Origin of the sequence: Hydrococcus rivularis NIES-593 (assembly GCF_001904635.1) — a bacterium.
GTDB lineage: Bacteria > Cyanobacteriota > Cyanobacteriia > Cyanobacteriales > Microcystaceae > Hydrococcus > Hydrococcus rivularis.
In genome coordinates, this window is the sequence record NZ_MRCB01000009.1 from 1 (window position 1) to 57,671 (window position 57,671).

The window sequence follows — 57,671 nt, forward strand, 5'->3', positions numbered from 1 at the left end:
GTTTCATATTCTTATATTAAGATAGAAGATTATGTCTGACTATATATGACTATACTTTAATAGTTTGGATTATATACTATTTTTTACTTACAGCGGTTTTCACCAAGTGGAAGTATGCACAATTCTTTAATAATAGGGCTTTTTACCCATCACCCAACGCAGTCGCCGCGACCAAAGCGCAGCGGCTGCGTCGGCTTTGCCTTGTTATGGAGCGAGGTTTCCCACCAATGTAGCTAGAACATTAAAGTGTGAGGGATTGAGGATTGCCTTCAATTAACTTCGCCAAGTCTTGCATGAAAGCGGCTGCTTGTGCGCCGTAGATAACGCGATGATCGCAGGTGATATTGAGGCTCATCTGATTTTTAACGCCAAACATGCCATCCGAGGTTGCGACAACCTGGGGACGAGAAGCTCCAATTGCCAGAATTGCCCCTTGTCCGGGAGGAAGAATCGCATCAAAGCGATCGACTCCAAACATCCCTAAATTAGAAATAGTGATAGTACCGCTATTGTACTCTTCTGGCTGGAGTTGTTTGGCTCTGGCTCGGTCTACCAAATCTTTCCAGGTTCGAGAGAGGGTGTAAATATCCAGTTGGTCGGCGTTTTGCAAGACGGGGGTAATGAGTCCGCCATCGGGCATTGCCACTGCTACGGCAATATTAATGGCTGCGTGATACTGAATTCCCTGTTCGGTATAGCTAGCGTTGACAATGGGATGTTTCTGCAAAGTAATGGCAACCGCTTTTGCTAACAATGCCGTCATCGTCACGCCTTTAGATTTTATCTGTTGATACAGTTTATCCAACCCTTCGGTCGTAACGGTGTAGCCTACGTGGAACGTAGGAGCCTGCAAGCTGGCAACCATATTTTGTGCCACTGCCTTTTGTAGGGTTGTCAATGGTACGGTTTCGCCAACGGGAGCGGCTACTTGAGGCTGGGGTGTAACGGAGGGGGTTGTCGGTTGAACGGCTGGCGTTGGTGCAATTGTCGGAGATGGCATCTTTCCAGCGGCTCTTTCCACATCTTCAGCGACGATTCTGCCATGGGGACCGCTACCCTGTAGGGTTTTTAGGTCAACTCCCAATTCTTTTGCCAGCTTTTTCGCTCTAGGAGAAACAACGGTGCGTCCATTGCTGCGGTTAGTGGGGACGGCAGCGACGGGCATCTCACTTTCTACAAAAGCTGGTTCGGGTGTTGTTGGTGCGGCAGCGGGTGTGGGGGCTGGAGTACCTAAGCGAGAAGCTGCTTGCTGCTTGGCTTGCTCGATTTCTGCTTCGGTTTCTGCAATTAGAGCAATAGGTTCGCCGACAGCAGCTTCTTGTCCGGCTTCGACTAGGATAGCAGCTAAATAGCCTTCATTGAACGATTCAACGTCCATGTCAGCTTTGTCCGACTCGACCACTAATACCGTTTCGCCTTTTTCAATTTTATCGCCTGGAGATTTGAGCCAAGAGACGATCTTTCCTTCGGTCATGGTGGAACTGAGGGCAGGCATGAAAATATCGTGAATCATGGAGCGGTTTTCCCAATTAACGAGTAACGGACGACAAATACTAATGCCAGATAGCATTCTATCAAAATTTCTTTCCTAGCATTCGATCGCTTCCAAAAACTCATTTAAAATCTATAAAGTGGGCAATACTTGCTGAAATCTCTTCAAATAAAAAGATTTCTATAGTAAGGCGATTCCAGATTGATTTTTACTGCCTTTATTGGGTGATGAAGATAACTCGCAAAAAATTTCGCGATCGCTGGGAAGATTTCTAAACGCGAGCAATTATAGGGTTAACAATCAGCTTTTGTTTGGGAATATGACGCATTTTCATTATGATGGGCGATCGGACGCGCCATCAACCCTAGAAGAAGAACTGAAGGAAGAAGATTATTTTGACTACCACTACGACGAACCGGGTAGCGAACCGGGAACTCTAAGTATAGAGCCAGATGCCAACCCATCGAGAATAATTTTAATTGACTACGATGCCAAACACGCGATTCGCAGAGTCGATCTAATGCCCAAGGCTCTAATCCCTTATTTGGGAACGAATACGGTTTCCTGGATGGACGTTCAAGGGTTGGGCAGCGAACGGGTACTCAAGCAAGTTGGCGAGATTCTGAAATTACATCCCCTACTGCTTGAAGATGTGGTAAACGTTCCGCAACGCCCAAAAGTAGAAGATTACAACCAACAGTTGCTGATTATCGCTCATATGGTGCGCCCTAGACCCGATGAAGATGGCTTCGAGGCGGAACAAGTGAGCTTTGTCTTGGGCAAAAATTACTTACTCACCATTCAGGAAGAAGAATTAGAAGATTGCTTCGATCCGGTACGCGACCGCATTCGCACCCATCAGGGAAGAGTCAGAGAATCTGGTGCGGATTATTTGACTTATCTGCTGTTGGACGTGCTAATCGATGGCTATTTTCCCGTTTTAGAAGATTACGGCGAGCGCATTGAGGAATTAGAAGATAAAATTTTGCGATCGCCTACTCAAAACACCCTAGAGGAAATCTATTCGGTACGGCGAGAATTACTCGCACTGCGCCGACTGATTTGGCCGTTAAGGGATGTGATGAATATTTTAATTCGCTCTAGCAATAAGCTCGTTAGCGCAGACGTACAAATCTATCTGCGCGACTGTTACGACCACGTTATTCAACTTCTAGATATTACTGAAACCTATCGAGAGCTTGCCTCAAGCTTAATGGAAATTTATCTGTCTTCTATGAGCAATAAAATGAACGAAGTGATGAAGTTCTTGACGGTAATTTCGACAATTTTTATTCCCTTAACTTTTATTGCTGGCGTTTATGGGATGAATTTTAAATATATGCCAGAACTCGAATGGAGGTGGGGCTATTGGCTATGTTTGTTTTTGATGGTTGCGATCGCATGCGGTTTAATTTATTTCTTCTGGCGACGAGGTTGGTTTAGAAATTTTTATTCTACTAAGAACTAATTCGTGCAAACTAAAGCGATCGCTCTAGCTATAAAGCTTTTTAAATAACTAATTTATATCATTTTTGGCTGAGGAATTGATGGAATTTTTCATGATGGCGATCGCGAAGCGAAACATGACTAAGTGCATTCTCTACTTTTGGGACAACCTGTTAACACTTTTGGGATAGACCTAGCAGTATTAGAAAAACCTGAGAAGCAATGCAGTCTATTAGTCCAGTCGGCTAATACCAATTTTCAGGTTTTCGCGATCGACATCTTTTTCCCCTCTCCCAGTTTGGGAGAGGGGTAGGGGGTGAGGGCGATCGACTATCTCTGTCATTAATGAATGAAAAATGGTATAAGCTTTGTTCAAAACGCTCTGCAAATGCACAAAAAAGCTATTTTGAGAAGATAAACGCTAAAATTTAAGTGTATCTACGCAAAGAGCAATTCTTCAACAAATAAAACCTATCAGAATTCCGTACTTCTCCCTTGGATTCTTAAGAGATTTTGATGGTTTGATAGAGTCATCAACAGATAAATTAGGCAATAACTAAACCAATATGAAGCTTTACATGGCTGGTGCTTTTTTAGTATTTGTAATTTTACTACATGCTTTTATCAAAGACAATACTACTCCAAAAACCCACATTGGCTCTTGGATAACGATCGTAGTCGCTACGGCTATTTGGCCCATCGTTCTTCCCTCAATCGTTCGCAAGAAACTTTCTCAAGTGTTTTTGAAAACAGATTCTTTGACGGAAAAAGAGTTGCAGTTGGAGCGAGAGATAAATTAGGCATAGCACTTACCTAGTTCATCGCTGCGTTTTGCTTGAATTTAGCTAAGCAGAGCTGTTTTCCGCTGGCGAGGAATGTTTCAAATTCAGATGCTTTTAAGGGATGACTGTATAAATAACCTTGAATTTCCTCGCAACCATGTTGGTATAAGAAAGTTAATTCTGCCTCGTTTTCTACTCCCTCGGCAACGACTTTGAGATTGAGAGAGCGAGCCATTTGCACGATCGCTTTGACAATTGCGGCGTTAGTCGCATCTTCGGTCAAATTGTGAATAAAGGAGCGATCGATTTTTAAAGTATCGAAGGGGAATTGTCGCAGATAACTCAGAGAAGAATAGCCCGTCCCAAAATCGTCAATAGCTATTTTTACCCCCAGCATCTCGATCGCGTGTAAATTCTGGCTGGCTTCTGGGAGATTGTGGACTAGAATGCTTTCGGTTAGCTCCAATTCTAGGTATTTCCCATCTAGTCCGGTTTCCCACAAAATCTGCTCGATGTTTTCAGAAAAATACGATGACGAATCTGTTGTAGCTTAAATAGGCAATTTTGTCTCGTTCGCCAATACAGCATCTTAAGCGATCGGCAGTAGTTTTTAACAGTAAATTGCCAACGCGATATCCTAGAGTTGCCTTGATTTTCGTGAGTCGATCCAAGCACAGACAAAGGATGGGGAGCGATCGTTCGTTCTCGGTTTCGATAGAGTTGAAGCTTTTGGCGCACCACCCAGAATCAATGTTTTGACTGAGGATACATTGAGATACCAGACATCGCGATCGCGATACAACGTTTTCAAAATGCCTGCTACCAATCCCTTGGAGAGGGGAAAACGAGAGTGTGGGAAGATTGGTTCCTACTCTTCCCTCTCTCTTCATCTGTAGTATAAGAGTTAACTATAGTCACTTTTTAGAAGTTTTGAGAGAACTTAAGATCGAGAATATACAACCTAGAAAAATAATACTTTTAAGCTGTTTTAATATCGCTTACGATCGAGTTATTCCTCTATCTTTGGTAATAAACTCAGCTGCTAAAAAGAATGAAGTCTCGAGTTAATTTATCTTGTTTTGCTAATAAAATACAATGGTTAATTATGTCTATGGTAAGATTCGATAGATGAGAGAAATAGATTATTTTTTAGATAGCTCAAATAAAGTTAGCTGTGCTTAGAAAACTGCTAGGTAATTTTGTCTAAGTCGATTAAATTGAATTTTTTCAACCTTCAATCGAAACTCTGACTCCTAGTAATAAAAGTCGGGTGCAACATTTAAACCAAACCTTAAGACGCAGTTTGGCAAGAGCATCAATAGAAAGGAAAACATTATGATTCAACGTGGTTCTAGAGTACGAATTCTTCGGGAAGAATCCTATTGGTTCAGAGATGAAGGAGTAGTTGTTTCCATCGATAAAAGTGGAATTCTGTATCCAGTTATCGTGCGTTTTGATAAAGTTAGCTACTCAGGCATTAACACCAATAACTTCGCGATGAACGAGCTAGAAGAAGTTTCTGATGGGAAAGAAGGCAACAGAGCAACTTACGCTGCTTCTGGCGGCAAGCAAACGCCAGTCACGCCGATGGAACGTAAGACCGGACAGGGCGATATCGCTGTAGGTGTCAGATCTGGTGCAGAACCGGAGTCAGCTGGTTCGGAAAATCCCAAAAAAGAAGGCGATCCCAATCAGGGAACAGAAGTTCGTTAGTATTAGTTAGCTTGGGAGCAGCAATTAAGTTTTATTCATTAGCTAACAGTTTCATTTCAAAAGATTGGTGCGGGAAATTTTAGCGAGTTATGTTTTCTCGATCGCTCGTCCGCGCCAAATCTAATTTTTATTTAACTAAACGAATAAACTTCTTCTTGCCAACTTGCAAAACCTTTCCGTTCAGTTGTTCGGGACTATCGAAAGTAAGATCGACATCGCTAACGCGATCGCCATCGAGTCTGACCGCACCTCCCTGAATTTGTTTTCTTCCTTCCGAACTGCTAGAACACAACCCGCTAGCACCGAGCAGATAAAATAATTTCGCAGGAAACTTAACCCCACTCAGAGAATATTCTGGTACGGATTGAGCTGATGCAGTGCTTTTCTTCATCACGATCTCTTCTGCGGTTTTTTGTGCCGCGATCGCAGCTTCTCGTCCGTGGAACTGAGATACAATCTCTAACGCCAATAATTTTTGGCGATCGCGCGGATTTTCTGGCAGTCTATCTAAAGGCAGATTAGTTAGCAGCTCAAAATAGTCTTTCACAAGATCGTCGGGTGTTTTTTCTAACTTCGAGTACATCGAGAGCGCATCTTCTCTCAGTCCCACATAATTATTGAGAGACTTGGACATTTTCTGCACGCCATCCGTCCCCAGCAAAATCGGCAATAGCATACCAAATTGGGGTTTTTTGCCAAAATGCCGCTGCAAGTCTCGCCCGACTGCAATATTAAACTTCTGATCGGTGCCTCCTAACTCAATATCTGCATCGACCATCACCGAATCGTATCCTTGCATTAAAGGATAGAGAAACTCGTGCAAGTAAATGGGATTTTCCTGCTCAAAACGTTCGGCAAATCCCTCCTTTGCCAACATTTGTCCGACTGTCATAGTAGCTAGCAATTCTTGAATTTGCTTAAGATCTAGCTTGCTCAACCACTCGGAGTTATAGTGAATTTCCAAACGCCCCGGCGTAGCAAAATCTAAAACGGGACGCAACTGATCTAAATAATCTTTGGCATTTTCCCTAACTTGCTCTAAAGTGAGCTGGCGGCGGACTTCTGATTTTCCGGTCGGATCGCCAATTTGAGCGGTAAAATCGCCGATGATGACGACAGCGGTATGCCCTGCATCCTGAAACGCTCGCAGCTTGCGAAAGGGAATGCTGTGCCCTAAATGAATCTCACTTCCAGTCGGATCGATTCCTAGTTTGACTCGTAAAGGACGATTGATTTTAGCTAATAAAAGCGCCAGATTTTCATTGGGATCGTCAGAATCCGAGCGATCGGGAAAAATTTCGCTTATTCCTCGATAAAGCCAATCAAGGTTTTGAGGTAGATTTGAAACAGCCATGGGGAATCGTTCGTCTAGAAATTTAAATTGGATGGGCTTGAAGGAGCTAGCTCGAATCCTTATCGTCAGACTATTATATGCGGTAGCCTTGCCGTCTTCGAGAGAGAATTGTCAACAGCAACCAAAAAATGAGGTAATAATATAAGAAATCATTTCGGATCGTAAGTCCTATAAAAATTTATGTAATTTACTATATCGATTTCTAACCAACCAATTTAAGGAGTGTTGTTTTTTTATCGTTAATACATTGATAACAGAATCAGTATTTTTTGGAGTTAGGAAGTACAAACACCGTGTCGTCTAGCACTATTGGGCAAAAAGAAAAACGGAAGCGATCGCTTCCTCTCAGTTTTCTCGTAAAATCAAACGTAGCACGGGCAGCAGGGGCAACCATTCTCGGCACCACCATGTTAGCAAGTGTCGTGGTGGCTGGGGCAATGGTCGGTCTGGCTATTAGTTTTCGCAACCTTCCAGATGTCAGGCTGCTGCGAACTTATGTGCCGACAGAGACATCATACATCTACGATGTAAAAGGAAAACTTTTGAGCAGTCTCCATGGAGAAGCCCACCGTCGCCTCGTCAGACTAAACCAGGTTTCTCCCGACCTCAAACGCGCCGTACTGGCGATAGAAGACAGCCACTTTTACCATCACTACGGCATTAACCCGACCAGCATCGGTCGCGCTTTATTAGTTAACTTTAAGAGCGGTGGCGTCGAAGAGGGAGCATCTACCCTCACCATGCAGTTGGTAAAAAATATTTTCCTCTCGCACGAACGAACCTATAGCCGCAAGCTAGCTGAAGCGGTTTTAGCCATTCGCGTCGAGCAAATTTTTAGCAAAGATCAAATCTTAGAGATGTACCTCAATAACATCTATTGGGGTCACAACAATTACGGCGCTCAAACGGCTGCTGAGAGCTATTTTAATAAACCAGCTTCTCAGTTGACGTTGGCAGAGTCGGCAATGATGGCAGGACTCATTCAAGCGCCGGAAGTCTATAGTCCTCTGAGAAACTACAAAGCGGCTAAAGAGCGCCAAGCGCTGGTGTTGGCTCGGATGCGAGATTTAGGCTGGATTACTGCCGAGCAAGAAAAAGCAGCACTCAACCAAAAGCTTGCGATTGGCAAGCAAACCGCATGGCAGGGAAGCAAACTTCCTTTTGTCACCGATGCCGTTATCCAAGAGTTAAATCGACGCTTTGGACCCGAAACCGTCCTTAAAGGCGGCATGCGCGTCCAGACAACGATTGACTACGATATGCAGAAAAAGGCAGAAGCAACCGTACAGCGAGCTTATCGAACTCTTCGAGGTCGTGGTCTAGCCGCTAAAAACTTGCAAATTGCTTTAGTTGCAGTCGATCCTCGAACTCATTTTGTTAAAGCCTTAGTAGGCGGCGTTGACTATAGCAAAAGTCAGTTAAATCGCGCTACCCAATCTCGCCGTCAGCCCGGATCCGCTTTCAAGCCATTCGTTTATTATACGGCTTTTGCTAGTGGCAGATATACCCCTGATTCCATAGTCAACGATGCTCCAATTAGTATCCGAGACGGTAGCATTTTCTACAGACCGAAAAACTATGGAGGAAAGTATTCCGGTTCGATGAGTCTTCGGACGGCATTGACTCAATCGACCAACATACCAGCCGTGATTCTCGGTCAAAGAGTAGGTGTAGATAAAGTGGTTGAAGTCTGCCGTCGCCTGGGATTCAAAAGCCCTCTACTAGCGGTTCCCTCCTTACCGTTGGGTTCGGTTGACGTAACGCCCCTAGAAATGGCAGGAGCTTATGCTACTTTTGCAAGTAACGGCTGGTATTCCGATCCGACGGTTATCGTTCGCGTGACGGACAGTCAAGGTAACGTCATGCTAGATAATACTCCTAAACCTAAGTTGGTTTTAGATCCTTGGGCAACTGCTTCCCTTACTTCTGTCTTGCAAGGGGTAATTGCTAGCGGTACGGCCAGATCTGCCGCTATCGGTCGTCCGGCGGCTGGGAAAACAGGAACGACTGACTCGGAGCGAAATGTTTGGTTTGTGGGTTATGTCCCTCAGTTGTCTACAGCCGTTTGGATTGGAGATGATACTAACCGCACTCTAGGTAAGGGAATTACCGGGGGTCATTATGCTGCTCCTATTTGGCGCGACTTTATGATTCAGGCGCTCAAAAACGAACCCGTTCTGTATTTTCCCTCTGCTGCTAAGTTTCCTCGCCCTTCAAGCAAGTAAAAGCGATCGCGCATTCGGATTTTATGGGAGTACTGCTAATCAACCTCAAGAAAAAACTCCGCGACTCTGCGTGAGATAGGAACCATATATTTTTAAATTCTATTGTGTTAGGTTTTATTAATTTAAACAAACCTGCCCGATTGACCTCACACGATTGCGTTGCTAAAATACGACGATTTTTAAAGCAAAAAAAAGTAGGACACGGAGGAACCCTCGATCCGGCTGCAACGGGAGTCTTGCCGATTGCCGTTGGAAAAGCCACTCGGCTATTGTCATTTTTACCGGAGAAGAAAGCTTATCAAGCCAGAATTCGGCTAGGAATGCGGACGAATACTGACGATTTAGAAGGGGAAGTCATTGAGACTCAACCGGCATCTTACATTACTTTAGACCAAATTCAACCGCTTTTGTCACAATTTATCGGCAAAATCGAGCAGATGCCTCCAGCCTTTAGCGCCATTCAACGCGAAGGAAAACGACTGTACGAATTAGCAAGAAAGGGAGAAAACGTGGAAGTTCCCGTGCGAACGGTTGAAGTAGATAAAATAGAGGTTTTGGGCTGGTATCCAGGAGTATTTCCCGAATTGGAAGTTGCGATCGCCTGTGGTGCGGGGACTTATATTCGCGCGATCGCTCGCGATTTGGGAACGGCTCTCAACGTCGGCGGCACTTTAGCCGCTTTAATTCGTACCGAAAGTTGCGGCATGAAACTGTCGGACAGTTTAACCTTAGAACAAATAGAAATGCAATTGCAAGAGGGAACTTTTTCGCTCATCCCACCCGCGATCGCGCTCCGACATCTTTCAGAAATTATCTTATCAACAAGCGACGCTCAGCGTTGGTGTCAGGGACAAAAGATTTCAATTGACAATTGGCAATTGGCAATTGGCAATTCAGTCCGAGTTAATGATGAAGGCGGACAATGTTTAGGGATTGGCGAGTTAATAATTATTGAGAGCGATCGCTTACTCATTCCTAAGATAGTTATAGGGAATTCAGAGAAAACGTAAAATCTAGCTGCGGTGGATTACGTTCGCGTCAACACAAATATGGTAGAGTCAGCATTCGGTCAGATTCGCGATCGAGTTGACAAAAGCCATGGATTATGGGTCGATTATTATTCGGGTACTGGAGCAAGTTTTGGACGAATTTTTTTTGGAGAGATGGAGAGTTAGACTTTGGGCGTAGAACTTCGCAGTTACGTTTATCTAGACAGTTTGCAACCTCAACACGCCGCCTACATCGGAACTGTAGCAGTAGGATTTTTGCCATTACCAGGAGATACTTCCCTATGGATTGAAGTGTCGCCAGGAATTGAAATCAATCGCATTACTGATATTGCTCTCAAATCGGCTGTCGTTCGTCCTGGAGTGTTGTTTGTAGAAAGACTTTACGGACTATTGGAAATTCATTCTAGCAGTCAAGGCGAAACGCGAGCCGCAGGAAAGGCAATTTTACAGGCATTAGGGGTTCGCCAGCAGGATTGCATGAAACCGCAGGTTGTCTCCAATCAAATCATTCGCAATATTGATGCCTATCAAGCACAACTCATTAACCGCAACCGACGCGGACAAATGCTTTTAGCAGGACAAACCTTATACGTGCTAGAAGTTCAACCCGCCGCTTACGCAGCGCTAGCAGCCAATCAAGCAGAAAAAGCCGCTTTAATTAACATCTTACAGGTTAGTGCTATTGGCAGTTTTGGACGGCTTTATTTAGGCGGAGAGGAAAGAGATATTCTTGCTGCTTCGAGAGCAGTTTTAGCAGCAATGGAAAACGTACCGGGTCGCGATCTTTCTACGTTTGGAAAACCAGAGTAAATCTAAAGGCAGGGGAGACAAGGGGAGATGAAAAAACAAAGAACAAAGGACTAATGACTAATGACCAATGACCAATGACAATCCTTGAGCTAAAACAAGTCAGTCTCGCTGCATCAATGGGTTCTCGCTACTTGTTGCAGGATATTTCTTTTACCGTATCAAAAGGCGATCGCATAGCCATCCTCGGCGCCTCCGGTGCGGGAAAAACCTCGCTTTTGCGCCTGCTCAATCGATTGCAAGAACCAACCCATGGTTCCATCTATTTAAACAATCGACCCATTAACCAAATTCCAGCGATACAACTTCGCCAGCAAGTCGTTCTCGTTCTCCAGGAATCAAAGTTACTGGGAATGAAAGTTTGGGAAGCTTTAGCTTATCCTTTAGTTTTACAGAAGTTACCCAAGTCGGAAATCCAACAACGGATCGAAACTTGGCGAACGAAATTGCACATTCGAGAAAATTGGTTAGAACGCAATGAACTGCAACTTTCGTTAGGACAGCGGCAATTGGTCGCTATTGCCCGTGCTTTAGTAATGCAGCCCAAAATCTTATTACTCGACGAACCGACTTCGGCTTTAGATGCGGGGAGTGCCAATAATCTGATCGAAGCATTAATTGAATTAGCCGATACCGCTCAAACCGCCATTGTAATGGTCAATCATCAACTAGAATTGGCTCAAAAGTTTGCTCGTCGGGTTTTGTACTTGCAACAGGGACAGTTGCTAGAAGATATAAAGAGCGATCGCGTAGATTGGACACAATTACGAGAAAATTTACTTCAATTAGAAGCGCAGAAAGCAAGCGACAAGGAATTTGAGCAATTTTAGCCACCTATTTGAGTTTTGACGCGCAAAAACCCCTGTGCTAACTTCCGAGTCCAAACCGATAAAGATAATCTTGACACTTAGAGCGATCGCGACTAGATCCTATAAAGGGAATATTCCACTTTTAGAGTGGGAAGAGGAGAAAACAGAGGAGAAAACTTGGAAACAAAGCCATTAGCGATTATTCATGGCGATTCCTTACCAGAAGGATTTAATAGCGCGATCGCCTTACCAGAGATTCTACAACGAGCCGCCAGAGAAACGACAGGAATCACTTATCTCCAATCCGACGAAACCGAAGTTTTTCAGTCCTACGCCGAGTTACTCGAACGCGCTACCTGCATTCTTAGTGGTTTGAGAGCGTTAGGGTTGAAGCCTAAAGACTTCGTAATCCTACAACTTTCTCGCCAGCAAGACTTTCTAGCAACTTTCTGGGGATGTCTGTTGGGCGGTTTTGTCCCCGTTCCGATTGCAGTTGCTCCTAGCTATACACCCGATAATAGCAAAGCCAATCTAGTCTACCAGGCTTGGCATTTGTGCGATTGCGCCCTTGTAGTCAGCCATCGACAATTAATCCCTGCCATTCGTTCTTTTTCTGAAAAGTTGCAGATCGTCGCCGTGGAAGAACTACAAAGCTACAAGCCAGATAATAATTGGCATACAGGCGATCCCGACGAGCTAGCCCTGCTGTTACTAACTTCTGGCAGTACGGGGACGCCCAAAGGAGTCATGCTCAGCGATCGCAATTTGCTGGCGAGTGCTTTTGGGATGGCAAAGGTCAATCGTCTTTCCCAAAAAGATATTACCTTGAATTGGATGCCTTTGGAACACGTGGCTAGCCTGGTCATGTTCCATATTACGGAAGTTTATTTAGGCTGCCAGCAAATCCACGTCCCGAACGAGTTAGTATTACAGAATCCCTTAAAATGGCTAGATTTTTGCGATCGCTATCGAGTGACGGCAACCTGGGCACCGAATTTTGCCTATGGTTTGGTCAACGAGCGAGTAGAAGCCATTAGCGAACCATGTTGGGATCTCTCTTGTCTGCGCTGGATAGGCAATGGGGCAGAAGCCGTCGTCGGCAAAACGACTCGACGTTTTCTGGAGTTGCTAGCGCCTTACGGGTTAGCCAGTACCGCCGTTAGTCCCGGCTATGGGATGTCGGAAACCTCCTCTGGAATCGTCCATTCCCATCGATTTTCCCTTGAGTCAACCACAGATGACGATCCGTTTGTAGAGGTGGGATCTCCCATTCCAGGCGTATCCCTGCGGATCGTCGATTCTGAAAATCGGGTCGTTGAAGAAGGTACGATAGGATTACTTCAGATCAAAGGACTGACGGTTACTTCAGGGTATTACAAAAGCCAGGAACGCGATCGCGAGATCTTTACAGAGGATGGCTGGTTTAATACAGGCGACCTCGGCTTTGTGCGAGAGGGACGCTTGACGATTACGGGTCGCCAGAAAGAAGTCATCATTATTAATGGGGTTAATTACTACAACCATGAAATCGAAGCCGTCGTCGAAGCAATCGACGGAGTGGAAGTCTCCTATACTGCTGCCTGTGCCGTTCGCAGGATTGGAGATACAACCGATAAAGTAGCCATTTTCTTCAATCCATCTAATTTTCTAGAAACGTCTCTACATTCCCTCATCAAAAAAATTCGCAAGACACTGGTAAGTAAGATTGGCGTATATCCAGATTACCTGATACCAGTAGAACGAGAGATGATTCCTAAAACTGCGATTGGAAAGATTCAACGAAAGCAGTTAAGTCAACGTTTTGAAGCTGGCGAATTCGACTCGATCCTTCAACAAATTAATGCTTTGCTGGAGAGTCGAGAAACAAGCGAACTACCGCGAAGCGACCTAGAACGTCAAATTGCCGAGATCTGGCAAAAAGTATTAGGGATTGAACGAGTCAGCCTGCACGATAATTTCTTTGAACTGGGTGGCAATTCCTTGCTGCTGATGCAAGTGTTGGCTAAATTGCAGGAACGCTTGGGACGACAACTATCAGCCGTAGAACTATTTCAATATCCGGCGATCGCAACTTTAGCCCAATATTTAAGTCAGGAAAAAACCGAAATCAACGCTGCCCAACAGGGACAGCAGAGGGCACAACATCGGCACAAATCTCAAAATACAGATATTGCCGTCATTGGGATGTCTTGTCGCTTCCCTGGAGCCAAAAATGTTGATGAATTCTGGCAAAATTTATGTGATGGAGTGGAGTCAATTTCCTTTTTTACCGATGAAGAAATTCTCGCCTCTGGAATTGACCCTCAACTTCTAAATAATCCTAATTACGTCAAAGCCAGTCCGATTCTGGAGGATATCGAACTATTTGATGCAGAATTTTTTGGCTACAGCCCCAAAGAAGCCGAACTAATAGATCCGCAACAGCGCCTTCTGCTCGAATGTGCTTGGGAAAGTTTGGAGAATGCGGGTTACAATCCTCTGACTTATCAAGGTTCGATCGCGCTTTATGCTGGTGCTTCTGCCAACACTTATTTACTCAATAACGTTTATCCAAACCGCCACCAAATTGATGAAAATGACAATCTACAAGTCGTCAATTTGGGTTCGATGGCTGGCTTTCAAATGACGGTAGCTAATGACAAAGATTATTTGACCACGCGGGTTTCTTACAAACTCAATCTTACCGGAGCCAGCGTCAACGTCCAAACCGCTTGTTCGACTTCTCTAGTGGCGATTCATATGGCGTGCCAAAGCTTACTCGCTGGCGAGTGCGATATGGCTTTAGCAGGCGGCGTTTCCGTTCACGTTCCCCAAAAGGTCGGCTATTTGTATCGGGATGGGACGATTCTTTCTCCAGACGGGCATTGTCGGGCGTTTGATGCTGACGCTCAAGGGACGCTTTTTGGTAGCGGTGCGGGAATCGTCGTTCTCAAACCTCTTGAAGATGCGATTCGCGATCGCGATCGCATTTATGCTGTCATTAAAGGGTCAGCTATTAACAACGATGGTGGCACGAAAGTAGGCTATCTCGCTCCCAATAGCGACGGACAGGCAAAAGCGATTGCTGAAGCGATCGCAATCTCTGGCATCGATGCAGAAACGATTAGCTACATAGAAGCTCATGGTACAGGAACAATTCTAGGCGATCCGATCGAAATTGCCGCATTAACCCAAGCATTTCGCACCAATACCCAGAAAAAAGGCTTCTGTGCCATCGGTTCGGTTAAAACCAATGTCGGGCATCTTAATATTGCCTCTGGCGTGACGGGTTTTATTAAAACCGTTTTGTCGCTTTATCATAAAAAACTGCCAGCTAGCCTGCATTTTGAGCAACCCAATCCGCAAATTGATTTCGTCAATAGTCCTTTTTACGTCAATACAACGCTAAAAGAATGGAAAACGGCAGGTTTTCCACGCCGCGCCGGGGTTAATTCATTGGGGATTGGTGGAACGAACGCTCATGTCATTTTAGAAGAATTTCGCGCAGAGACCATCCCCCCTGCCCCCCTTATTAAGGGGGGAGGACGCAGAGAAAAGAAGGTTGATCTTCCTAGTCATCTTCTTACGCTGTCTGCGAGAAGTGAGAAGGCGCTACAAGAGCTAGTAGAGCGTTATAAAGCTTTTTTAGAGTCGAATCCAGAAGTATACCTATCCGATCTTTGTTTTACTGCTAATACAGGGCGATCGCATTTTGAGCATCGTCTTTGCATAGTAACCGAATCTGTCGAGCAGTTGCGTCAACAACTACAGGCATATTTGATTGGAAAGGAAATTTCTGGACTGGTAAGCGGACAAGCATTAAGCAGTCAGCGTCCTAAGCTAGCATTTTTATTTACAGGTCAAGGTTCGCAATACGTCGGAATGGGACGAGAACTATATCAAACTCAACCTACCTTCCGCGCCGCCTTAGATAAATGCGCCGAAATTGTGCAACCTTATCTAGAAAAGCCACTACTTGAAGTTTTATACCCTAAAGAAGCAGGAGAAAATTTCTACCCCCCAACCCCCCAATCCCCCTTCTCAAGGCGAGGGAGGATTCTAAAATCCCCAATCGATGAAACAGCCTACACCCAACCCGCCCTATTTGCCATTGAATATGCCCTCTACCAACTCTGGCAGTCGTGGGGCATCTCTCCAACTGCCGTTATCGGTCATAGCGTCGGCGAATACGCCGCTGCTTGCGTGGCAGGAGTTTTTAGTCTAGAAGATGGACTCAAACTGATCGCCGCCAGAGGTCGCTTGATGCAGCAATTGCCACAAGATGGGGCAATGGTAGCCGTTTTTGCCAGCGAGGCAAGAGTTAGTGCTGCTATTGCCCCCTACCCAGAACAAATCGCCATAGCAGCCATTAACGGCATAGAAAACATCGTTATATCTGGCAAGCGTAAAGCGATAGAGACTGTCGTTGCTAGCTTGGAAAACGAGGGAATCCAGACGAAACCCCTCAACGTCTCCCATGCCTTCCATTCTCCTTTGATGGAGCCAATCCTAGCAGAATTTGAAACAGTCGCTCACCAGATTACTTATTCTCCTCCAAGGATAGAATTAATCTCCAACCTGACTGGAGAGGCTATCGGCGAAGAAATCGCCACGCCACAATATTGGTGCCGCCATATCCGGCAACCGGTTAGATTTGCTCAAAGTATAGAAACGCTGCATCGGCTAGGATATCAAACCTTTGTAGAAATTGGAGCTAACCCCACCCTTTTAGGCATGGCACGCACGGTTTTAGAAAATTCAAAATCCGCCGTTCTCCCGGAAGCGGTTCCGGGAACTTGCGGCGGCTTCGCCAAAATCCACAATCCAAAATCCTATCTGTGGCTGCCCAGCCTGCGTCCGGGAGATTCCAACTGGCAACAATTGCTTGAGAGTTTGGCTCAATTGTGTGTGCGGGGAGTAAGCGTCGATTGGTTTGGTTTCGAGCGCGATTATTCCCATTACCGCATAGCACTACCAACCTATCCCTTCCAACGAAAACGCTACTGGCTTGAAGCTAATCCAAAAATAATCCAAAATCCGATCCCTCCTACCTCCCTTTTTAAGGGGGAATCTAAAATCCAAAATCAGTATCATCCCCTGCTTGGGCGAAGATTGCGATCGCCGCTAAAAGAGATTATATTCGAGTCGCAGCTAGCGCCAGATAAGCCTGCCTTTCTTAAAGATCATCGCATTTTCCAACAGGTCATCTTGCCTGGGACTGCTTATTTAGAAATGGCATTGGCTGCTGGGATAGCAGGGTTGAAGTCTACCAAATTAGTGCTTGAGAATGTAACGATACAGCAAGCACTGATGCTGCCAGAGGAAGAATGCCAAACCGTTCAGTTAATTCTAAGTCAGGAAGACACAGGGACTTCCTTCGAGATCTATAGTTTAATATCTGAAGATGAGGAATCTTGGAAACTGCACTGTTCTGGAAGAATTGTTGTCAGAGAAGAAAATACGGAACCACAACAGATCGATTTAGCTCGATTGCGAGGTCAATTTGCTAGCGAACTCTCAGTAAATACTCACTATGACAGGTGTCGAGAGCTAGCGATCGATTATGGTGAAAGTTTCCAAGCGATCGCGCGATTATGGAAACAAGACGGAGAAGCATTAGGCTGGATTCGCATACCAGAAACATTAGCCTCAGAAGTTTCTATTTATCAGTTCCATCCAGTACTACTCGATGCCTGCTTCCAGGTTATCTTTGCCGCTCTCCCAGAAGCGCTAAAATCCGAAACCTATTTACCAGTAGGATTAGAACGTCTATCTCTCTATCGCCATCCCGGACAAACTCTGTGGAGTCACGTTTGCTTGCGTCCATTAAATAGCGCCAATCCAGAGACTATAATAGCTGACTTACGCTTGTTTGATGACATCGGAAATCTAGTGGCTCAAATCGATGGACTGTCCTCAAAACGAGCCAGCCGCGAAGCACTATTAGGTATTACAGAAAAGTCTTGGCACGATTGGTTATATCAAATAGAATGGCGTTCTCAGCAACGAGACAGGGAGATGGGAAGATGGGGAGACGAGGAGAGCAGAAGTTGGCTAATTTTTGCGGATAAAGGAGGATTAGCCAAGCAACTAGCCGAGCTTTTGGAAGCTAAACAACATGCATGTACTCTTGTTTTTCCAGGAGAAGAGTACAAACAACAGTCGTCAGAACAATTTCAAATCGACCCCAACAATCCAGACGAATTTCAGCGATTTTTGAACGCGATCGCACAAAATCAACCTTCTCTGTACGGCATAATTTATTTATGGAGTCTAGATGCACTAGACATTCAGTTTCTGACAAAATCTGGCTTAGAAATAGATGTAAGGCGAGGATGCGCTGGTGTCTTGCATTTAATCCAAGCCCTGGTCAAAAGAAGGGATAAGGGAACAACGAGACAAGAAGAACTCCCCCCATCTCCCTATCCCCCCGTCTCACCCTCCTCGACGAAGCCCAATAATGCTCCTCGCCTATGGTTGGTGACTAAAGGCGCTCAGCCAGTCAAAACCGACGGCGATCTATCTACATCTGGAATCGCTCAGTCTTGCCTGTGGGGTATGGGAAAAGTCATTGCCCTCGAACACCCAGAATTGAATTGCGTGCGAATCGATCTAGATCCGAAATCGACGGAAAATGAAATACAAACTTTGTTTGACGAAATTTGGTCGCCAGATGCAGAAGACCAAATCGCCTTTCGAGATGGAAACCGTTATGTAGCTAGGTTAGTTCGCAACCATCTTAACAAGCAGTCCGAAAACCAAGCGATCGCGCCTATTGAAAATTCAATCCCCGTTCGATTAGAAATAGAAAATCGAGGAGTACTGGATAATTTGCACTGGCAACCAACAACTCGTCGGCAACCTAGCGTCGGCGAGATTGAAATTCAAGTACGCGCTACGGGACTTAATTTTAGAGATGTGTTGAATGCTCTGAGATTGTATCCTGGAGATGCCGGACTTTTGGGACTCGAATGTGTTGGCGAGGTAGTGGCTATCGGGCAAGGCGTGCGAGATTTCCAGATAGGAGATGCAGTAGTCGCGATCGCGTCTGGTAGCTTTAGTCAGTACGTCACGGTTAACGCTGCTCTTGCGGTACATAAGCCAGAAAATCTCAGCTTCGAGGAAGCCGTAACGATTCCAGGTGCGTTTTCAACGGCTTACTACAGCTTACATCACCTCGCCAAAATTTCGGCAGGCGATCGCATTTTGATTCATGCGGCGGCGGGAGGAGTCGGTTTAGCCACCATCCAACTCGCCCAGCAAGCGGGTGCTGAGGTATTTGCAACTGCTTCTCCCAGCAAGTGGGACTTTCTCCAGTCTCTGGGAGTGAAACATATCATGAACTCTCGGACGCTAGATTTTGCCGAAAAAGTAATGTCTATTACTCAAGGCGAGGGAGTAGACATTGTTCTCAATTCTCTGGCAGGAGAATTTATTCCTAAAAGCCTATCGGTTTTAAGTGCCAGAGGTCGCTTTATAGAAATCGGCAAAAATGACGTATGGGATGCCAAGCAAGTCGCTCGATTAAAACCCGATATTTCTTATTTCCTTGTCGATCTAGTCCAGGTAACGCAACAACAACCAGACCTGATTCAATCGATACTGTGTCAATTGATGCAGCAATTTCAAGCAGGCAATCTCAAGCCTTTATTATATAAAGTATTTTCACGCGATCGCGTTGTCGATGCTTTCCGCTATATGCAGCAGGCAAAGCATATTGGGAAAATTGTCGTTTCTCAAAATTCAGAATTCAGAAATGATAGTGCCTATTTAATTACTGGCGGGTTGAGTGGAATAGGATTACAAGTTGCTCGCTGGATGGTCGATCGAGGCGCGAGAAACTTGGTTTTAGTGGGACGTAGCGGTGCTTCCCAAGCAGCACGAAAAACAATTAGCCAACTGGAGAAAGCAGGCGCTAGGGTTGATGTAGTGCAAGCAGACGTATCTAATACAGAAGATGTGGCTCGAATTTTCTCCTCTTCTCTTCCCTTACGAGGGATTATTCATGCGGCTGGAATTCTCGATGATGGCGTGTTGGTACAGCAAAGTTGGGAGCGTTTTCAACAGGTTATGGCACCCAAAGTACAAGGTGCTTGGAATCTGCATTTAGCAACTCAAAATTATCCGCTGGATTTCTTTGTTATGTTTTCTTCTGCTGCTTCTGTTGTTGGTTGTGCGGGGCAAGCCAACTATTGTGCCGCTAATGCATTTTTAGATGCCCTAGCCCATTATCGCCGATCGCTGGGGCTTCCTGGATTGAGTATTAACTGGGGAAGTTGGTCGAGTGTAGGAATGGCTGCCCGGTTAGCAGAGCGCGATCGCGATCGACTCGCACAACAAGGAATCACTGCAATTCAGCCAGAACAAGGCTTACAAATCCTAGAAGAATTACTCGCTTGCGATATTACTCAGATTAGCGTATTGCCGATAGATTGGTCGGCGTTTCTCAAACAACTTCCTAATGATGAGGCATTTTCATTTTTTAAAGAAGTTATGTCTGCCTCTGAGGAGAAAATACAGCAGCGATCCAAGTTTCTGCAACAATTAGAAGCAGCGACGACGAGCGATCGTAATGGTCTTTTAATCGATTGTATCCGCTCTCATATCGCAAGAATCCTTGGAATCGAGCCACCAGAGTCTATAGACATCGATCGAGGACTTACCGAATTGGGGATGGATTCCCTCTCATCTGTAGAACTCAGAAATAAACTGCAAACGAGTTTGCAATGTACTTTGCCTTCTACCTTAATTTTTGATTATCCAACCATAGCCGCGATCGCTGATTATTTAGACAAAACAATCCTTTCCCCAACCTCTAGTAAAGTAGAGAGAGAAACTAGAGGCGAAGATCGCAATTCAGCCATAGCAGAAATCCAACGGCTTTCTGAAGAAGAAGCTGAGGCAATGTTATTCGACGAGCTGAAAAATTTAACCGAGCAACAATGGCTTTGGAATCCCAGAGAATGAGTAATTTTCGGAACTTTTACTAAGTTGTGTCCAAAAATGTCATCGTCGCGATAACGAAGGCTCTCGGATCTTCGCTATCGCTCAGAATGACAGCTATTATCTTTGAGTGCAACTTGGTATTCTACCAATTTTCAGGTTTTCGCGATCGACATTCTTCTCTCCTCTCCCAAATTGGGAGAGGGATTGGGGGTGAGGGCAATCGACCATCTGTGTCATTAATGAATGAAAAATGGTATTATCTGGGGCGATCGCGCCGAGATGAGACGATAGACTTATAGATGGAATCAGGAAAAAGTCGTGGTAACTATTCACTGTAAAAATCGTGAATTTTCTGATATTAAAGCGATTTTGTTCGATAAAGATGGCACGCTAGAAGATTCGCAATCTTTCTTACGAGAGCTAGCATATAAGCGGGCACGCCTGATAGACGCTCAGATTCCGGGAATTAGCGATCCCTTACTGATGGCGTTTGGCATACAAAACAATACCCTCGATCCGACGGGATTAATGGCAGTAGGCAGTCGCCAAGAAAACGAAATTGCAGCGGCAGCATATATTGCAGAGACGGGGCGCAGTTGGTTTGAATCGCTAGCGATCGCGCGTAATGCTTTTACCGAAGCAGACAAGTATCTCCCAGACAGATCGCAGACTTCTCCTCTATTTGCTGGCAGCCTAGAAGTCTTAAAATTCCTCTCAGAAGCCGGGTTAAAGCTGGGTATCCTATCGGCTGACTCTATGGCAGGCATACAATCGTTTGTCACTCGCCATCACTTATCAAGCTATATCCAGCTGATGATGGGTGCCGATTGTGGACTGAGTAAGCCCGATCCGGCTTTGCTTATGAAAGCTTGTCATGCCTTGGGAGTCGAACCGAACGCAACCTTGATGGTGGGGGATTCTCAGGGAGATATCGAGATGGCAAAAGCAGCCGGGGCAGCAGGCGCGATCGGCATTTGCTGGGGAAACCCCGAAGCCGCTCATTTAGAAACGGCAGATGTAGCGATCGCGCGACTCGATGACATCACAATAATTCGTAATTCGTAATTATTTGGTCATTACATTAGTCATTGGGAATTAGTTAGTGGTTATACCAATTTTCAGGTTTTCGCGATCGACATTCTTCTCCCCTCTCCCAAATTGGGGGAGGGGTTGGGGGTGAGGGCGATCGACTATCTGTGTCATTAATGAATGAAAAATGATATTAGTAGTTAGTAGCTTCCCCTGCCTCCAGAAGCTTCCCCTGCTCCCAGTCTCAGAAGTCTCCCGCTGCTCTAATCTTTAGAAAGTCGCCCATTAGAGAGAGGCATGGCTCCGGAACCATCGTAGTTTGTTGCCTTTGCAGCGTCGAATAATTTAGCGAGCCATTTAGTTGCTGCTTTGGCAGGAACGGGCGGGGAAAACAAATATCCCTGAACGTATTCGCAACCGAGTTGGCGTAGTTGCATCAGTTGTTCTTTTGTTTCCACGCCTTCAGCGATCGCGGCTAGCTTGAGATTGTGTGCTAAAGCGACGATTGATTCGGTAATTTTCAGGCTCTCGGTATTGTCGCCAAGTCCTTTGACAAACGAGCGATCGATCTTGAGATAGTTAACTGGAAAGCGATGTAAATAACTTAAAGAGGAATAACCCGTCCCGAAATCGTCGATACTCAACTGAATGCCTCTCACTCTCAGCTGCGAAAGAATACCGATCAGGTTTTCAACATCATCCATGAGCATGCTTTCGGTTAACTCTAGCTGCAAATTTCCCCCTTCTAAACCCGTTTGCATGAGAATTTTGTCGATTTTTCGCAAGAAATCTGTATCTCTGAATTGCTTTGCCGAGAGATTGACGCTAACTTTCAGGGGAAATGTGAAGGAGAATTGCTCTTGCCAGCGCTTGATTTGCTGACATACCGAGCCAAGAATCCACTCGCCAATCGGTACGATCGCCCCGGTTTCTTCGGCTAAGGGAATAAATTCGGCTGGAGAGACAAAACCGCGCGTCGGATGCTGCCAGCGAATCAGGGCTTCAAAACCAGCAATCTTACCCATTTGGGTTGAGACGATCGGTTGATAATAGACTTGAAACTCATTTCGCTCTAAGGCTTGGCGCATATCGTTTTCGAGCTGGAGTTGGGCAAGTGCTTGAGCGTACATTTCCTTATCGAATACTTCATAGCACGACTTGCCTTTGGCTTTAGCTCGATACATGGCAATATCAGCATCTCGCAGCAGATCGGAAGCTTGATGGTAGTTGGACGAACTCAAGGCAATCCCGATGCTGGCACTGGTGAAAACTTCTCGCCCGTCGAGATTGAGAGGCTCTTTCAGCTTGGCGGAGATGCGTTCGGCAATGCGGATAGCATCGTTGATATCCTCAATCGCGTCGAGGAGAATGACAAACTCGTCGCCACCCAAGCGAGCGATCGTATCTGTAGTGCGTACTAGGGTTTCTAACCGCTGTGCCGTCGAGATAATCAGTTGGTCGCCTACTTGATGACCGAGACTGTCATTGATGATTTTGAAGCGATCGAGATCGATAAAGAGAACGGCAAAGAGATAACCTGAGTGTCGTTTAGCGCGTTGCAGCGCACTTTCGACTCGCTCCATAAACAAGGTACGATTGGATAACCCCGTGAGGGCATCGTGAAGCGCTTCGTAGAGTAACCGTTCCTGAGCGAGTTTTTCCTGGGTAATGTCGCGAATAATGCCGTCTGTACGGATGGGCAAGCCGTTAGCATCGTAAAGAACGCGGTGACGACTGCTGAGCCACCGCACTTCTCCATCCGGTCGCAGAATTCTATATTCGACGCTCATGTTGCCCAATTCCAGCAACATCTGGGGGATTTGTGCTATTCTTTCGCGATCGTCGGGATGCACGACCTTCAGCCAAAGATCGATATTCTCGAAGAACTCAGAAACCGAACGCCCATAAACCTTTTCGGCAGCCGGATTGAGATAAAGCAGCTTGGGAGGATTGGGTTCGACAGACCAAACAACTTCTTCAAGGGAGTTGAGGATACTTTCCAATCGTTCTTCGCTTTCTTGTAATAATTGCTGTGCCTGTTTGCGATCGGCAATTTCTCGTTGCAAGGCTTCATTGACTTTTCGCAAGGCTTCGTTTTGCTCGATCGCCTGCCGATCTTGAAAATAACTGCGGATGGCTTCCCTGACGGTTAAGCTGAGGTCGGTTTCGTCCCAAGGTTTGGAGATGTAGCGGTAGAGATCGGCATGGTTAACGGCATCGATGACTTCTTCAAAACTGGCTTGTCCGGTTAGGAGGATTTTTCGGGTTTTGGGATAGCGGGCGTGAATTTCGATCAGCAGTTTCTCCCCGCTCATCTGTGGCATGATCCGATCGCAGATAATCAGCGGGATAGGTATCTGTTCTTTTTCTAGTTCGGCAAAGATTTCTAGGGCTTCGCTGGCACTTTGAGCTAAAAGAATTTCATGTTCGTTGCCTAGGAAACTGGTAAGCTGATCGCGCAGAGCGATCAGCACGAATTTTTCATCATCAACGCAGACGATCGCCCCTTTACTCATTAAATTTCTCCAAGCCGGATTTAATGATATTAATCAGCGTTTCCTCGTCCCACGGTTTGGGAATGTAAGCATGCAGGTTGGCATGTACCTTAGCTCGTTCGATCGCGGCTTCGTCCGCCTGTCCGCTCAACAAAACCGTAACGATGTCGGGAAAGCGCTTGTGAACCTCGATTAAAAACTCATCGCCTCTAATTCCAGGCATGAGCCAATCGGAGACGATAATCAGAATTTTGATCCCCTCTCCAGATAATTCTTCAATAACTTCCCAAGCTTCCTCTACGCTCTCGGCAAACTCGTATCGATAGCGATCGCCAAAGTGCTTACTAATCTGATCTCGCAAGCTTAGCAAGATAATTCGTTCGTCATCGACACATAAAATTGCTAGGTTAGTCATCTGTCCCTTGTTATTGGTCGTTGGTGACTGGTAAGCGAGAAATTTACTGCGATCGCACAATAGGAAGCCACACGCTAAATTTAGTATTCCCAGGTTGGCTGGCAACTTTTATCGTTCCTTGATGTTTATCGATAATCTTACGAACGATATTTAATCCCAATCCGCTTCCTTCACCCATTGGTTTGGTGGTAAAGAACGGCTCAAAGATTTGGTCTTGAATTTCTGGGGGAATGCCGCAACCCGAATCGGTTATCTCGACAACGATTTGACCGGCTTGCTCGAAGACGGCAATCCCCAAATGACCTTGGTAGTTCATAGCTTGTAGCGCATTGCCGATTAAATTCGACCAAACTTGGGTCAATTCGTCGGGATAGCAAAGAATCGACGGAACCGAACCATACTCTTTAGTGAGTGCAACGCCTCGTTCGATCTGGTTTTGATAAATTGTCAGCACCGTCTCGATGCTATCGATGACTGAAGCCATGACCATTTCGCCCGTCGAGCTTTGACGAGCAAAATTTTTGAGGGCAAAAACAATTCTGGAAGCGCGATCGACTGCTAGTTTAATATTCCGGCTATTGTTTTGCACGATAGCGAAGTTATAGGCGGTTTCGACGATAGAAACCGGATCGGGCGCTTGTAGAAGCGGCATCATAAAGTCCAAATCGGAAGCGATACCCATTTGAGAGAGAAAAGCGGCTAGAGTCTCGGCATTGTCGATCTCCTTAGCAGCCAGATTTGCCACGATCGCTCGTTTGAGTTGTCGTTCTTCGCGAAAAGACAGCAAAGGTTTGGCGCTTTGGGCAAAGGCGACGAGAGAAAAAAAGGCGATCGCTTGTTCTGCGGTCAGTTTTGTCAGGAGTTTGGGAAGTTTTTGCATCAATCGCTCTAGGGCAGTGGAAATGTTGCCAATCGAGGCACCAATGGCTCCTAGCGGCGTATTGATTTCATGGGCAATCCCGGCGACTAAGTGACCCAAAGCCGCCATTTTTTCTTCCTGCGCGAGTTTGAGTTGGGTTTTGCGCAATTGGAGGTGAACGCGAATGCGGGCGAGGGCTTCTTCGTGGACGATGGGTTTGGTAATATAATCTACCCCACCAACTTCCAAACCCTTGACTTTATCTACCACATCTGATAAAGCCGACATGAAGATGACTGGAATATCCTGAGTTTTGGGATTGGCTTTCAGGCGACGGCAGATTTCCAACCCGTCAATTCCCGGCATCATCACGTCTAACAAAATCAAGTCGGGGGCAATTTCATCGATCTTTGCCAGCGCACTTTCTCCATTTTTGGCAACCGCCACTCTAAAGCCAGATTGACTCAATAGCTCGACCAACACTTTAATGTTGGTTGGGATATCGTCAACAATGAGAATAGAATCTTGCCGAACGGGTTTCATGGTTGTGTTGAAAGATAGGGTTGAATTAACTCGATAATGGCTTCCGTTTCATACTCGCCAGCTAGTTCGGCAACTTTTTCGGCAAAGGTGGCATATTGAGGAGCGAGTTGCTTGAGGCGATCGACTTCTGCCTGAATTTCGAGGACGTAACCTGCTTTGGCAGCTTGGTAGAGAGTTCCTAATTCTGGGGCAGGGGGAATCAGTATTTCGGAGACGGAGGAATCCCCTGCTTCGAAAATTCCATTCTCTTCGTAAAGCCAAACCAATCCCAAATAATCCCGCACTAAATCGAGCAACTCGTCGGTTTGCACGGGTTTGGGCAGAAAATCATCGCAGCCCGCTTCTCGACTCTGCTGGCGGTTGAAGTTAAAGACGCTGGCAGAAGACGCAATGATGGGAATTTTCTGCAAGCTCTCGGACTGACGCAGATGCTTTGTCATAGCAAAGCCATTCATAATTGGCATCACCAGATCTGTAATGATTAAATCAGGCTGAAATTGTTGGGCTTTCTCTAGTCCCTCTCGGCCGTTGCTTGCCTCAAGAACCTTAAAGCCGAGGGGTTCTAGCATGTTAGCTACGACAGAGCGGTTTTCCCAGCGATCGTCTACCACTAAAATTGTCTTGCGATCGCCCCGATACCCAATAACAGGGTGTTTAGATCGCGATGAAGTAGGTTCGATCCAGTCGCTGGTTTCGAGTAAGTCTAGGTCAAACCAGAACTTACTGCCAACGCCATAGATACTCTCTACCTCAATCTTGCCGCCCATCATCTCGACGATTTGACGGCTAATCGTCAGTCCCAAACCCGTTCCTTCTGCCTTGCGATCGCTCTCGCTCGCTTGTTCAAAAGGCAGAAAAATTTTCTCTAGCTGTTCTGGCTTCATACCGATACCACTGTCTTCGACTTGGAAGCGAACCCGATGAAGGGAGCGATCGCTGTTAATGGTTGGCGGTTGTTCCTCATCGCCGATAGGAGGAGATTCCCGATAAACGCCGACTTTTAAAGTTACCCTGCCGCGATCGGTGAATTTGATGGCGTTGCCGATAAGGTTAAGTAAGACTTGACGCAGGCGTTTTTCATCGGCATGGATCGCGATTGGTAAGCGATTGAGGGCTTGATATTCAAAGGCGATTTCTTTCTGTTCGGCACGAACGCGACAGATTTCTTGGATGTTTTGCAAAAAGCTCTCAAAATGGAAACTACTGGGGCAGAGTTCGAGCTTGCGAGCTTCGATTTTCGAGATATCCAAAATATCGTTAATCAAGGTCAGCAGGTGAGTACCGCATTGATAAATGACATTGAGTCCTATCTTCTGTTTGAAATCGAGATTTCTGTCCCGTTGTAGGATTTGCGCGTAGCCGAGAATTCCGTTGAGGGGAGTGCGCAGTTCGTGGCTCATGTTTGCCAAAAATTCGCTTTTTGCCTGGTTAGCAGAATCGGCGGCTTCTTTGGCTTCTTGTAATTGTGTCGTGCGTTCTGCTACCCGTTGCTCCAGTTCTTCGTTAGTTTTTTCCAGGGCAGTAAATGAAGCTCGCAGTTGCTCCGCCATTTTGTTAAAAGATTGCGCCAGCGTTTTCAGTTCCTTGACTTGTTTGACTTCAATGGTTTGTGCTAAATCACCAGACGCGATCGCGGCGCTAGCTTCACTGAGGCGCGAAATGGGTTGGGCTATCCAGCGTGCGGTATACATCCCGACGAGAGTCGCTACTGCCAAGGCTCCTATACACAACAAAATAGTGGTGCGAGTGTTGGCATCGATCTGAGCCATGAAGTCGCTTTCGGGAACGACGACTACGACTAACCAGTCCAATCCGTATTTATCCTGCCAAGGGGTGACTCGGACGAACTGGCGATCGCCATTTAGCTGAAAATTTAGTTCTTGATTTTCTCTAATCCGCCTAAAACTGCCATATTTTTGCTGTAAATACTTGGCTGTAGATTGGATCTGGGAATCGTTACTGTTTAAAGCGTTCAGCCGTTCTGCCTTATCCTCGATCAAAGTAAATGGTCGTTCGAGACTCGAACTGGCGATTAATAACCCATCGCGTTCGATGATAAAGATTTTTCCTGACGGGCTAATTTTTATGTCGCTTAAAAAATCACTGATTTGTGAAAGGATGAGATCGACACCAATGACACCCATCAGTTGCTTGGCGCGATTGTAAACTGGATAGCTTGAAGAAATCGACAAAATATCGGGTTGGTCGCTCCACTGATAAACTTGACTCCACACGGGTTTGCCCGCTTTCGCTGCATCTGCATACCAATCTTCTTCTTGGATAGGAAGTTGGTTGTCTACAATTGAAACCAACTCGCTTCTATATCCTTTCCCATCGGTCGCGTAAACGTATAGCTTGTTAAGATCTTGACTTAAAGTTTCATTGATGATCGGCAATCTATCGTCATCAGTGCGTTCGACACCAATAAATTCGCCTTTCTCATTAGCAAAGTTGATATAACCAACATCAAACACTCGCATCTGCCGCCAGAAGTAGTGTCCGATTTGTTTAAAATTTTGTAAATCGAGCAAGCCTAACTCGATCGCGTCTAAGTTGATTTGATTGATGTGTTGAGGGGTTGCCAGATAATTATTTAGATGTCGATCGACGCGATCGCTCGCCTGTTTCATTAATTGATTGGCGAGATCGGCGATCGCTTCTTGCCCATTTTTAAAGGAAAGATATCCTACCAGTCCTACCGTACCGACGAGTTGCAGCACGAAGGGAACAACTAGAATCGTTCGCAGTTTAATTCGACTAAATAGATTGGTCATCGGTCATTGGTGAGTGAGAAATTGCGCGATCGCTAATTGGCAACCGAATAGTAAGTTTAGTATTCCCAGGTTGGCTGAAAATTTCTATCTTTCCCCGATGTTTTTAAGGCTGCGAAAATGGAAAAGTCTCGTTTGAGGCAAGATAAAGAGTAGAGCGATCGCCAATCACCAAACGTCAACCTCACAATTGATGAACATCGCAGATTTACGCAAAGAATATCTCAGTCAAGGTCTCAGACGCAAAGATCTCAAACCTGACCCTTTCGAACAGTTTGAACTGTGGTTTCAACAGGCCTGTCAAGCCGAACTACTCGAACCCAACGCCATGATTTTGGCAACAGCTTCAGCAACTGCCGCACCCTCCATGCGGACAGTTCTCTTAAAATACTTCGATCGCGAGGGATTCGTCTTCTTCACCAATTACGAAAGCAAAAAAGCTCGCCAAATCCAAGAAAATCCTCAAGTTTCCCTTTTATTTCTCTGGCTTCCTTTAGAACGCCAGGTTCAAATTATCGGTACGGCTGTCAAAATCTCTACGGCTGAGACGCTAAAATATTTTGCTACCCGTCCCAGGGGCAATCAAATTGGCGCTTGGTGTTCTCAGCAAAGTAGCGTTATCTCCTCTCGCCAAATAATTGAAATGAAATTTGAAGAGTTCGCCCGCAAGTTTCAAAACCGCGAAATCCCGCTTCCTTCATTTTGGGGCGGTTACCGAGTTATCCCCCATGGTTTTGAATTTTGGCAAGGACGACCCAATCGACTGCACGACCGTTTCTTCTATTCTCGTCAAGAGGACGGGTCTTGGGAGATTCAACGATTATCTCCGTAAAAGAAAAATTTTGATGATTATTGAATTGAGGAGCGAACAAAGGACAAATGACCAATGACTAAAAAGAAAAAAGGGTTAACCGAAAATGGTCAACCCATAGGCTTGGGAACGCGCTTCAAATCTTTCTAGTTTTGCACGAGCAACTTGACGTTGGCGTTCTGTAGACCGCGCTGCTTGACCTCTGCTAGGGTCTTGTTCACAGCATATTTCTGATTGATGGAGTTGATGAGTTCGGTTTGATTGTGCTTCTTAGCAACACCCCAGAGGTCAGCAATCAAATCGAAGCTTCCATCGCTGTTGCGAGACCAGCCTAAATCATATTCGCCTTCGAGGGTGGCAACGATGTCGGCACGAACGCGCTGACCGTTGTATCCGCGAACGTCAGCATCAGTTTTAACGGAAATACCGAGATCGCGCAGAGAAGCCTTGAGGATTTCTGCATCGGTAATTTTAGTCCGTAGAGTGCTGAAATGAGACATAGTTAGATTTCCTCCAGTAGAAAAGAAGTCAACAACAACTTTAGGTTTTGTGGATGCCGCCTAACATTTGGGTATTAGTAGGTAGAGCGGCTTTTAAATTTGCCAGCACTTAGCTAGCCTTTCCTCCCGTTGGGAACAGGAGAAAGTCTGTTAGAACTCCAATCGCTGATATTCGGCGACGGAGGCTGAGGCAGGTCGTGCCCGCTGTCTCGCCCAATCTCTGAGAGCGGTGACCTGCTCGGTCATGGTCCGGGACAGAGGTAGGGTGGATTTAATCGCAGCAATAATATCTAGCTGCGTAAACTCCCGGTCTTGAGCGAAGGCTTCGTACATCGCAGCGATTAGTGCCTGCTCGATCTCTGCACCGGAAAAACCATCAGAAACTTTAGCCAGTTGTTCGAGGTCGAAGCGAGAAATATCCGAACGACGTTTATTCAGGTGAATCTTAAAGATAGCTTGACGCTCCTCTAGCGTAGGAAGGTCGACAAAGAAAATTTCATCGAAACGACCTTTGCGCAAAAATTCTCCCGGTAACCTTTCAACTCGGTTCGCTGTTGCCATAACGAAGACGGGAGAAGTTTTTTCTTGCATCCAGGTCAGGAAGGAGCCGAAGATACGACTAGAAGTTCCCCCATCGGAATCGGCAGAACCCGTACCGCCTGCGAAGGCTTTGTCCAATTCATCGATGAAGAGAATGACTGGGGAAATGGATTCGGCAGTTTTTAGTGCATTGCGGAGATTGGCTTCCGAACGTCCTACCATCGAGCCATCATAAACCCGACCCATATCTAAACGCAGTAGCGGCAAGCCCCACAAACGAGATGTTGTCTTGGCTATTAGCGATTTGCCGCAACCGGGAACCCCTAGAATTAGCATGCCTTTTGGTTGGGGCAATCCGTATTCTCTCGCTCGTTCTGTAAAGGCGTCGGAACGCTGTTTGAGCCACTTTTTCAGTTCTTCCAAGCCGCCTACTGCATCGATGGTTTCGTCTTCTTCGATGTATTCTAGAATTCCGTTGCGACGAATCTGTTGCTTTTTCTCAGAAAGAATGATGTCAACTTCTTCTTCCGTGAGGCGACTGGCTTTTACATAAGCTTTCCGATAAACTTTTTCGGCTTCATCTTTTGTTAAACCCAGAGCGGCTTTGAGAAGCTTTTCTCTAGCCTCTGTCGTGATGCGGCGATTTTTAGTTCGTTCGAGTTGTACGGACAGAACGCGATCGAGTTCGCTCAGGTCGGGTAGAGGATAGTCAACGACAACTGCATCCTTTTCTAGCTCGATGGGGATTTCTTGAATCGGCGACATAAGGATAATGATTTTTTCTGTCCCCTTAAAGCTTGCGATCGCATCTCTCAACCATCGATTGACGGCTGCCGAGGAAATAAAAGGATGCAAATCCTTGAAGATAAAAATACCGGGTTCTCTTTGGCGCACGACCCATTCAATTGCCGCTTCTGGGGAAACCGTGTTGTGCTGAGTGGTTTGTCGAGGCTGACCGTATTCGACGATTCCATGGGTCACTGTCCATACAAAGACTCGCCGATGCTGAGTTTTCGTCTGTGCAATTCTAGCGATCGCTTGCTCGGCTCGTTCCTCTTCTGACGTGACGAGGTAAATCAGAGGGTATTGAGCTTGTATTAGTATGTTTAGCTCTTCTTTCATATTATCGACCTAAGTTTAGGTAAGTTTTCTTAGACGGTTAAACCTCTATGCTTCCAGCCTCTCTAACCTTTCAGCAAGGAACTAATTCTTCTTCCCCTTCTGACTTAGCTTGAGCGCGGACTGTCTCTTTGACTTCTATTGGAAATTCATCTGAGATAACGCCCGGTTGGTGTTTGAGGGAAACTAATTCCCCATCCCGCATTACCACTGCTGCTTCGCATTCGGGACAAACGTGAACTTGGTATGTTTTCCCGTGTACGGATGATTCTATTTCTTCTATCTTCTCTGGATACTTTAAATAGAATGCTATCGCTTTTTCTACTATCGCAGACATAGATTCATCATCTATCGCTGCTCTAATCTTTAACTGGCGATGTACTCCTGCGGGAATATATAGTGTGACTTTTTGCTTGTCTTGCATATCACTCTAATAGGTTTTACCCGGGTATACCTTAGTACGTTAGCGATTTTATTTTTTACTGTCAAGCTGGTAAGCTGTTTTGATGGCAAACTTGTAATATTTCTTAACAATAAGGGAAATAAATCCTTATGTTAGTAAGTAAGCGAACAAATCCAGGTAAGATAGTCACAGAGCTATGTTGCTAAACGGGAAAACAAATCGTGCTAGTCTCACTCATTGCTGACTTCCGTATCATCTTCGAGCGAGATCCTGCTGCTCGTAACTGGTTGGAAGTGCTTTTTTGCTATCCGGGTCTACAAGCGCTGGTGTTTCATCGCGTCGCTCATTGGTTGCGCAATCTAGGCATTCCCTTCATTCCTCGCTTAATCTCTCACCTAGCCCGTTTCTTGACAGGAATTGAAATTCATCCGGGGGCGAAAATTGGTCGGGGAGTTTTTATCGATCATGGAATGGGAGTAGTGATCGGAGAAACGGCGATCGTGGGAGATTATGCCTTAATCTATCAAGGAGTCACCCTGGGCGGCACAGGAAAAGAAAGCGGCAAACGCCACCCCACGCTAGGAGAAAACGTGGTCGTTGGGGCTGGTGCAAAAGTTCTCGGCAATATTCAAATTGGCAACAACGTTCGCATCGGTGCGGGTTCGGTCGTGTTGCGGGATGTTCCCTCTGACTGCACGGTAGTTGGCGTTCCGGGTCGGATTATCTATCGTTCTGGGGTTCGCGTCGATCCGCTAGAGCATGGTAATCTTCCCGACTCAGAAGCAATTGTTATTCGCGCTCTCGTCGATCGCATTGAGGCATTAGAGCAACAAATTGAAGAGCTACAAAAGTCACACTCGAGAACGGAAGCTTCAGTAGAATCGGCATCTATACAATCTGCTCGTTCAGAAAATTCGCGTCCGGTCGGTCAGTGCTGTTCTTTAAATAAAAAGTCGATCGGAGAATTTTTGGATGGAACGGTAGAGTTCTGAAATTGCTCTATGGATTTAGCGATCGCGCTATCCAGATTTGAGAATCATCTAAGTCATATTGCCAGCGGTTTTGCGGTTCTCCTCGCAATTCGAGGTGTTCTACTCGTTCTGGAGCAAGCAGTAAAAGACAAAAGTTAGCCAGGGGTTCGTTAGGCAAAGGAGGTGGCAGCGAAAAAGCCGATGCCTTCTCTACTCTCTTTTGTCCGGGATCTGGCCAAGCGAATTGCGATCGCGCTCCGTCGGATAGCTGTTGCCAAACCAGTCGGCGAGCTTTTTGTAAGCTTTCGTCGGGATAATCTACCGTTATAACGGTTAGGTTACCTAGAAGGCGAAATTGTTCGCGAGTTTTTGTAAAATACCAACAAGCTTCTCCCCAAGGTCGCTCTTCGATCTGGGAAACTTTTTCGCTACGAGAGTCGGTTACAATTTGTAGCTGATTGCTTCCCTCCAGAAATCCCCGAAAGACAACAGTTCGGTTAGCTGGTCTTCCGTCTTTTCTAACGGTTGCTAATTGCAGGTAGCGCGAGTAAGGTTGAGAGCGGTTGAGATGTAAAGCGCGAGATAAGGGAGATCTCCAGGGAGCAAGTGACATGATTTGGTTATTAGTTTAGTAGATAGTAGGTCGTGTAACTACTAACTACTATCCACTAACTACTATCTGTTTTACGACGCTGCTTCAAACTCTTCTTTAGTAGCACCACAGACAGGACATACCCAGTCTTCCGGTAACTCTTCAAAAAGCGTTCCGGGTTCTATTCCATTATCGGGATCGCCGACCTCTGGATCGTATTCGTAACCGCAAACCGAACAAATATATTTTCTCATAATCGCTCTCCTTGCTTTACTAGGCTAAATCAATAGCGCCAGGTTTTTGCGATCCCGTAAATGATGCCCGTCAGGATCGAAAGCGCGAATAAAAACAAAATAATGCCGCCAGGAATAAACGTCAGAATCCCCAATCCCCTCATTAGGTAGACAACAAGGGTGACTAATAAAGAAATGGCAAATAGATAACCGAGCACCGAGGTATTAGAAGAGGTATTTTTACTTATTTACTAGGTTGTTTTTCAAGATCGCACTGCCAGGCAGAAAAAAGCTGGATCGAGACTTTAGCGATCGCCAACAGCGATTGTTTATATTCTCCCTTGCGAAGTCGATGAGAGCAAGAATTTTCTCTTTGTCGATCGTCGTTAGCACCTAGGTCGAAAAAATTAATTATTTTTCATAAAAATCCAAAAGCTCAGATCCAAAAGGGACTTGAGAAGTTTCCTTTCAGATGCGATCGATGATTTTAATTGACTCATACCATTTTTCATTCATTAATGACAGAGATGGTCGATTGCCCTCACCCCCAACTCCTCTCCCTATTTGGGAGAGGGGAGAAGAATGTCGATCGCGAAAACCTGAAAATTGGTATTAAATCTATCATCTTATCAAGCCAATTTCTCAATCGAAAATCGCCCTAAGCTTTTCTAATCGAGCTTCTAGCGTTTTAGTTACTGTTGTCAGATATTCGGTAACGAGCTTTTTTGTTTATTGTTTTTATTTATTTAAATAAAAAACATAAAATTTTATTTAAATAACCATAAAAGCTTATAAAACTATTTTATTGATTTAATATCCAAAATAATTTTATTTTCTTTTACATAATCTTTTTTAATTCTTAAATTATTGAGATATGCTCTTTTCTTTGTACGTAATTTGGTCAATAATGCGATCGACGACCTTAATAAAGAAAACTGCTAATGCCCACGGGCAAAGCAGCCATAAACAAACAAAATTTATTTGCTCGCATAGGAGAGGAAGAACCTTGACTTTAAAACTGGCAGTTTACGGAAAAGGCGGAATCGGCAAATCTACGACAAGCTGTAATATATCCGCTGCTCTCGCCAAGAGAGGCAAAAAAGTTCTCCAAATTGGTTGCGATCCCAAGCACGACAGCACTTTTACCCTGACTGGATTTTTAATTCCTACGATCATTGACACCCTGCAAGAAAAAGACTTCCACTATGAAGACATTTGGCCCGAAGATGTTATCTACGATGGATATGCAGGCGTTAAATGCGTAGAAGCAGGAGGTCCTCCGGCGGGTGCTGGTTGCGGCGGTTATGTCGTTGGCGAGACGGTGAAGCTACTTAAAGAATTAAATGCTTTTGACGAATTCGATGTCATTCTTTTTGACGTTCTCGGCGACGTAGTTTGCGGTGGTTTTGCTGCGCCACTGAATTATGCCGACTACTGCATCATCGTTACCGACAATGGTTTTGACGCACTCTTTGCTGCTAACCGCATCGCTGCGTCAGTACGCGAGAAAGCACGAACGCATCCACTCCGGTTAGCAGGTTTGATCGGCAACCGTACCTCCAAGCGCGACTTAATTGATAAGTACGTCTCTCACGTCCCGATGCCCGTCTTAGAAATTCTGCCATTAATTGAAGATATTCGCGTTTCCCGCGTTAAAGGTAAGACGCTGTTTGAAATGGCACAAAGCGATCCTTCTCTCAACTACGTCTGCGACTACTATCTCAACATTGCCGATCAGCTAATAGCAAAACCTGAAGGGGTAGTTCCTCAAGACGCACAAGATAGAGAGTTATTCTCCTTGCTGTCCGACTTTTACCTCAATCCTCAAAAACCGCAAGTAACTGCGGAAGAAGAATTAGATCTGATGATGGTTTAGTTATTTGTTAGTCGTTAGTGGTTCAGTCGCTCTCTAGCAACTAACTACTAACAAAAGTTTAAAGTTTATAAGTAAAGGAGACTATTAAATGACCGCTACACAAGAACCAACCGCACTGACGTTTGAATGTGAAACTGGGAATTATCATACTTTTTGTCCGATTAGCTGCGTCGCTTGGCTTTATCAGAAAATTGAAGACAGCTTCTTTTTGGTTATCGGAACTAAAACTTGCGGTTACTTCCTGCAAAATGCTATGGGAGTTATGATTTTCGCAGAACCGCGCTATGCGATGGCGGAGTTGGAAGAAGGAGATATTTCTGCACAGTTAAACGATTATGAAGAATTAAAGCGGTTGTGCTTGCAAATTAAACGCGATCGCAATCCCAGTGTTATCGTCTGGATCGGAACTTGTACCACTGAAATCATCAAGATGGACTTAGAAGGCTTAGCACCCAAGTTAGAAGCAGAAATTGGCATTCCTATCGTCACTGCGCGTGCTAACGGTTTAGACTATGCCTTCACCCAAGGAGAAGACACTGTTCTGGCGGCAATGGCACACAAGTGTCCCAACAAAGCACCAGAAGCTGAAAAAGAAGATCGCAATGCCATTCAAAAACTACTGAACTTTGGTCGCAAGAAAGAAGAAGTTCGTGCCGAAGAATCCGAATACGCCGACCATCCTCCACTCGTCCTGTTCGGTTCTTTGCCCGATCCCGTCGTTACCAACCTTACCCTAGAACTGAAGAAGCAAGGGATTAAAGTTTCTGGTTGGTTGCCCTCTAAGCGTTATACCGAGTTACCCGTCATTGAAGAAGGCTACTACGTTTGCGGCGTAAATCCTTTCCTTTCTCGTACTGCTACCACCCTCATGCGCCGTCGCAAGTGCAAATTAATTGGCGCACCTTTCCCAATTGGTCCCGATGGTACTCGCGCTTGGATTGAGAAAATTTGCTCTGTCTTCAACATCCAGCCCAAGGGTTTGGAAGAACGGGAGTCTCAAATTTGGGAAAGCTTGGAAGATTATATCAAACTGATTCGCGGGAAGTCTGTCTTTTTCATGGGAGACAACTTATTAGAAATCTCTTTGGCACGTTTCCTTATTCGCTGCGGTATGACTTGCCTGGAAATTGGCATTCCCTACATGGATAAGCGCTATCAAGCGGGCGAATTGGCGCTGCTAGAGAAGACTTGTAAAGAAATGGGCGTTTCTATGCCCAAGATTGTTGAGAAGCCCGATAATTACAATCAGATCCAGCGCATTCAAGAACTTAAGCCCGATCTCGTCATTACGGGTATGGCTCATGCTAACCCATTAGAAGCTCGCGGGATCGATACCAAGTGGTCGGTAGAATTTACCTTCGCTCAGATTCATGGCTTTACCAATGCCCGCGATATTTTAGAGTTGGCAACTCGCCCGCTACGTCGCAACAACAACCTCAAAGAATTAGGATGGGATAAGTTGGTCAAGGAAGAAGCTAAAGTTTAAGTGCAACGTTTAGAGCTTTTTCTCTCAATTTTGAGTAATGGGTAGGAGTTTTTTTCTTCTACTCTTTATCTTTTTTTTATTGGAGAATTTTTATCCTTAAAATATTCTTATCAATTTTATTTGTAAAGTTTATTTGCAATTTATAAAAAAATTGTTACAAAATAGAAAGTAAGGAGGCGAGGCAAATTTAAAGCGTCTCCAGTCCACACTAGAAAACCTCCTAGATTAACTATGGTTTACACTCCAGCTTTTTCGGCAAATCTTCCGCTCAACACCCAGTTTGTTGACGTTCCCTCCACGACTGCTGGGTACCAGCGTCTGGGAGTAGATGACAAGTTAGGTTTACTTTGGTTTGCTTACACCCAAATGGGTCGCTCCATTACGCCAGCGGCTCCCGGTGCTGCTCGCCTGCAATTTGCCGAAGGATTGCTCAATCAAATCAAGCAAATGTCCTATGACGAGCAATTGCAGGTAATGCGCGATCTGGTCAGAAAAGTCAGCACTCCGATTACCCGCTCCTACGGAGTTCTCAGCATCAATACCAAACTGGCTTTCTGGTATCAGTTAGCCGAATTAATGAAAGAAGGTGTTGTCGTTCCCGTCCCTGCTAACTATCAGATGAGTCGCGAGGCTAGCGAAGTCCTCGCCGCGATTGAGAGATTAGACTTCAGCCAACAGATTACGGTTCTGCGCAATGCTGTTGCTGATATGGGAGTCGATCCTCTGGCATAAGATATATCCCTTAAAAATGGATAAAGAGCAGGAATATTCCTGCTCTTATTGTTCAATAAAGGCTTGAGGAAATTTAATATGATATCTACTACTCAATTCAGCATCAAAGAAATTACTGAGCCAGTCATTGTAAGCTATTTTGAAACTTTAAATGCAGGCGACTTTGAAGCAACGGCAAGCCTGTTTGCTGCTGAGGGTGCTTTGTGTCCTCCTTTTGAATCCCCAATTGTCGGAAGAGAAGCGATCGCGAATTACCTAAAGACTGAAGCCCAAGGACTACAACTTTATCCCCTCGAAGGAATTGCTGAAGGATTAGAAGACGGCCTGACGGAATTTCAAATCCAAGGCAAAGTACAAACACCTTTATTCGGGGTCAACGTTGCCTGGCAATTCATCGTGAATGCTGCCAAAGAAATTCTCTCAGTCGAGGTAAAATTATTAGCCTCTCTCGAAGAGCTAGTCCAAATGCGTCGTTAAGCTGAAGTATAGGCAGGTTGCTCGAAAGCCAAGGCTAGACGCTTGCGCCCCAATTCAATATCTTTGGGAGAGGGCAACCAGTCTGGATGGCTGGTCATTAATAGACTTTCAATACTCTCTTTATCAAACAAGTGCCAAGTGAGGGAACCTGCTACTTCATCTTCAATGGCGTAGCAGTTGCTGCTGATACAGTGGAGAGTAAAACCACTGCCAGCAAGGCGATCGACGGTCATGGATTCCTGGGGTTGAAGCGAGCGGAATCGCGAGATAACTTCTCTCAATTCTTCAATCGATGACACAATTAGTCCTGGAATGCTAACTTGAAGCCGGCTGTCGCTATTGACAGAGATCCAGTAATGACGAGATGGATCGATACCTTCCAACCAGGAAAATTCATCATCTAAACGATAGCGGGGGGCGAGGATGAATTGCTGTGTCATGGTTTTAATGTAGGATGCGAGCTATATTGACTTTGCTTTCTAACATTTGTAATAGGAAGCCATAGGTAGTACAAGGCAATTTAATAAAAGTTAAAGTTATGGCGAGTATAAAGAAAATTTTGTACATACTTCTTTACAAATAGTCGGTTGTTCTGTTTTATTCGGGATAATAAGCTACCTCTAACGAGATAGAGAAAAACCAAAGATTTTGTTAAAATCGATCCGAAAAAGAAGCCTAGAGAGAAGAACCCGAGCCATGACCCAAACCCGCTCCCAAAAACCGATTGTTATTGCCCCGTCGATCCTATCGGCTGACTTCAGCCGCTTGGGAGAAGAAATAAAAGCTGTAGACGAAGCTGGCGCTGACTGGATTCACGTAGACGTAATGGACGGTCGCTTTGTTCCCAATATCACTATTGGTCCCCTGATTGTAGAAGCGATTCGTCCCTACACGAAAAAGCCGTTGGACGTTCATTTAATGATCGTGGAACCCGAAAAATATGTTGGCGATTTTGCCAAAGCTGGAGCGGACATTATTTCTGTTCATGCCGAACATAACGCTTCGCCTCACCTCCATCGCACGCTCAGCCAAATTCGGGAACTCGGCAAACAAGCTGGGGTAGTTCTCAATCCCTCTTCACCGCTGGAACTGATCGAGTACGTTCTGCATTTGTGCGATTTAGTTCTGATTATGAGCGTTAACCCAGGATTCGGCGGTCAAAGCTTCATTCCCGAAGTAGTGCCTAAGATCCAAAAGCTGCGTCAGATGTGCGACGAAAAAGGACTCGATCCCTGGATTGAGGTAGATGGCGGACTAAAACCTGCTAATACTTGGCAAGTTTTAGAAGCAGGAGCTAACGCGATCGTAGCAGGTTCTGCCGTGTTCAATGCACCCGACTATGCGGCAGCAATTGAAGGCATTCGCAACAGCAAGCGCCCTCAACCGGAATTAGCCAAAGTTTAAGCGATCGTCGCATATTACCGATACTTTAGAGATAGGGCGATCCAGATTTGGATCGCTTTTTTGTTTCTCATTTGAATTCAGACGAAATTTTTGATGGCGATTGCCCATGAACTTCATCAACAAAATTCTCAATAGCCGATTTTGGGCATTGGCAATTAAAGAAATCAATCAAATTCTGAGGGATAAATCTTTAATTTTCTTTTTATTATTTCCCCCGACAATTCAGTTATTAATTTATGGATTTGCCTTAAATCCAGACGTACAAAATCTCAAATTAGGAATTGTCGATTATGCTCGAACTAATGAGAGTCAGGAATTAGTTTTTGCCTTGACCGAAAAAACTGACAACATATTTATTGCCGATCGCTATTTCTTAAAAGAAGAAGAATTAAGCGAGCGAGTTAGAGAAGGAAAACTGACGGTAGGGGTGGTTATTCCACCAGATTTCCAGCGCAAAATCTCTCAAGATAGAACGGCAGAAATCCAAGTTTTTATCGATGGTGTAGATGCAAATACAGCCGGAATTGCTAGTGGTTATATCAATCAAATTATCGAACAATACAATCGAAATTTGGAAAGCGATCGCCTAGAACCTTTAGTCGATCTGCAAACCACTTTTCTCTACAATCCCGGACTGATTAGTAGCTGGTTTTTCGTACCGGGAATGATGGGCGTTATCTTTACTCTGATTAGTTCTCTGGTTTCTGCTGGAACAGTTGTCAGAGAAAAAGATAGCGGAACCTTAGAACAATTGCTGATGACTCCCGCCGAAGCTTGGGAAATTCTATTGGCTAAAATTGTGCCATTATTTGTCCTTCTTATGGGAGATGTTCTTTTAGCTGTAGTCGTAGGAAGCGTTGTTTTTAGAGTTCCATTTCAAGGAAATTTTCTACTGTTTTTAGTTTTATCGGGATTATATATTTTTGTGGGAATTGGAATTGGGATTATGCTGGCAACGATTTCTCGCACTCAGCAACAAGCATTTCTCATCTCATTTTTTATTAATTTACCTTTAATTCAACTGTCAGGTGCGATCGCTCCTGTTGAAAGTATGCCGACTATTTTTCAATATTTGTCTTTTGTTAACCCCCTACGGCATTACGTGGCAATCGTGCGTGGAATTCTGTTAAAAGGTATTGGTTTAGGGGCACTCTGGCAACACGCGATCGCGCTTTTATTTTTTGCTGTCATAATCTTATCAGTTAGTATCAGTCGCTTCCGCCGTCAATTAGTTTAAGTCCTTATCAGGAGTTTTTAATCTTTTTAAGAACTCGTCATAAAAACTTAAGAAAAATTAATAAATTGACACTTTTTTTTACTTAATCAAAATTAACTATATCTTTATAAGTAATTTGATATATTTCTGATATGATAAAAAGTTTTTTTAGACCGCCAATAACAGACAAAAATTATGAAAAAGTACCTTGCAGAGTTTCTAGGAACTTTCACTCTAGTTCTTTTTGGTTGTGGTGCAGCCGTTCTCGCTGGCGACCGGATAGGCAGTTTAGGAATTGCTCTAGCCTTCGGTTTTGCTTTTACTGCCATGGCATATGGCATTGGTCCCCTTTCTGGCTGTCATCTCAATCCGGCCGTTAGCCTGGGAATGTATACTGCTGGCAGAATGACGGGTAAAGATTTGGGCTCCTATATCATCGCTCAACTGTTAGGCGCGATCGCAGGCGCTGCCGTGTTATTGCTAATCGCGACCGGACACCTGGGAGGATACGATCTTGCAGCTAGAGGTCTCGGTCAGAATGGCTGGGGAGATAACTATGGAGGAGAATACAATATTGCAGCCGCGATCGTCTTTGAATTCATCGCCAGCCTGCTGTTTGTCATTGTCTTTTTAGGTGCCACCCAGGCAGGCGTTCCGACTGAATTGGCTGGAGTTGCGATCGGAATTGCCCTGACAGGATTTTATCTTGTTGGTCTGCCCTTGACGGGAGCTTCGCTCAATCCGGCACGGAGTCTGGGACCTGCTCTTTTTGCAGGAGGAAGAGCTATTTCTCAACTGTGGCTGTTCCTAGTCGTTCCCTCCATAGCAGGAATTGTTAGCGGCTGGCTGTACCGGAGTGGAATTTTAGCCAAAGAACACGTAAGACCCAGAGTGACCGAAGTACCGGAACAGCAACCTATGACGTAAGGCATAATTATTCAAATCTCTTAAGATCGCTTCAGAAAAACTATCCTCAGCGGAAGTTCTCTCGAAGCGATCTTTCTTTTAGTGGTTAGCCGTTAGTAGGGGCGAGTCGATCTAAAAACGCTAGAGGTTACCCATACCCAGTGGAAAACTGTCCCTACATTGGCCGCGCAGCGCTGACTTCTAGGGTTGCGGTTAGAGATTTGGCTGCCAACAACCCTTCAAACAGTTTCCGACCGTCTGTTGCGCCCAGAAGCGCATCTGAGGCTCTTTCTGGATGAGGCATCATTCCCAAAACATTGCCTTGTTCGTTGGTAATTCCGGCAATGTTATTCAAAGAACCATTGGGGTTGCCGATGTCATTAATTTCTCCTGTTGGCGTGCAATAACGAAACAGAACGCGATCGCTATCTTCTAAGGCTTTTAGCGTCTCTTCATCGGCGTAATAACGACCTTCGCCGTGGGCAATTGGCAAGGTAATGACTTGTTTGGCACAATAAGCTTGAGTCCAAGGAAAATTCGTATTTTCGACTCGGATGGGAACGCGATCGCAGATAAAATGTAAATCTCGATTGCGGATTAGTGCTCCAGGTAAAAGACCTACTTCTGTTAGGATCTGAAAGCCGTTACAAATTCCCAAAACAAATTTACCTGCCCTAGCGTGTTCGATAACGCTTTTGATGACGGGAGAAAAACGTGCGATCGCACCGCAACGTAAATAGTCGCCGTAGCTGAACCCTCCTGGCAGGACGACGACATCTAAGTCAGAAATATCGGTTTCTTGGTGCCAAACCATGCGAGTCGGTTGTGAGAGCAATCCTTCTGTCACCATTGCCACATCGCGATCGCAGTTTGACCCCGGAAAGACAACAATCCCAAATTTCATAATTTATTCTACTGATGCTGGACTAGAAATCGGCGTTAACTCGAAGCGATAATTTTCAATAACTGGATTGGCCAGGAAGCGATCGCAAATTAAATCCAACTGTTCTCGCGCCCGTTCTTCATTTTCTGCACTTAGTGTCAGTTCTATATACTTACCAATTCTGACTCCTCCTACCCCTTGATAGCCTAACTGCTTGAGTCCAGATTCTACTGCCGTCCCTGCCGGATCGAGAACCGAAGGGCGAAGGGTTACATAAATGCGAGATTGAAATGTTTGAGACATCTATTCTGGCGATCGCTCCCTTAGTTACCAGTTACCAGTTTATTCGATCTATACTGCTTTAATGGCGACACGATAAAAACAGATCTATTTCTAAAGACATTAAAATTAATAGCAAATTGCAAATCCTAGATTGGTAATGAAAGCCCAACGCACCCGCTCTCAAGAGAGAATTTTTCGCCTTCTAAAAACTTTAAATCGTGCTATTTCGGCGCAGGAACTTTATATAGAACTGCGCAACCGAGAGCAAAATATGGGATTAGCTACAGTCTATCGTTCTCTAGAAGCCTTAAAACTTCAGGGTACGGTTCAGGTGCGAACGCTGGCAACCGGAGAATCGCTCTATAGCTTGGCACAACAAGACCAACATCATCTAACTTGCGTCAATTGCGGGCGATCGATTCTTATTAGTGAATGTCCCGTCCACGATTTAGAAGAAAAACTAGAAAAATCTCATCAGTTTAAAATCTATTATCATACTCTCGAATTTTTTGGCTTGTGTCACCAATGTCAGCCAATTGCCAGCAGTTAGCTTGCTTAACAAATCTTTGTCTTTTATCTTTCGAGCTATCCTCCATCTTCCCTATCTCCCCTATAATCTCTAACTAACAAACTACTGAGGGAAAGCCAAGCGAATATGCGAATTTTATTTGTAGCTGCGGAAGCAGCCCCCATAGCCAAAGTGGGTGGAATGGGAGATGTGGTCGGTGCCCTACCCAAAGTCCTCAGAAAGCTAGGCTATGACGTGCGAATTTTTTTGCCCTATTATGGCTTTCTCGCCGATAAAATCGAGATCCCTAAAGAACCAATCTGGTGGGGATTTGCCATGTTTCAAGATTTTGCCGTCTATGAAACCACCCTACCCGATACCGACGTTCCCTTGTATTTATTCGGACATCCAGCGTTCGATCCTCGTCGTATCTATTCTGGAGAAGATGAATATTGGCGCTTCACGTTTTTCTCTAACGGTGCGGCAGAATTTGCCTGGAATTGTTGGAAACCGCAAGTCATTCACTGTCACGACTGGCACACGGGCATGATTCCGGTTTGGATGCATCAATCTCCCGATATCAGTACGGTTTTCACTATTCACAACCTCGCCTATCAGGGACCGTGGCGCGCTTTGTTGGAGCAAATTACTTGGTGTCCTTGGTATATGCAAGGCGATAACGTTATGGCAGCCGCTATTCAATACGCCAATCGCGTGACGACCGTTTCGCCTACCTATGCCCGTCAGATTCAAACGCCCAATTATGGGGAACAATTACACGGATTGCTATCATACATTAGCGGCAATCTAGTCGGAATCCTCAACGGCATCGATACCGAAAGTTACGATCCGGCAACGGATAAATACATTCATCAAACCTATACCGTCGATACTATCGAAAAGCGGCTAACTAATAAGATTGCCCTCCAAGAGGAAGTCGGACTTGAAGTGAACAAAAAAGCCTTTCTCATCGGCATGGTTACTCGCCTAGTGGAACAGAAAGGCATCGATCTAGTTCTGAATATTTTGGAGCGATTTATGGCGTATACGGACGCGCAAATCGTTATTCTAGGAACGGGCGATCGCTACTATGAATCCCAACTGTGGCAACTTGCCTCTCGCTTTCGAGGTCGCATGTCCGTGCAAATCCTCTATAACGATGTTCTAGCGCGGCGAATTTATAGCGGTGCCGATGTCTTTCTCATGCCATCCCGCTTCGAACCCTGCGGGATCGGTCAACTGTTAGCCCTGCGCTATGGCTGCGTCCCTATCGTCAGGCGCACCGGCGGCTTAGTCGATACCGTTTCTTTCTACGACCCCGAAAATGAGACGGGAACGGGCTATGCGTTCGATCGCTACGAACCGCTAGACCTTTTTACTTGTATGGTACGTGCCTGGGAAGGCTTCCGCTACAAGAAGGAGTGGAGGAAATTGCAACAACGAGGAATGCAGCAAGATTTTAGTTGGTATAGCTCGGCAGTAGAATACATCAAAGTTTACAAACAGATTACGGGACAACCGGGTGAGTTAAGCGAAGATGAAAAAGAAAAATTAGCGATGTTGACTAATTCAGATCGAGTTGCTAAATAAAAAAACAAAAGAATAGACTCTACCTATTCTCTTCCATTTATTTAAGAGCGCGCTGGGCGAGAGAGCGAACCTGAGCTTTTAAATCCTCGGTCGGAGCTACATTCTCGGCTTTCGCAAAAAGCGTTTTTGCCGTCGCTTCATCGCCTCGCTCGACGCGCAAAACAGCTTTTTTAATTAGCGCATCAAAATTATCGGCTTGTTGGGCGAGTACGCGATCGTAGACCGTTTCCTCCCGATTCTTGTCCCCTTTGGCTGCATAAATATCAGCCAGAATGAAGTGCAAATCGAAGCTCTTAGTCGGCTGCTCGACGATCTTCTCCAATACAGGAATTGCTTTGTCCAACTGCTTTTGCTGTATATAGAGGTCGGCTAGATTGGTTAGAGCCGCAAAATTCCTGGGGTCTTTCTCTAGAATGCGCTCGTACTGCTGAGTCAATTGTTGTTCTGGCGTTTGCGCCGGACCGAAGGCTCCATTGACGGCAAAGAACAAAGCAGCGCTGACTCCTAGCAATCCAAGACTCGACATCAACAGAAGCGGCACGAATTTGCGAGAACTCGCCACCGACGAGCGTTTGTTGGCAGGCATGCTTCGCTTCAAGCCACTCTCTAAGGGAATTTGTCCCTGAAACTGATGGGTTTTATTCAACTCCGAGAGCAGCCAGACGATGGGGGCGGATGCTCCCACGGCTTTTAATCTATACTGCCCTTGGTTGGAGACAATCGGGATTGCCGAATAAAACCTTTGATATTTCGCGTTAACGGCATCGAGGCGAGCAAGCAGCGGTTGCAAGTTAGCTTCGATTTGCAGTTGAGAGATTGGACCGGGTTCGAGCAAATCGCATTGGGTAAAAATCAGCGCAAAGGGATAGTCTAAGCCATGCTGGTTGACCAATGAGGCAATGGCAACTATCTGTTTGATTAGTTCCTCGATCGTCTCTAGATATCTTGGATTGTGAACCAGTGCCTTCCCATTAAAAAAGACACAGCAGCCATGAGAACTCAGAACCATTTTTTGAAAGTCGGGGTTCTGCAGGTTACAGGATTCGCCGGGAACGTCCCACCAGCGAAAATAGCAGCTCGTTTTTTCTTCCTGCCGCTGGCGATGTTTCAGAGCAAAGTTAAAATCCGTAATTTTCATCGTCGGTGGAGGATACTGACCCGTTCGCGCCACGTATTCCAGAATCCCTTCAATATTTTCTTTTCCCTGACTATCTCGACACTCCAGCCACCAGGATTGAGAACCTTCTTTCTGCCGATTAGCTAACAGCTCCGTATAGCTGCCAGCGAGAAAAACTGTTTTGCCTACGCCCCGATGACCGATGCTTAGGAGATTAAATACTGGTATGTCAGACTGAGATCGCCTACTCATTTTTATAATTATAGCTCGAATGGTAATAATCTAAATTGAGATTTCACCGTTGGTTTTATACCTAAGTAATACACGAATCTAACTTGAGATTCCGCAGTTAAATTTCTAAAGTAGATATCGTTATGCGCGTCGAGGATATATTGAAAAGGATGTGGTTTTGCCTGCTCTTGGCAAAACCGAGAGCATCTGTCCAAGTCCGGGATGAGTCGTGCGAGTTTAATCGTTGAAATGGTCGATAATGGCTTGAGCAAACTCAGAACATTTTAAGGGAGGGTCAACTGCCGGGATCATTAAGCGAGCTAGGTCGTAGGTAACTTGTCGATTGGCGATCGCTCCCCCAATACCTTTCTTAATCAAATCGGCAGCTTCCTGCCAGCCCATATACTCTAGCATCATCACGCCAGAAAGAATTAGCGACCCCGGATTAATTCTATCGAGTCCCGCATGTTTGGGTGCCGTTCCGTGGGTGGCTTCAAAAATCGCGCAATTATCTCCAATATTGGCTCCCGGTCCCATGCCTAAGCCGCCAACAATAGCTGCCGCCGCATCGGAGAGGTAATCTCCGTTTAAGTTCATGGTCGCGAGGATGGAATATTCGTCCGGTCGGGTTTGAATTTGTTGGAAAATGCTATCGGCAATGCGATCGTTGACCATAACCTTGTCTTTCCACTGGCGATTGCCGTGAGTGTCCCAAATAGAATCGAGGACGGTTTTAACTTCCTCGATTATTTCTGCTCGTTTTTCCGTGGTCATGGCATCAAATCCCGGATCGATCGCGCGCGCATTTTCTTCGATGGAGAGGTCGGGATTTTTCTCCTTATTGCTCAAAATCCACGATTCTCTCTCCGTCACGCAGACTTCTCTGAACTCGGTAGTTGCCAGTTCGTAACCCCAATCCCGAAAGGCTCCTTCGGTATATTTCATGATATTGCCCTTGTGTACCAGGGTTACCATCTGTTTGTGTTTGGGAAGCCGCAAAGCGTGTTCGATCGCGCGGCGCACCAAACGCTGAGAGCCGGTTTTACTGATGGGTTTGATGCCAATGCCCGAATCTAGGCGAATTCGCTTTTTGCCGTGTTCTGGAGTTGCAGGAATCAGTTCTGTATTGAGATAGTGAATGAGTTTATCAGCAATTTCACTTCCCTGTTGCCATTCAATTCCCAAATAAATATCCTCGGTATTTTCTCGATAAATAATGACATCCAGTTTTTCTGGATGTAAGTGAGGAGAAGGCGTTCCCGTGTAGTAGCGACAGGGACGGACGCAAGCATAAAGGTCGAAAATTTGCCGCAGAGCTACATTGAGAGAACGAACGCCCCCGCCAATGGGAGTCGTCAAGGGACCTTTAATGGCGATGCCGTATTCTCTGATGGCAGTAAGACTATCTTCCGGCAAATATTGATAAGTTCCGTATTTCTCGCAAGCTTCGTCGCCTACATAAATTTTGAACCAATTGATTTTGCGCTCGTCATCGTAAGCTGCTTTCACCGCTGCATCGATGACTTTCTGGGCAGCGGGCCAGATATCAACCCCAATTCCGTCGCCGCGAATGAAAGGAATGATGGGATCGTCGGGAACGATGGGTTTGCCGTCGACAAAGGTAATGCGAGAACCAGTCGTAGGAGGAGCAATCTTTTCGTACATAAGCTTAACATTTCAGATTTGGATACTCACCGATAACATAATTGTTTCCCCCGATCGCACAAAAAGCAGCGACTCGTTAGGCTTTTCTTAAGACTAAACCAGATTTCATGACATTGCGATCGACTAGAAGAAGTCTAATATTCTATAACAGATGGCAGGGGATTGGGAGAGCGGGAGAGAAAAAATGACTAACGACCAATCTAATGGCTGGTCACTGGTAACCGATCGCCGATCGGTGCTATTAGTATTAAAAGCACCAGTCAACAAGCGATCGTTTCATGAGCGACCAGCACAATTCCTCAGCTCAAGGTACCATCGACGATCTCGACCGATTAGCCAGCCAGCTTCAGTCAGAGTCAGAGAAAAACCAACTCCAAATCGTTTCCCAACTCATCAATGGGGGCGATCGCGGTTTAACAGTCTTGATGGAGTTTTTACAATCCCGTCAGTCCAATCCCCTCGATCTGGCTGTGGGTAAAGCTTATCAAATTCTTTATCGAATCGATACCCCAAAAACTCAGGAATTTTTACAAACCTATTTTCCTGAAGGGCTAGTTCCCCTAAAATCCGATCGCGACATCGATTATCGGCTGCTGCAACATTTACTCGCTCAGCAGGATTTTCAAGCCGCTGACAGCCTCACTCGACAAAAACTCTGCGAATTAGCAGGCGAAGCAGCCATCAAAAGAAAATGGCCCTACTTCACCGAAGTCGAACGATTTCCCGCGCCAGATTTATATACGCTCAATTCCCTGTGGTGGGTTTACTCGGAAGGAAAATTTGGTTTTTCGGTACAGCGTCGGATTTGGTTGTCTGTCGGTAAAGATTTCTCAAAACTATGGCCAAAAATCGGCTGGAAAAAAGGTAACAACTGGACTCAGTATCCCAACGAATTCATTTGGGATCTCAGCGCACCCCCAGGACACCTCCCCTTGCTAAATCAACTGCGCGGAGTACGAGTTACGGCATCGCTATTTTCTCATCCAGTTTGGTCGCAATGGAATCAGTAATCGATGACGGGGAAATCGGAGAGATATTGGCTTCTGTTTTCCAGTCCCTTCGGATTATTTTGGTTAAAGTTCTCTTATAAAAAAAGAGCTTTTGTGCGCCTAAAAAAATTTTTCAAAAATTTCGCCTCTGGATGTTCGTTATGAACTCGGTTAGGGAATTTTAGGAGTAGCAGAAAAGAAATGTCTTAGTTGTCTGAGTTCTTTCTGTCGGCGCGTACTTGTTGCCGATAGAAAGTCAATTGGCAACCGAGAATTTCCCATAAAAAAATTTCCAAAACCAAGCCGAGCGAGATTAATAAGAAATTAGTAAAGCAATGGCAAGCAGTAGATTCGGGGGCGCGAGTCAGCATGAAGAATTCAACCAATAGGCTCTTTTGTCGTTTAGATGGTCTGATCCCAGAAGTGCGCGAACAACAACGGGTTGCGACCTTGAAAAGCTTAGGCTTACTGGAAGCGGGCTCGGTTCCAGTTTTCGATGAAGCGATTCAAACCGCTGCTCGCTTTCTCGAAGTGCCGATTTGCGTTCTCAGCTTAATGGTAAGCGATCGCGTCTGGTTCAAGTCAGCCGTTGGCTTGTCGAGTCTCGGATTGATGAATGAGTTAGCATTCACCCGAAAGCTCCCGAAAGAGGAAGCTTTCTGCACTTATGTCGTCGATAGTCAGCAAAATTTGGTCGCCAACGATATTCTGAGCGAGCCAGTGCTTGCCAACAGCATTCTGGCGCAACATTATGGGATTCGAGCCTATTTGGGGACTCCCCTGATTACTGCGGAAGGACAATGTATTGGCGCGCTCGCCGTTATGGATTTAGTGCCGCGACAGTTCTCCCCCAGAGACATAGAATTTTTGGCACTGAGCGCTCGCTGGTGCTTGAGAGAATTTGAACGCGAGCATCTGCTTAAAAGACAGCCCTCTCAAGCTCAAGTTAAGCAATGGCTATCTCTGGAGCGACACTCAGAAGCCGAACGCTTGGAAGTGGCGAACGACTCGAAAAAAGAAACCGTTAATGCTGCTAGCATCCTCACATCTACCCATGCCATTAAACTCAAATTGCTCGGTCAACTCACCGAGGCACTCCGAACCCCGCTTACTTCTGTGATTGGGATGGCAAGCGTGTTAATTGACGAAGTTTTCGGGACTTTGACCAATAAGCAAAAAGAATACCTGCAAATCATCCACAATAGCGGGCAGCAGATCAACACGTTGGTCAATGAGATCCTCAAACTAGGAGTCGTCGAAGAGAACGCCGCGCAACTCAAGATAGCTCCCGTCAATGTAGAAATGCTTTGCCAGCAGGTCATCAATAGCTTAACCGAAGTCGCCAAACAAAAACGTCAAGAACTTCGCTTGTCGATCGAACCGGGAAGGCGTATTTGGTCTTTAGATAAAGATAAGGTTCAGCAAGCCCTCTACTTTCTGGTCGCTAGCATCATTGAATCTTCCGAAGCCGGAAGCGAAGTTCGGATTCACTTCTCTCGCAGAAGCGAAACTCTTAATATCGCGGTTTGGGTTTCTCATCCGTGGTTGGGCGATGGCTTACCGCAGGTAAAACTGCCCGCTTTACCCGGTGTTAATGGCGTTTCTGCGGCAGATGAAACTTTCTCGGCGATCGCACAGTCTTCTACGATTGACTGTCAACTGAGCGATCGCGTTTCAATCGCGCATCTGGAGGAATCCGCACTCAAGCAAGTCAAGGAAAGCGTACAAAATGGCGATAATAATAATCCCCAAAAATTCTTGGGATTGATTCTCGGTTGTCATCTAGCCGAAAGCCATGGGGGTAAAATCGCCATCCAAGGTTCCTCGGAATCGGGTTATCGCTATGTATTGATGTTGCCAAAAATCTCGGCACAGGAAAATGAGTTAGAAAATTCCTAGCTCTCTATGACTTGAAGTTAGCAAGATGATGTTAGTGTATGTTCAGTTGACGGTTATAGAAACGAACTGATACCTAACTCAATAGATGAATTCTGTTTGGCAACGACTGACACTTTCGGATTTACCCATATCCCAATGGAGAGTGGCAAGCTATTTCTATCGTCTGGTGGGTGCCCTGGGGCAATGGCGCGAGGGTAGCTGGCTGCTACAATGGGCAGATCCCCTCGGTGCCGTGTTAATCAGTCTCGTGTTAGTTTTGGCTCCTTTTGTTCCCAATCCTCTAATTGGGGTTCTGCTAGTTGCGGCTGGCGCATACTGGGTGCTGTTAACGCTCTCGGAAAATGGCAAACCAGGAATTACGCCAATTCATTTATTAGTGTTGCTGTATTGGGGAATTGCAGCAGTAGCGGTCGCTTTCTCTCCTGTCAAGGCTCAGGCTTTTTCGGGTTGGCTCAAGCTGACGCTATATTTGCTGATGTTTGCACTCTCAGCTAGAGTGTTGCGATCGCCGCGACTAACTTCTTGGATTACGACTATCTTTCTCCTCGTCGCCCTAGTCGTTAGTATCTATGGAGTTCGGCAGCAATTTTTTGGAGCAGAACAGTTGGCAACCTGGAACGATCCAACTTCTCCGTTTGCCGACGATCCGAGAGTTTATAGCTATCTGGGCAATCCTAACCTGCTCGCTAGCTATCTCCTACCCGCGATCGCTTTGAGCGCAGCAGCTATCTTTGCTTGGCAAGGATGGTTGCCAAAAGCCTTAGCTGCAACGATGTTTATTGTCAATTCTGCCTGTTTGTATTTCACTGACAGTCGCGGCGGCTGGATTGGCATGGTGTTTCTGATCGCGGCATTTTTGCTGCTGCTATACGTTTGGTTTAGAAGCCGCTTTTCTCCGTTCTGGCGAATATGGTTGCTGCCAATAGTGTTTGGCACTTTAGCGGCATTGCTGTTCGTAGCCTTCCTATTTGTAGAACCATTGCGTTTTAGGGTTTTGAGTATTTTTGCCGGGCGACAAGACAGCAGTAACAATGTTCGCCTCAATGTTTGGCTAGCTGCTATCGATATGATCCGCGATCGCCCGCTCATCGGCATCGGACCGGGTAACGAGGCATTTAATAGAATTTATCCTTTGTATATGCGGACTCGCTACAGCGCTTTGAGTGCTTATTCCGTTTTTCTCGATACAGCCGTAGAAACTGGGTTAATCGGGTTGAGCTGTCTGTTGTGGTTAATTGCGGTGACGGTCGATCGAGGAGTTTCTCAAATTCGACGTTTGCAAGCCAAAGGCGATCCTCAGGGATTTTGGCTAATAGGCGCGATCGCAGGCATGGCAGGTATCCTGGCTCATGGGGCTGTCGATACCGTTTTTCATCGCCCTGAAGTCAATACGCTTTGGTGGTTGATGGTAGCAATTATTGCTGGCAAATTGGCAGCAGAAACAGAAGATGGCGCTGGAGAAGTCAAGGAAGTAGAAGGATATGAGGTAATAAAGGGATAAGGGAGACTGGGTACTGTACGGGCGGGTTTTTAACAGCAACTGTGGGTAAATATCTCACGTTTTTAGATCGACCCGCCCCTACTAACTAATCCCCAATGACTAATGACAAAGGACAAACAACATTGGTTATTGGTCACTAATAAGTGTTTAAGCCGCTGCTACTGTTTCTAGAAGGGGCTTCCAACTAAAAGTGCGATCGCCGCCTCTTTCCAGTATTATCTTCAGGCGGGGGTCTTGTTTGGGCAGGTTGGCTAAATATTCTACTTCGGCACGGGATAAAATATGCCCTTCAATAATCCACAAAACTAAGCCCTTAGACTTAGGCGGTAGGGTTTCGAGTTGGTAGCTGGCAATCGGCGGAACGTAGTAAACTAGACCGACGGCGGCTTCTCTACCGATAGTTTTTTTGCCCAGGTGAGGCGGACGAACACCGTGTACGCCCGTTAAATAGACTCCTACATCTCCCAGTCCTCTAGCCGTCATAGATAGCGTTACGTAGCCCGCAGCCCGCAGTCGCCGTTGATAGCGTCCTTCAAATCCTCCTTCTAGTGGAACGTAAACTCCCAATGCGCCTGACTTTTCTAAATCGCGAATGAATGCTTTGCCCGTGGTAATAAGTGCCATATCTACAGGTGAATTTTATTAACACTTTCTGTTAACGATTATAAAGTTGAACGGTTCGACAAATATCCTTCTATTAAAAAGTCAGATGCAATCGCCCTCATGGTCACTCTCTCCAATTGCAGTGCCTCAGTCATCCGTTCTAGTCCCAAATCTCCTACCGGAGAAGGGGCTGTCTGACCGCCGATAATTTTGGGAGCAATAAATGCCATAATTTTCTGAATGGTCTGTTGAGCGATCGCTTCGGCTGCTAGAGTCCCGCCGCACTCCCAGAGAACGCTCGATAATCCGCGATCGTAGAGATACTTCACGACTGATAAAGGCGATAGCAACTCTATTTCTACTACCTCAACTCCCTTGGTTAACAACTGTTTTTGCAGTTCTGGGTTACTTCCCACCTCTGTAAAGACTAGGGTAGCAGCCTCGTCAGTATTCCAGAGATTCGCTTGTTCGGGTAAATTAAGACGACGGCTCATGACCACCCGCAAGGGATTGTGAGCAGCGACTTGATGAGTCGTCAGATAGGGATTGTCTTGGCGGACTGTATTGCCCCCGACAATCACTGCATCGCACGCGGAGCGCACTTGATACACCAAATGGCGAGATTCTTTGCCTGTCACCCAAGCGCTGTGTCCCGTCGTTGCTGCAATTTTGCCATCCAGGGTCATGGCGTATTTCAAGATTCCAAATGGTCTTTTGTAGAGCGTTCGATGCACAAATGCTTCGTTTAATTGGCGACAGGCTTCCTCTTCGACTCCCACGATGACCTCAATTCCCGCACGCTTAAGCCGTTCGATGCCGCCGCCAGCAACCCGGGGATCGGGATCGACCATACCGACAACGACTTTTGCCACGCCAGCCGCTATCAGCGCTTCGGTACAGGGAGGGGTGCGTCCGTGGTGATTGCACGGTTCTAAGTTGACGTAAATCGTCGCGCCTTTGGCAAGTTCTTCTGCTTCTCGTAGGGCAAACACTTCCGCGTGAGGTTGACCGGCTTTAGGGTGAAATCCTTTGCCGACAATTTTGCCATCTCGGACGATTATCGCACCGACCATAGGATTGGGAGATGTTTTCCCGATAGCTTTACGGGCAAGTTGCAGACATTGCTGCATCATCTGGCGATCGAAGGAGTTTCCAATAGCGGGCGACTGAAAGTTTGATTGATAGCTCATCGAACAGGTTGTTTGTTTGAGGTAGACTGTTAATTTTTTTTAAGAAAAACTCTCTGACTTTATAAATATTTGGTGAAAATATTAAGTATTTAAATTGCACGGGCAAGGGTCAAAAAATTGGGTTAATTTCCTTTTTTAAGTCTATTTTGCTCTGTATCGGTTTAGATTTAATAGACAAATTGAAGTGCTTAACGATTGTAATGCACTTGGAGTCAGCAGGCGCGATCGCAAAAGCTTTAAATTCCAGACCAAAAATTGTATTGAAAGATACAGAAAGCAACCCTTAAAAAAATAAAGAATTTGAGAATTTCGACACTCAATCGAAACGACTTAAGAATGAGATACTCAGTCATCTTGACGCAATGTTGTAGTTATCTGTACAGTTGATTTTCTAAGACTGAAGGCTCGATAACAACAGCAAGTCAAGCGTAACTGTATAAAAGGTAGTAAAAATCTCTTCTCACCCAACTTAAAAGCTGCATTGTCGTTCGTTATGGCAAAAAGCTGCTTTTTGCTTAATTTCTCATAAATCCCCCTAAGTCAGTTGCACAAATCTAGTAACACCTAGCGATGATGTCTAAACACGCAATAAATCGAAAATCTCCTTCAACAAAAGGAAGGCAACGAGATTGGCAACAGCCCTCTAGTTCCCTATGGCTTGCGCCCTCGCTCGATTCTATCAAAACAATAACTCGATTTTTTTCTCCTTATTGGCTAGCTTGTATTCCTCTAGCAGCCGTTATTTTTGTCGTATGGAATGGTGCTGTTTCTGCCCAAGAAGCTGAAGGACCTACACCTGCGGACGTTCAGGTAGCGCTAAACACTATCTGGGTTTTAATAGCAGCGATTTTGGTGATCTTCATGAACGCCGGATTCGCCATGCTAGAAACTGGCTTTTGTCGTCAGAAGAATGCCGTCAACGTTCTCTCTAAAAACCTAATTGTTTTTGCACTGTCCACCATCTCCTTTTGGGTAACTGGGTTTTCCCTGATGTTTGCCAACATAGGCAATGGTTTTATCGGTGCGGGAGGCTGGTTCCTAAGCAGCAATAATGCTGAAACCTATGGAGTTCCAGGCGGTCTTCCCATAGCCGTTTTCTTCCTCTTCCAAGTTGCCTTTGCCGGAACTTCCGCAACGATTGTTTCTGGTGCTGTAGCTGAGAGAATTAAGTTCGTCGATTTCTTGATTTTTAGCTTGCTACTGGTCGGAGTTTCTTATCCGATTACCGGACACTGGGTCTGGGGCGGTGGCTGGCTGTCAGCATTAGGATTTAAAGATTTTGCTGGCTCGACTGTAGTACACGCCGTTGGCGGATGGGCAGCTTTGGTCGGTGCGGCTATTCTCGGACCGAGAGAAGGTAAATATAGAGATGGTCGTATCAATGCTATCCCAGGTCACAACATGAGTATTGCGACGCTGGGATGTTTGATTCTCTGGATTGGCTGGTTTGGATTCAATCCAGGCTCTCAGTTAGCAGTCGATGCAGCAGTGCCCTACATTGCAGTGACGACCAACCTGGCAGGCGCAGCAGGCGGGATTGCAGCTACCGTGACTTCTTGGGCCAAAGACGGCAAGCCAGATCTTTCTATGATTATCAACGGGGTTCTGGCTGGCTTGGTAGCGATTACTGCTGGCTGTGCATTTGTTTCCTATTGGGGCGCTTTCGTCATTGGAATTATCGCCGGCGTAATCGTCGTTTATTCAGTTGCTTTCTTCGATAACCTCAGAATTGACGATCCTGTCGGCGCTATCTCGGTTCACTTGGTTAACGGTACGTGGGGAACGCTGGCTGTAGGATTGCTTGCCGACCCCAACATCCCAATAGCACTACCAGAAAATCCTGTAACGGGATTGTTCTATGGCGGAGTCAATCAACTGATTAATCAGCTCATTGGTATTGTGGGGGTTGGACTGTTTACGGCTGTCTTTAGTGCTGTGGTTTGGATGATTCTGAAAGCCGTATTCGGCTTGCGCGTCAGCCTTGAAGAAGAAATCAATGGCTTGGATATTGGCGAACACGGGATGGAGGCTTACAGTGGTTTTGTCAAGGAATCTGACGTATTAGTAGGCAGCCGTGCTAGTGGAATCAGCGAGGTAGATCTTGCCAGCCGTTCGGAAGGTATCGGAAAGTAAAATCATCCCCAAAAAATTCTTATCGGAATTGCTGTCAAAAGCGATCCAGTTTCTCTAAATAAATCAAAAAAACAGGGAAAAGACTCAGGGAAAATTTATATCAGTTTTTAAAAATCCCTTTGCTCTTTTCCTTATTTAATTTCAATTGAATCTATTTTAATGATCCTACTACGAGATCGGAAAACTTTGAATAAAATTTGATTATATTTTTTCAAAAGAGTTATTATTCCAATTACAATTTATATCTTCTTTTTTGATTTTTAAGACTTTTTCTTCATTCTCATCCAGCCATTGTCGGCATTGTATTCTTAAATTCATCTTTATTTTTTCTATTTCTTTATCTGTATTATTTTGTGCTATGATTGCTCGCGAAACCATAGTAAAAGCAAACACAAATGAAAACAATACAGCATTAATTACTAAAACCTGATTTAATAAATTAGGTTTTCTTGCCATTGTTTGGGTTAAAAGGTTTTGTGGTCTTACATTTATATAATTCCCGAAAACCTTACATAAAATATCAATCTGGTTTTTAAAAAATTTTTTCTCTAATTTTTAAGTCATTAGATCTAAAAAAATAATTAACAAAATGAAATTACGATTGTCGTTAGTTTATTGCAGCAAACTATAAAAAATAAACCATCAAAAACGACCTTACAAATCTGAATTTTTAACTGTTTCTGGAACGCTAACAGGAGAAATTTTAGCGATCGCTCTCAAATTTTGGCAGCGAATTAATTCAGTGAAATTCAAGCTGGGACGACCTTCTAGTTCGGCAACGGCTTCTATGGCAGAAAGTAAACTTTGAGCGGCTTCTACTTCTGTATAACCGCGTCTGAGAGCAACTTTAATCGCCGCTTCATCAGCATCTAATTCTCGTTGGACGCTTCGGTTGCTGCGCCAGATTTGGTTAGCCGCGATCGCGGTTAATCCACCCGCTACAATCATACCAACTGCATCTCCCTGTATCAGTTCGACAGCGACTCCTGCCAGTCCTGCTAGCGCGATGCCTTGATAGACGTCTGGTTTAAACCATTTAATCCCAGTTAAGATACTGACCGATCGCAGTATGAGTAAATCCCTCTGGGATTGAGACAACCGCCGCCACAAATCGAAGTTGATGTAAATTGGTCGATTAT

At 45.4% G+C, this 57,671-nt stretch carries 49 protein-coding genes (1 of these 49 running past the window's edge); 26 read left to right on the plus strand and 23 right to left on the minus strand.

Annotation, left to right across the window (positions count from 1 at the left end; translation table 11 throughout):
* Positions 1-241 precede the first annotated feature (241 nt).
* Positions 242-1,513: a dihydrolipoamide acetyltransferase family protein gene (locus tag NIES593_RS09440; RefSeq protein WP_073599464.1), complete on the minus strand. Its 1,272-nt coding sequence runs from the start codon at positions 1,511-1,513 to the stop codon at positions 242-244.
* Between the two features lie 298 nt (positions 1,514-1,811).
* Between NIES593_RS09440 and corA the strand changes: the two genes are divergently transcribed.
* Together corA and NIES593_RS09450 are read left to right on the plus strand one after the other, a co-directional pair.
* Entirely contained in the window at positions 1,812-2,960 is a 1,149-nt protein-coding gene (gene corA, locus NIES593_RS09445; protein ID WP_073599343.1) for a magnesium/cobalt transporter CorA, read from the plus strand.
* A gap of 544 nt (positions 2,961-3,504) precedes the next feature.
* A complete protein-coding gene (locus NIES593_RS09450) occupies positions 3,505-3,738 on the plus strand; it encodes a hypothetical protein (protein WP_139253664.1) in 234 nt (77 codons plus the stop codon).
* Between the two features lie 13 nt (positions 3,739-3,751).
* Here the strand turns inward: NIES593_RS09450 and NIES593_RS09455 are convergent, their stop codons facing one another.
* Complete coding sequence (locus tag NIES593_RS09455) at positions 3,752-4,222, minus strand: EAL domain-containing protein (RefSeq protein ID WP_073599345.1); 471 nt, start codon at positions 4,220-4,222, stop codon at positions 3,752-3,754.
* Between the two features lie 16 nt (positions 4,223-4,238).
* Entirely contained in the window at positions 4,239-4,610 is a 372-nt protein-coding gene (locus NIES593_RS24840) for a diguanylate cyclase domain-containing protein (protein ID WP_073599346.1), read from the minus strand.
* Positions 4,611-5,055: 445 nt separating this feature from the next.
* Here NIES593_RS24840 and NIES593_RS09465 point away from each other — a divergent pair, with 445 nt between their 5' ends.
* Positions 5,056-5,433, plus strand: a complete 378-nt coding sequence (locus NIES593_RS09465; protein ID WP_073599347.1) for a photosystem I reaction center subunit IV — start codon at positions 5,056-5,058, stop codon at positions 5,431-5,433.
* 127 nt (positions 5,434-5,560) lie between these two features.
* On the opposite strand, the gene tyrS is transcribed toward NIES593_RS09465, so the two are convergent.
* A complete protein-coding gene (gene tyrS, locus NIES593_RS09470) occupies positions 5,561-6,787 on the minus strand; it encodes a tyrosine--tRNA ligase (protein ID WP_073599348.1) in 1,227 nt (408 codons plus the stop codon).
* Between the two features lie 293 nt (positions 6,788-7,080).
* On the opposite strand from tyrS, the gene NIES593_RS09475 reads away from it, so the two are divergent.
* The 7 genes from NIES593_RS09475 (at position 7,081) to NIES593_RS09500 (ending at position 21,628) form a co-directional block, all read left to right on the plus strand.
* Positions 7,081-9,012, plus strand: a complete 1,932-nt coding sequence (locus NIES593_RS09475) for a transglycosylase domain-containing protein (protein ID WP_073599349.1) — start codon at positions 7,081-7,083, stop codon at positions 9,010-9,012.
* Positions 9,013-9,116: 104 nt separating this feature from the next.
* Positions 9,117-10,022, plus strand: coding sequence for a tRNA pseudouridine(55) synthase TruB (gene truB, locus NIES593_RS09480; protein WP_073599350.1), 906 nt, complete (start codon positions 9,117-9,119; stop codon positions 10,020-10,022).
* A gap of 12 nt (positions 10,023-10,034) precedes the next feature.
* Positions 10,035-10,187 (plus strand): hypothetical protein, encoded by a 153-nt coding sequence (locus NIES593_RS24550; RefSeq protein ID WP_217651860.1) that lies wholly within the window; start codon positions 10,035-10,037, stop codon positions 10,185-10,187.
* A 3-nt stretch (positions 10,188-10,190) separates the two neighbouring features.
* On the plus strand, positions 10,191-10,832 hold the full coding sequence (ccmP, locus tag NIES593_RS09485) for a beta-carboxysome protein CcmP (RefSeq protein WP_073599351.1): 642 nt from the start codon (positions 10,191-10,193) through the stop codon (positions 10,830-10,832).
* Positions 10,833-10,906: 74 nt separating this feature from the next.
* Positions 10,907-11,659, plus strand: coding sequence for an ABC transporter ATP-binding protein (locus NIES593_RS09490; RefSeq protein ID WP_073599352.1), 753 nt, complete (start codon positions 10,907-10,909; stop codon positions 11,657-11,659).
* Positions 11,660-11,815: 156 nt separating this feature from the next.
* A complete protein-coding gene (locus NIES593_RS09495; protein ID WP_073599465.1) occupies positions 11,816-20,584 on the plus strand; it encodes a type I polyketide synthase in 8,769 nt (2,922 codons plus the stop codon).
* Positions 20,585-20,881: 297 nt separating this feature from the next.
* Positions 20,882-21,628, plus strand: coding sequence for an HAD family hydrolase (locus NIES593_RS09500; RefSeq protein WP_073599353.1), 747 nt, complete (start codon positions 20,882-20,884; stop codon positions 21,626-21,628).
* 227 nt (positions 21,629-21,855) lie between these two features.
* On the opposite strand, the gene NIES593_RS09505 is transcribed toward NIES593_RS09500, so the two are convergent.
* Genes NIES593_RS09505 through NIES593_RS09520 form a run of 4 tightly spaced genes read right to left on the minus strand, consistent with a single transcriptional unit; the run spans position 21,856 to position 28,678 of the window.
* Positions 21,856-24,108, minus strand: coding sequence for a GGDEF/EAL domain-containing response regulator (locus NIES593_RS09505; protein WP_073599354.1), 2,253 nt, complete (start codon positions 24,106-24,108; stop codon positions 21,856-21,858).
* Positions 24,101-24,502, minus strand: a complete 402-nt coding sequence (locus tag NIES593_RS09510; RefSeq protein ID WP_073599355.1) for a response regulator — start codon at positions 24,500-24,502, stop codon at positions 24,101-24,103. The genes NIES593_RS09505 and NIES593_RS09510 overlap by 8 nt, the downstream gene beginning before the upstream one ends.
* A gap of 43 nt (positions 24,503-24,545) precedes the next feature.
* Positions 24,546-25,904, minus strand: coding sequence for a sensor histidine kinase (locus NIES593_RS09515; RefSeq protein ID WP_073599356.1), 1,359 nt, complete (start codon positions 25,902-25,904; stop codon positions 24,546-24,548).
* Positions 25,901-28,678 (minus strand): hybrid sensor histidine kinase/response regulator, encoded by a 2,778-nt coding sequence (locus NIES593_RS09520; RefSeq protein ID WP_073599357.1) that lies wholly within the window; start codon positions 28,676-28,678, stop codon positions 25,901-25,903. The genes NIES593_RS09515 and NIES593_RS09520 overlap by 4 nt, the downstream gene beginning before the upstream one ends.
* Before the next feature lie 190 nt (positions 28,679-28,868).
* On the opposite strand from NIES593_RS09520, the gene pdxH reads away from it, so the two are divergent.
* Complete coding sequence (gene pdxH / locus NIES593_RS09525) at positions 28,869-29,507, plus strand: pyridoxamine 5'-phosphate oxidase (RefSeq protein WP_073599358.1); 639 nt, start codon at positions 28,869-28,871, stop codon at positions 29,505-29,507.
* 125 nt (positions 29,508-29,632) lie between these two features.
* On the opposite strand, the gene NIES593_RS09530 is transcribed toward pdxH, so the two are convergent.
* From NIES593_RS09530 to NIES593_RS09540, 3 genes are all read right to left on the minus strand, one after another.
* Positions 29,633-29,986 carry a DUF1257 domain-containing protein gene (locus NIES593_RS09530; protein WP_015144627.1) on the minus strand — a complete coding sequence of 118 codons (354 nt, stop codon included), beginning with the start codon at positions 29,984-29,986 and terminating at the stop codon, positions 29,633-29,635.
* A 150-nt stretch (positions 29,987-30,136) separates the two neighbouring features.
* Complete coding sequence (gene ycf46 / locus NIES593_RS09535; protein ID WP_073599359.1) at positions 30,137-31,648, minus strand: stress-responsive protein Ycf46; 1,512 nt, start codon at positions 31,646-31,648, stop codon at positions 30,137-30,139.
* A gap of 70 nt (positions 31,649-31,718) precedes the next feature.
* Positions 31,719-32,069, minus strand: a complete 351-nt coding sequence (locus NIES593_RS09540) for a slr0373 family blue light stress response protein (protein WP_073599360.1) — start codon at positions 32,067-32,069, stop codon at positions 31,719-31,721.
* 200 nt (positions 32,070-32,269) lie between these two features.
* On the opposite strand from NIES593_RS09540, the gene cysE reads away from it, so the two are divergent.
* Positions 32,270-33,040, plus strand: coding sequence for a serine O-acetyltransferase (gene cysE / locus NIES593_RS09545; protein ID WP_073599361.1), 771 nt, complete (start codon positions 32,270-32,272; stop codon positions 33,038-33,040).
* A 7-nt stretch (positions 33,041-33,047) separates the two neighbouring features.
* Here the strand turns inward: cysE and NIES593_RS09550 are convergent, their stop codons facing one another.
* The 3 genes from NIES593_RS09550 to NIES593_RS24045 all read right to left on the minus strand — a co-directional run bounded on the left by NIES593_RS09550 (position 33,048) and on the right by NIES593_RS24045 (position 34,062).
* Positions 33,048-33,632, minus strand: a complete 585-nt coding sequence (locus tag NIES593_RS09550; RefSeq protein ID WP_073599362.1) for an Npun_F5749 family FMN-dependent PPOX-type flavoprotein — start codon at positions 33,630-33,632, stop codon at positions 33,048-33,050.
* Between the two features lie 71 nt (positions 33,633-33,703).
* The gene (rd, locus tag NIES593_RS09555) at positions 33,704-33,865 is read right to left on the minus strand and encodes a rubredoxin (protein ID WP_073599363.1); all 162 of its coding nucleotides are present in this window, start codon (positions 33,863-33,865) and stop codon (positions 33,704-33,706) included.
* A 29-nt stretch (positions 33,866-33,894) separates the two neighbouring features.
* Complete coding sequence (locus NIES593_RS24045) at positions 33,895-34,062, minus strand: hypothetical protein (RefSeq protein WP_175561088.1); 168 nt, start codon at positions 34,060-34,062, stop codon at positions 33,895-33,897.
* A 300-nt stretch (positions 34,063-34,362) separates the two neighbouring features.
* Between NIES593_RS24045 and NIES593_RS24050 the strand changes: the two genes are divergently transcribed.
* The 5 genes from NIES593_RS24050 (at position 34,363) to NIES593_RS09580 (ending at position 38,415) form a co-directional block, all read left to right on the plus strand.
* Positions 34,363-34,506 (plus strand): hypothetical protein, encoded by a 144-nt coding sequence (locus NIES593_RS24050; RefSeq protein WP_175561089.1) that lies wholly within the window; start codon positions 34,363-34,365, stop codon positions 34,504-34,506.
* A 344-nt stretch (positions 34,507-34,850) separates the two neighbouring features.
* Complete coding sequence (gene bchL, locus NIES593_RS09565) at positions 34,851-35,720, plus strand: ferredoxin:protochlorophyllide reductase (ATP-dependent) iron-sulfur ATP-binding protein (RefSeq protein WP_073599466.1); 870 nt, start codon at positions 34,851-34,853, stop codon at positions 35,718-35,720.
* 88 nt (positions 35,721-35,808) lie between these two features.
* A complete protein-coding gene (locus tag NIES593_RS09570; RefSeq protein WP_073599365.1) occupies positions 35,809-37,206 on the plus strand; it encodes a ferredoxin:protochlorophyllide reductase (ATP-dependent) subunit N in 1,398 nt (465 codons plus the stop codon).
* A 231-nt stretch (positions 37,207-37,437) separates the two neighbouring features.
* Positions 37,438-37,938 carry an orange carotenoid protein N-terminal domain-containing protein gene (locus NIES593_RS09575; protein ID WP_073599366.1) on the plus strand — a complete coding sequence of 167 codons (501 nt, stop codon included), beginning with the start codon at positions 37,438-37,440 and terminating at the stop codon, positions 37,936-37,938.
* A gap of 78 nt (positions 37,939-38,016) precedes the next feature.
* A complete protein-coding gene (locus NIES593_RS09580; protein ID WP_073599367.1) occupies positions 38,017-38,415 on the plus strand; it encodes a ketosteroid isomerase family protein in 399 nt (132 codons plus the stop codon).
* Here the strand turns inward: NIES593_RS09580 and NIES593_RS09585 are convergent.
* Positions 38,412-38,855: a hypothetical protein gene (locus NIES593_RS09585; RefSeq protein WP_073599368.1), complete on the minus strand. Its 444-nt coding sequence runs from the start codon at positions 38,853-38,855 to the stop codon at positions 38,412-38,414. The two genes, NIES593_RS09580 and NIES593_RS09585, sit on opposite strands and share 4 nt — an antisense overlap.
* Before the next feature lie 256 nt (positions 38,856-39,111).
* Between NIES593_RS09585 and rpe the strand changes: the two genes are divergently transcribed.
* The 3 genes from rpe (at position 39,112) to NIES593_RS09600 (ending at position 41,962) form a co-directional block, all read left to right on the plus strand.
* Positions 39,112-39,819, plus strand: a complete 708-nt coding sequence (gene rpe / locus NIES593_RS09590) for a ribulose-phosphate 3-epimerase (protein WP_073599369.1) — start codon at positions 39,112-39,114, stop codon at positions 39,817-39,819.
* A 106-nt stretch (positions 39,820-39,925) separates the two neighbouring features.
* Positions 39,926-41,056, plus strand: coding sequence for an ABC transporter permease (locus NIES593_RS09595; RefSeq protein ID WP_073599370.1), 1,131 nt, complete (start codon positions 39,926-39,928; stop codon positions 41,054-41,056).
* Positions 41,057-41,230: 174 nt separating this feature from the next.
* On the plus strand, positions 41,231-41,962 hold the full coding sequence (locus NIES593_RS09600; protein WP_073599371.1) for an aquaporin: 732 nt from the start codon (positions 41,231-41,233) through the stop codon (positions 41,960-41,962).
* 154 nt (positions 41,963-42,116) lie between these two features.
* On the opposite strand, the gene purQ is transcribed toward NIES593_RS09600, so the two are convergent.
* Together purQ and purS are read right to left on the minus strand one after the other, a co-directional pair.
* Complete coding sequence (purQ, locus tag NIES593_RS09605; protein WP_073599372.1) at positions 42,117-42,845, minus strand: phosphoribosylformylglycinamidine synthase subunit PurQ; 729 nt, start codon at positions 42,843-42,845, stop codon at positions 42,117-42,119.
* Positions 42,846-42,848: 3 nt separating this feature from the next.
* Positions 42,849-43,127 (minus strand): phosphoribosylformylglycinamidine synthase subunit PurS, encoded by a 279-nt coding sequence (gene purS, locus NIES593_RS09610; protein ID WP_073599373.1) that lies wholly within the window; start codon positions 43,125-43,127, stop codon positions 42,849-42,851.
* Between the two features lie 136 nt (positions 43,128-43,263).
* Here purS and NIES593_RS09615 point away from each other — a divergent pair, with 136 nt between their 5' ends.
* Positions 43,264-43,656, plus strand: coding sequence for a Fur family transcriptional regulator (locus NIES593_RS09615; protein ID WP_073599374.1), 393 nt, complete (start codon positions 43,264-43,266; stop codon positions 43,654-43,656).
* Between the two features lie 105 nt (positions 43,657-43,761).
* On the plus strand, positions 43,762-45,204 hold the full coding sequence (gene glgA, locus NIES593_RS09620; protein WP_073599375.1) for a glycogen synthase GlgA: 1,443 nt from the start codon (positions 43,762-43,764) through the stop codon (positions 45,202-45,204).
* Positions 45,205-45,241: 37 nt separating this feature from the next.
* Here glgA and NIES593_RS09625 read toward each other — a convergent pair whose 3' ends face one another.
* Together NIES593_RS09625 and NIES593_RS09630 are read right to left on the minus strand one after the other, a co-directional pair.
* Positions 45,242-46,573, minus strand: coding sequence for a tetratricopeptide repeat protein (locus NIES593_RS09625; protein WP_073599376.1), 1,332 nt, complete (start codon positions 46,571-46,573; stop codon positions 45,242-45,244).
* A 216-nt stretch (positions 46,574-46,789) separates the two neighbouring features.
* The gene (locus tag NIES593_RS09630; protein WP_073599377.1) at positions 46,790-48,217 is read right to left on the minus strand and encodes an NADP-dependent isocitrate dehydrogenase; all 1,428 of its coding nucleotides are present in this window, start codon (positions 48,215-48,217) and stop codon (positions 46,790-46,792) included.
* A 278-nt stretch (positions 48,218-48,495) separates the two neighbouring features.
* Between NIES593_RS09630 and NIES593_RS09635 the strand changes: the two genes are divergently transcribed.
* From NIES593_RS09635 to NIES593_RS09645, 3 genes are all read left to right on the plus strand, one after another.
* Positions 48,496-49,227 (plus strand): GUN4 domain-containing protein, encoded by a 732-nt coding sequence (locus NIES593_RS09635; protein WP_073599378.1) that lies wholly within the window; start codon positions 48,496-48,498, stop codon positions 49,225-49,227.
* 348 nt (positions 49,228-49,575) lie between these two features.
* Entirely contained in the window at positions 49,576-51,105 is a 1,530-nt protein-coding gene (locus NIES593_RS09640; RefSeq protein ID WP_073599379.1) for a GAF domain-containing sensor histidine kinase, read from the plus strand.
* Between the two features lie 85 nt (positions 51,106-51,190).
* A complete protein-coding gene (locus tag NIES593_RS09645) occupies positions 51,191-52,606 on the plus strand; it encodes an IctB family putative bicarbonate transporter (protein WP_073599380.1) in 1,416 nt (471 codons plus the stop codon).
* Between the two features lie 147 nt (positions 52,607-52,753).
* On the opposite strand, the gene ndhN is transcribed toward NIES593_RS09645, so the two are convergent.
* Both ndhN and ribD read right to left on the minus strand, forming a co-directional pair.
* Complete coding sequence (gene ndhN / locus NIES593_RS09650) at positions 52,754-53,230, minus strand: NAD(P)H-quinone oxidoreductase subunit N (protein ID WP_073599381.1); 477 nt, start codon at positions 53,228-53,230, stop codon at positions 52,754-52,756.
* A gap of 38 nt (positions 53,231-53,268) precedes the next feature.
* The gene (gene ribD / locus NIES593_RS09655) at positions 53,269-54,399 is read right to left on the minus strand and encodes a bifunctional diaminohydroxyphosphoribosylaminopyrimidine deaminase/5-amino-6-(5-phosphoribosylamino)uracil reductase RibD (protein ID WP_073599382.1); all 1,131 of its coding nucleotides are present in this window, start codon (positions 54,397-54,399) and stop codon (positions 53,269-53,271) included.
* A gap of 570 nt (positions 54,400-54,969) precedes the next feature.
* On the opposite strand from ribD, the gene NIES593_RS09660 reads away from it, so the two are divergent.
* Complete coding sequence (locus tag NIES593_RS09660) at positions 54,970-56,532, plus strand: ammonium transporter (RefSeq protein ID WP_217651862.1); 1,563 nt, start codon at positions 54,970-54,972, stop codon at positions 56,530-56,532.
* A 201-nt stretch (positions 56,533-56,733) separates the two neighbouring features.
* Here NIES593_RS09660 and NIES593_RS09665 read toward each other — a convergent pair whose 3' ends face one another.
* Complete coding sequence (locus NIES593_RS09665; protein ID WP_073599384.1) at positions 56,734-56,988, minus strand: hypothetical protein; 255 nt, start codon at positions 56,986-56,988, stop codon at positions 56,734-56,736.
* Positions 56,989-57,186: 198 nt separating this feature from the next.
* Positions 57,187-57,671 carry the 3' portion of a DUF3318 domain-containing protein gene (locus NIES593_RS09670; RefSeq protein WP_073599385.1) on the minus strand. 133 nt of this gene lie beyond the right edge of the window, so 485 of the gene's 618 nt are visible here — the last part of the coding sequence; its start codon lies beyond the right edge, outside the window; its stop codon occupies positions 57,187-57,189.

Coding starts and splice junctions, on each gene's coding strand:
- NIES593_RS09530 (WP_015144627.1), bottom strand. CDS start 29,986: ATGTCTCATTTCAGCACTCTACGGACTAAAATTACCGATGCAGAAATC.
- NIES593_RS09465 (WP_073599347.1), top strand. CDS start 5,056: ATGATTCAACGTGGTTCTAGAGTACGAATTCTTCGGGAAGAATCCTAT.
- NIES593_RS24840 (WP_073599346.1), bottom strand. CDS start 4,610: ATGAAGAGAGAGGGAAGAGTAGGAACCAATCTTCCCACACTCTCGTTT.
- ycf46 (WP_073599359.1), bottom strand. CDS start 31,648: ATGAAAGAAGAGCTAAACATACTAATACAAGCTCAATACCCTCTGATT.
- NIES593_RS09505 (WP_073599354.1), bottom strand. CDS start 24,108: ATGAGTAAAGGGGCGATCGTCTGCGTTGATGATGAAAAATTCGTGCTG.
- pdxH (WP_073599358.1), top strand. CDS start 28,869: ATGAACATCGCAGATTTACGCAAAGAATATCTCAGTCAAGGTCTCAGA.
- ndhN (WP_073599381.1), bottom strand. CDS start 53,230: ATGGCACTTATTACCACGGGCAAAGCATTCATTCGCGATTTAGAAAAG.
- NIES593_RS09510 (WP_073599355.1), bottom strand. CDS start 24,502: ATGACTAACCTAGCAATTTTATGTGTCGATGACGAACGAATTATCTTG.
- rd (WP_073599363.1), bottom strand. CDS start 33,865: ATGAGAAAATATATTTGTTCGGTTTGCGGTTACGAATACGATCCAGAG.
- NIES593_RS09450 (WP_139253664.1), top strand. CDS start 3,505: ATGAAGCTTTACATGGCTGGTGCTTTTTTAGTATTTGTAATTTTACTA.
- NIES593_RS09515 (WP_073599356.1), bottom strand. CDS start 25,904: ATGAAACCCGTTCGGCAAGATTCTATTCTCATTGTTGACGATATCCCA.
- tyrS (WP_073599348.1), bottom strand. CDS start 6,787: ATGGCTGTTTCAAATCTACCTCAAAACCTTGATTGGCTTTATCGAGGA.
- NIES593_RS09490 (WP_073599352.1), top strand. CDS start 10,907: ATGACAATCCTTGAGCTAAAACAAGTCAGTCTCGCTGCATCAATGGGT.
- NIES593_RS09615 (WP_073599374.1), top strand. CDS start 43,264: ATGAAAGCCCAACGCACCCGCTCTCAAGAGAGAATTTTTCGCCTTCTA.
- purS (WP_073599373.1), bottom strand. CDS start 43,127: ATGTCTCAAACATTTCAATCTCGCATTTATGTAACCCTTCGCCCTTCG.
- NIES593_RS09440 (WP_073599464.1), bottom strand. CDS start 1,513: ATGATTCACGATATTTTCATGCCTGCCCTCAGTTCCACCATGACCGAA.
- glgA (WP_073599375.1), top strand. CDS start 43,762: ATGCGAATTTTATTTGTAGCTGCGGAAGCAGCCCCCATAGCCAAAGTG.
- ribD (WP_073599382.1), bottom strand. CDS start 54,399: ATGAGCTATCAATCAAACTTTCAGTCGCCCGCTATTGGAAACTCCTTC.
- NIES593_RS24050 (WP_175561089.1), top strand. CDS start 34,363: ATGACAGAGATGGTCGATTGCCCTCACCCCCAACTCCTCTCCCTATTT.
- NIES593_RS09595 (WP_073599370.1), top strand. CDS start 39,926: ATGAACTTCATCAACAAAATTCTCAATAGCCGATTTTGGGCATTGGCA.
- NIES593_RS09570 (WP_073599365.1), top strand. CDS start 35,809: ATGACCGCTACACAAGAACCAACCGCACTGACGTTTGAATGTGAAACT.
- NIES593_RS09520 (WP_073599357.1), bottom strand. CDS start 28,678: ATGACCAATCTATTTAGTCGAATTAAACTGCGAACGATTCTAGTTGTT.
- NIES593_RS09575 (WP_073599366.1), top strand. CDS start 37,438: ATGGTTTACACTCCAGCTTTTTCGGCAAATCTTCCGCTCAACACCCAG.
- NIES593_RS09585 (WP_073599368.1), bottom strand. CDS start 38,855: ATGACACAGCAATTCATCCTCGCCCCCCGCTATCGTTTAGATGATGAA.
- NIES593_RS09665 (WP_073599384.1), bottom strand. CDS start 56,988: ATGGCAAGAAAACCTAATTTATTAAATCAGGTTTTAGTAATTAATGCT.
- NIES593_RS09630 (WP_073599377.1), bottom strand. CDS start 48,217: ATGTACGAAAAGATTGCTCCTCCTACGACTGGTTCTCGCATTACCTTT.
- purQ (WP_073599372.1), bottom strand. CDS start 42,845: ATGAAATTTGGGATTGTTGTCTTTCCGGGGTCAAACTGCGATCGCGAT.
- NIES593_RS09640 (WP_073599379.1), top strand. CDS start 49,576: ATGAAGAATTCAACCAATAGGCTCTTTTGTCGTTTAGATGGTCTGATC.
- NIES593_RS09600 (WP_073599371.1), top strand. CDS start 41,231: ATGAAAAAGTACCTTGCAGAGTTTCTAGGAACTTTCACTCTAGTTCTT.
- corA (WP_073599343.1), top strand. CDS start 1,812: ATGACGCATTTTCATTATGATGGGCGATCGGACGCGCCATCAACCCTA.
- NIES593_RS09645 (WP_073599380.1), top strand. CDS start 51,191: ATGAATTCTGTTTGGCAACGACTGACACTTTCGGATTTACCCATATCC.
- NIES593_RS09580 (WP_073599367.1), top strand. CDS start 38,017: ATGATATCTACTACTCAATTCAGCATCAAAGAAATTACTGAGCCAGTC.
- rpe (WP_073599369.1), top strand. CDS start 39,112: ATGACCCAAACCCGCTCCCAAAAACCGATTGTTATTGCCCCGTCGATC.
- NIES593_RS09550 (WP_073599362.1), bottom strand. CDS start 33,632: ATGTCACTTGCTCCCTGGAGATCTCCCTTATCTCGCGCTTTACATCTC.
- NIES593_RS09540 (WP_073599360.1), bottom strand. CDS start 32,069: ATGCAAGACAAGCAAAAAGTCACACTATATATTCCCGCAGGAGTACAT.
- NIES593_RS09635 (WP_073599378.1), top strand. CDS start 48,496: ATGAGCGACCAGCACAATTCCTCAGCTCAAGGTACCATCGACGATCTC.
- NIES593_RS09625 (WP_073599376.1), bottom strand. CDS start 46,573: ATGAGTAGGCGATCTCAGTCTGACATACCAGTATTTAATCTCCTAAGC.
- NIES593_RS09660 (WP_217651862.1), top strand. CDS start 54,970: ATGATGTCTAAACACGCAATAAATCGAAAATCTCCTTCAACAAAAGGA.